Below are 57,671 nucleotides of genomic sequence, written 5' to 3'. Positions count from 1 at the left end.
CCGGCGTCAAATTTATCAGCTTTAACCCGTACTCACTGCACCAGGAACTTATAGTATCGTTGTACCACTCGTACGGAGGCATGAAATAAGGAGCATCCTCTTTTGTTATGCCGAATTTCGCCATTTCGGCATAATTCCCTTTGAGGTCGGTCAGGAATTCCTCTTTCGCAACGAGCGTCGAATCCCTGTTTTCCCATGGAGCATAAAGAATATGTTTGTCCGAATGGGCGCCGATATACATCCCGTCCTTTTTCAGAGCCCGTATGATGGGGGCGAATTTTTTATTACGGTAGAAATCACCGGTGAAGAAAAACGCCGCCTTGATTCCATGCCTGTTGAGCACCGTCCTGATTGTTTCGTACCCGTCCACAAACTCGTGCGCGGTAAAAACGAGATTTATCTCTTTCCTGGCCGGGTCGGTGCGGACGATTCCACCATATTCGTACACAAGACTCGAATTACTCCGATTTTTCATCCCGTCCTTCTGCATGGCAGAGAGATAATAGGTCAGGCTCGCCGTGCCATCCATGGTTGGTTCATTCGTCGAGTAATCGCCGTAATCGTCATGATAGACCGCAAGGTCGGACTGAAACTCGGAATATTCGTCACCGCCGTGCATCTCGATACCGATCAGGCTGTTGAAAATCGACGCATACACGGGGCCGTCAACGAGCCCGCCGTACACCTGATAACCATAGACAGCCGAAAAGGCTGAATGGGTGTCTTCAGGATAATCCCCGTGAGCGGGAAGCCCGACAATCATGCTTGTTCCCCAGGGATTGCAGCCGAAAAGCCAATCCCGCATCGCGGCTTCCATCTCCGCATAGGTTCTGTCCCCTGTTACCTCGCCATACAGGCGGCACTGGGTGATAAGAGCCGCCACGAGGTTGTTCGAACACCAGATGTACGGAACACCCATGAGAAACATATTCCCTCTCCCCTTCTCATACACCGCATCGAGACCCTTCTTCATGAACGAGGCAGATTCCCGCGCATCCGCACTGTCACCTGACCCGGCCAGATGGTAATGGCCGAGATTGACGAAGGGATACCATTGGTAATGACGGGCGGTGTCATGACCCATCCAGGGAGTGACCGGCTCGATCCTGCCGTAATCATACGCTTCTTTTCTGTGTTTTTCCTCACCTGTCAGCGAAAAGACCTCGTACGCGGCGAGCTCCATGTCATCGGTCCAGTTGTCCTCCTCATAGAAATAAGGTGCCCGGCCGGGAGCGGTCTGACAAACACCGGGATACCTCATACCATAATCGTACGCATCAACCGCTTTTATACGGAGCATCTCTGCATAACCGGGATCGTACTGTTTCAGCAGCTTCGAGCCAAGGGCAAAAGCCGAGGCGTATTTACCGGAGGCGGAAGCAATTCCCGTCGTCCTGTTCTTGTGCTCGAAAACGCCCTGAGGACTCCCGGTTATATAATATACGGGACGTTCGAGCCCCTTGCCGTAGAACGCCGAATCCCGCGACGGGAGGCGGAATCCAACGTGGTCGCGGTCATCGGCGATCTGGTTGAACATGATATTCTTGCCCGGATTCATTTTGGCAAGCCAGTCAAGTCCCCATTTCGCTTCATCGAGAATATCGGGAATACCGTTCGGGCCGGGGTCGCCGTTCCTGTCGAAACGGTCGCCGAACGATCCGGGATTCTGCTCGTATGCAAACAGCATCTGGTATGTCGCGTTCGCGGAAGTGGTCACATACTGGAGGTAATCGGATGCATCGTGCCATCCTCCCGTTACATCGATGTGGGTCGAATCCCGTGTGGGATGGTAGATGATGAAGCCGTCATGAGTATGGCAGGAATCCCTGAGGCAGGGATTGTACCCGCACTGCTGCTGGCGCATGTAATTGAGGAGATAATCAGCGGTACCGTCGTACACATCGTTCGAGATTCTGAAATGGGGAGACTGCACGCCGCCAGCGCTGACATAATATGCCCCTTCCCGTGAAAATGCGGAGAAATCGAGACGATAACCATTCGAAAACGCGCCATAGGGCCCATACTCCGCCGGGCTTGTTTTCGGGACATAGACAATCTCTCCGGTAAGGGCATCGCGGAGATCGAACGATGTAATCCGGGCGGAGTTTTTACTGACAAATACGGCAACCTTAATCGATTCGGGAAGATACCCGAGCTGGTTAATCCGTATCCAGCTTTGAGCTTCGATACCTTTCCCCGATAAACACAAAAGTGTCATGATGACGGTAATGGAGCAGAGAATGGAATTCCTCATAGCACGGATTCTCCGATTTTCAGAAATATATCGATCCCTGATTATTCATGAAAATATTTAACCACAAGAGTATAATGCGGTATAATCGATTATTAATACTATCCTGAGCTACAATCAATTGTCGATACAAAAAATGTATAAAAAAATATCATATCAGCGTAAATCCGCACAATCCGCGTTCTATTATAATTCAATAGCATGGGCTATTTTCTCTCATCCCGCACGTTCGCCGCGATCTTTTCAACCTCGCGCCAGACGCGGAGCAGATTTCCGCCCCAGATTTTTTCGATGTCTTCACGGGAATATCCGCGCCGTACGAGCTCGACGGTGACATTCATGCATTCAGAGGCATCGTTATACCCGGGTATTCCCCCGCCGCCATCAAAATCGGCGCCTATGCCGACATGATCGATTCCGATGAGATTGACCGCATGATCGATGTGATCCGCGAAACTTGCAAGGTTCGCCTCCTCCGCCGGTTTTTTCACATAGCCCCCGTATGCGACGACCTGGATGACACCGCCGTTCCCCTTGAGAGCCCGCAACTGGTCGTCGTCAAGGTTACGCTCGACATCACACACGGCGCGGCAGCCCGAATGGGACGCGATAACCGGCGCCTTCGACACGGAAAGGGCATCGTAAAACGAGTTTATTGAAACATGCGAAACATCGACCATCATGCCGAGCCTGTTCATCTCCTGGACGACCTGTTTGCCGAAATCGGTCAGGCCGCCGAATTTCTCCGCCGGAATTTCCTTCGATCTATTGGAGGAATCACCCAATTGATTGTACCCCATATGGGTGAGCGTTATATACCGGGCGCCGAGATCATAAAACTCTTTGACGCGGGCGATGTCCATGCCGAGCGGGAAACCGTTCTCGATACCTATCGCGGCAACGAGCTTGCCTTTTTTGTTGATCCTGACCACATCATCCGGTGTTAAAGCGAGTTCGATGAGGTCCCCGTTCAACTCTTCACACATGCGGTGAATAGCCCCGAAGAGCAGCAGGGCTGTTTTATATGCCTCGGCATACTCTGCCTCCGTGAGCTCTTTCTGGCCGACCCACACGGCAAAAAAGACCGCATCGAGACCGCCCTCTCGCATCTTGACGAGATCGACCTTGCGGTTTTCAAGCCGTTTGCCTAGATCGAGCACATCCTTTTCAGGGTCTATTTCAAGATCGACATGGGTATCGAGTGTCAGAATGCTCTCGTGGATTGATTTGCCCTCACGGACAGCCTCTTTCTCGGAAAGCATACGGTTCAGCGGGGAAGACACAGACACCTTCACCGCACCGGCCATGACTGCGGCGGCAACGAAATGACGTCTTTTCATTGAGTTATCCTTGTCATGTCTTATAATGGAAGCGAATATTTCATCAATAATACCCGAATGTGATTCAGTATACGTATTTTTGGAAAGACAGTCAATTCTGATAACGGTATTTATTTGATTTCCTCTGCTCATTGTATTATCGTTACCCGTACAAAACTGCGGAGATGAATTTTTCAAATCTCCGTACGGGAATATATCATTCTATATAGTGTAATTATTTTACTCGGGTACTTTATGGCAGATAAAACATTTGTCGGTGTCGATCTCGGCGGAACGACGATAACCGCAGGCGCCGTCGCCGACTCAAAGATACTTACCGAAAAAACCGTTCCGACCTGTCCCGACCGAACGGCAGACGAAATCTGCGGAACCATCGCCGGTCTTATCGGAGATGTCGCCAACGGACACAGAATACAGGGCATTGGGATCGGTGTTCCCAACCCGGCGGGTCCCGAAAGCGATGCGCTTTTCCTCGTTGCAAACATCCCGGCTCTCGAAAGCTACCCCTTGAAATCACGCCTCACGGATCACTTTCACGTTCCGGTCTCTCTCGAGAACGATGCGCGGTGCATGGCCCTCGGAGAACACCGTGCCGGCGCCCTGAAAGGATGCAGTCACTGTATCTGCATCACACTCGGAACAGGGCTCGGGTGCGGTATTATTGTCGACGGGAAAATCTACCGGGGAAGCTCATACGGCGAGGGCGAAATCTGGAACATTCCATGGAATGACGGCCTCATGCTCGAGGACCGGGTCGGTCTCCGGGGACTGAAAGCGATCTGTAAATCAATCACCGGAAGCGACATCGAACCATCCGCGCTTTACGAGCGTTATCGTGACGGCGACAAGCAGGCCGGAGAAATTTTCGACCGTTACGGCGAAACGGTGGGTGCGGTCATGGTCATGATTCTCTCGACCCTCGACCCGGAAAGGATCGCCATTGGCGGCGGAATCGCAAAAGCATTCGATGCATTCCGAGACGGTATGGCGAGAAATGTCGAAAAGTCATGGGGTAAGGATGCGCCCCGTAAAATTGTTCCCGCAGCGCTGTCGAGCAGAGCAGCGATACTCGGTGCGGCTGCACTGATCGAGGAGACAGTATATGGATGACACACGGTTTGTGAGAGAAATCAGGATGCAGCCCGATGCGCTCAGAAAGGCAGCGGATTTTTACAGTTCTCGCGAGGGGTACTCCCTCCTGACGGCAGTTGCGGAAACAGCCCGGTCGAAGCGAAAGATTGTATTCACCGGAATGGGCACATCGCTCTATGCTCCGTACTTACTCGTCAGGGAGCTCGCGGGAATCGTACCGGACATTGAAATCCACGACGCCGGGGAACTCATTCACTTCGGCCTTGATTGCTTTCACGGCGACGAACTCCTTGTCGCGGTCTCCCAGTCCGGAGAGAGCGCGGAGACAAAGCAGGCGGTCGGGGCGCTGAAAGGCAGGATAAGCACCGTCTCGATTGTCAATAACACCGCCAGTTTCATGGGCATGAACTCCGATTTCGTTCTTCCCCTCCAAGCCGGTGACGAAGCTTCCATTTCCACAAAGACATATACCAACACCCTCGCAGTGCTGCTCCTGCTTGCCGAGTCCATACTGTCGAAAGAGCCGGGTAAAGTCATCCGGGGAATCCGTGAAACGGCCGATATCATGGAGAATACACTCGAAGCGACCAGTGAGCTTGCACAGAGCGCGGTGAGCTTCTTCGGAGGCTTCGACTCACTTCACCTCATAGCCCGGGGAAGCGACCTCGTTACCGCCCGGCAGTGGGCTTTGACCCTGAAAGAGGGCGCGGGAATATTCACCGAGGCGCTTTCGGCGGGGCTTTTCAGGCACGGCCCCATCGAGATGGCCGGGAACGGCCACTATGCCGTCTGTATAGCTTCGCGGGTGAATCAATGGGAGCTTACGGTGAATCTGGCGAAGGATCTCGCACAATACGGAAGCAGGGTACTCCTCATTACCGACGAGGAAAAACCGGATGTTGAATGTTCAAACATGCTGCCGGTATCAATCAAATGTCCCGATCCACGGTTCTTTTCAATGCTGTGCGCACCTCTCAGCGGTTTATTCATTCATGAAACGGCGAAAAGGAGAGGCAGGGAAGCCGGGATATTCCGTCACATACAAAAAATCACCGCACGGGAATAACACACTACCATCCGCCCGAAGGCAAATGTCATGAAACGGTATCGCGGCCTTGTTTTTCTCATTCTTGTTGTATTTTTCGTTATTTCGTTCCTCACAAACATTCTCGGCCCGATTATTCCCGATATCATCGACAGTTTCAAGCTCAACCTGACTCTGGCCGCCCTCCTGCCCTTTTCCTTTTTTCTTGCGTACGGATTCATGTCAATACCATCCGGCTTCGGTGTCGAACGGTTCCATGAGAAACCAGTCCTTGTGGCATCTTTTTCCGTCGCTTTCGCGGGCGCCCTCATTTTCGCCCTGTTCGCAGACTTCCGGATCGCCATGATTTCGCTCTTCTTGATCGGTGCCGGAATGACCATGCTCCAGGTGACACTCAATCCCCTTCTGAGGGTTGCCGGCGGAGAAGAGCATTATGCTTTCAACATGGTCATGGTACAGCTCGTATTCGGTTCGGCCTCCTATATCAGTCCCCGGGTCTATTCGTATCTGGTCACCCGCCTTTCAGGGAATGCCGCACCCGGCAACGCTCTTATATCATTCCTGTCGAAGGTTGTGCCACCGGGCCTGGCATGGATTTCGATATACTGGATATTCGCTGTTATCTCGCTTGCGATGCTCCTCGTCATGGTGCTGATTAAACTTCCGTCTGTCGAGCTGAAGGACGATGAACGTGTCGGATCGTGGGAAAAAAGCCGTAACCTCCTGAAGAACACCACCGTCATCATGTTTTTTATCGGAATTTTCGCCTATGTCGGCACCGAGCAGGGTGTCGCAAACTGGATATCGAAATTCCTCGCCGTCTATCATGGTTTCGATCCTCATATAACCGGCGCAAAGGCGGTTTCATGGTTCTGGGGACTCTTTACCGCGGGCACCGTGCTCGGGCTCATTCTCCTTAAAATCCTCGACAGCAGAACCGTGCTCATCATCTTTTCGGCCGGCGCGACCGGGTGCCTGACCGCCGCTCTTTTCGGCCCTGCTCAGGTTTCCCTCTATGCTTTCCCCCTCGTGGGATTCTTCGCTTCGTCGATGTGGTCAATCATATTTTCCCTCGGCTTGAACTCTCTGAAAGAACATCACGGCGCGGTATCGGGGATTTTATGCACGGGAATCGTCGGGGGTGCAGTCGTTCCCCTCATTATCGGAGGACTCGGCGATATGTTCGGTCTCCGAAGCGGCCTGATGTTTCTGTATATCACGCTCGGGTATATATTGAGCATCGGCTTCCGTGCAAGACCTCTCGTAACGAACGAAACGATATTCACGAAACGCGCTAAAAACCGGTCATGATACCGGTGCCTGCTCTATACTCTTTTTCTATTCAGTCTCCGCAGAAAATTCGTACTGAATTTCGTAGAATTATTACTCTGACTCTCGGTCTCTCTCCCGTAAACAGGAGAGGGAAGAAAAGCATTATATCAGGGATCAGTGCATGTGAAAGAGAATTATTAAAAGGTTTCGATCGGATAATTGAAAGCGGATTTTAGCGGATTAAACTGATTATAGCGGGTTTTCACTTTTTCTGACAATTCCGTATCGTGTTTCCTGTGTCTTTGTGGTGTAGTTATTTCCTGCATTCGTATAGCAAAATACAACCGGAAAAAACTATCAAATATTTACCAGAAATTATCTTGACCTCAATTCATATCATCAATTATATTAGCAGGAATTGTTAATTTTTGGTATTAATTGAACATATATCGATTAATTATCAAGAATATATGAATTGCAAGTACAATACATATTCTTTCCCCGTCTCGTGTAGGTTTTAAATCTCATTTGAAGTTTTACAGGAGACCGCCCCATGCATTCAGCCGAAAACATAATTTCCAGAATAATCGATCTCGATTCAAAGGCTGAGAATATCCGTTCCGAAGCACACGCCGAAGCCGGCAGAATCAAACAGGATACTCTCAAGCGTATAGAAGATGAGAAACTGGCTTTACAGAAGCAGATAGCCGAAAAAACCACCCGAATCAATGACGATGCCGCCCGGAAACGTGATGAAGAACTTGACCGTGTACGGAAAGAATATAAAACGATGGCGGAATCGGTTAAAAATCTCCCCCGCGAATCGGTAGACCGCAGCGTAAACCGTATTATCTCCAGGATAAAGGGAAGCACACCATGAGTATCGAGCGGATGGAAAGCATTCTTTTGCTCGTTCCGTCAAGCCACCGCGACAGGTTTGTCGAATGGCTGTACCGGGAGCGCCAGGTCCATATCGATGAATTCAGGGAGACCCCCGAGAACTGGTCCGAACGTTTCAGCCCGATCGAGGAGGATTCTTCTCATGCCGATATTCAGGCGTCAAAACTCCAGGGGGTAGTCGATTTTCTCCGCGAAATTCACAAGACTCCCGGAGATTTTCTGGAAAGCCTGTTCCCCGTCCGGATGCTCGCATCTTCCTGTGAGATAAAGGAAGCCGCCGATGCGGTCGATCCCGACTCACTTGCATCCGCCTGCCAGAAACTCCAGAGCGATATCGAATCAGCCGAAGAGCAGCGCATACATCTTGCCGCGGAACGTGACAGGCTCGGCGAGCTCGATGTTCTTAAAGTGGACATCAGCCGGCTGAGAGCGGTCAACCATGTCGTTTTCCACCTTGTCGGAGTGACCGGTCAGGCACAGAAATCGTTTCTGAACGACACCCGTCTTTCCGAGCAGAATATTCATGTCGAACAACTCTCCGTCAGAGGCAACACGACAATCTATATCATGGTCGCTCCTCCCGCCCTGTCGGAATCACTGAATGAAATCATCATCGATTACAGCCTCCGTGAAATTGTCCTTCCCCCGATTCAGGGAACGGTAACCGAAGCCATCGCATCGCTCGAAGAGCAGATACAGACCGCACGGTCACGGGAAAAGGAACTCCGTGAACAAGGAGCAAATCTCTCGAAAGAATGGATACACAGGGCTACGCTTACCCACATCTACTGGGAGAGCGAGCGGAACCGTATTATCGACCAGCAGCACATGGTGACATCGAACAACCTGTTCGCCGTCCGGGGATTTATCAGGGCAAACAGCATCGATGAATTCAGGGCGCGCCTTGAAGCTGAGTTTCCGTCAGCCGAATTTGTCCCCGTTCAGACCTACGAAGGCGAAGAGCCGCCGGTGAGCGTTTCGTGGAACAATTTCCTGCGGCCCGCCGGTCTTCTGGTCAAGATGTTCGGACTGCCGTCGTACCGCGGCATCGACCCCACAGCGTTTCTTACCCTGTCATTCCTGACCTTTTTCGGCATCTGCTACGGTGATGTTCTCTACGGCGTCATGCTCATTCTTCTCGCATGGTGGCTCAGGAAGCGGTTCCGTGACCAGAAGGGGCTTGTCCAGTTCTTCAGGCTGTTCACCTACGCCGGTGTCAGTACGGTCATATTCGGTTTTGCAGTCGGAAGCTGGGGAGCCGATCTGCCCATGTATTTTGGCGAAGGCAACGTTGTCGATAAACTGCGGTTGAAGCTGTGCCTGCTCGATCCGCTCACGAAACCGGTAGTAGCGCTCGGAATCGCTGTCGGGATCGGAGTGACCAATCAGCTTTACGGGATATTCATGCGGTTTCTCCGGGACTTCCGGAGAGGGGACATCGCATCGTCCATCTATGACGGTGTCCTGTGGCTCGTGTATCTGATAAGTCTGATCGTTCTTGCGCTTTCTCTGGTTATGAAAGGGCCGCGGCTGGTCACCATGCCGGCACTCGTCTTATTCATTATCGCCGCCATCGGCCTCGTCCTCACCCAGGGTCGCGATCAGAAGGGGCTGGTTCCGCGTTTCATCGCCGGTGTGGTCAGCCTGTATGGTATCATGGGCACTTATGGCACAACGGCGTTTGTAGGTGATGTCATCAGCTATTCACGATTGATGGCGCTCGGCATGACGACATCGGTTGTGGGCATGTCATTCAACATTATCGGCGGCATGCTGAAAGAAATACCCTATGTGGGCTGGGTGTTATTTATTGCTTTGATCATATTCGGGCATGTTTTCAATTTTGTCATGAGTATACTGAGCGCCTTTGTACATTCGGCGCGGTTGATTCTGCTCGAATGGTTCAGCAGGTTTTACGAGGGAGGCGGCGTTCCCTTCAAACCATTCGGATTCAGCAGCAGCCGTCTCGACCTGACAGAGAATTAAAGGGCGGTGAATAGTTTCTGACGCTCCCGATGATGAAGATCGGGCTTTATCCCAGGCATTTGAGGTCATGCACCATAATAATAGAGAGAATTAATTCATATCACTCCTGATATTTTCAGGCAGGGTTTTCAAAAGGAGGAACACTATAATGTGGGAGCAGTTTATCAATACCTACTTCATTCATACCGGGGTAGGCTGGGCTGTTCTTGGCGGAATGGCAGCGGTTATGTTAGGGTGCGTCGGAAGTGCAATGGGAATCCGGATAGCCTGTTCGCAGGCTGCGGGGGTTCTTGCTGAAAAACCCGACCTGTTCGGAAAGCTTCTTGTCCTTATGGCCCTTCCCGGCACGCAGGGATTTTACGGTTTTATCTGTGCAATTTTCATTGCCATGAAAATCAATCTTATCGCATCGATCGATCAGGCAGTCAAACTCGCTCCTCCGATAGGAATAGGCCTCCTCTTTGTAGGTATCTGTGTCGGCGTTGTCCAGTTGATCAGCGCCATCAACCAGGGAATGACATCGGCGGCTTCGATCAATCTGGTCGGCAAAAGGCCCGATGAAGGCGGCCGGGCCATACTCTTTCCCGCACTCGTGGAAACCTATGCGGTTGTCGCGCTCCTCATCGGTATTCTCATGACATTCTGGCTCACTGCGCCGCTTTCCAGCCTGGGATAATTAATCCGCGGAAAGGAAGGAACAATGAGTTTCGATAAAGTTGAGAATGCGATCACGACCGATGCCCGGGCAGACGCGGATAAAATTCTTGCAGAAGCCCGTGGGGAAAGCGATGAACTTCTGGCGCAGTCTCGCGGAGAAAACCAGAAAACCCTCGACGAGGCTCTCCACCAGGCCGAAGCGGCAGCAGCCCGTGAAACCGCCCGTCAGATAGGACTTGCCCGTCATGAGGGACGGCTTGAGGTTCTTCAGGCGAAAAACCGGGTGATCGATGATATTTTCGGGATCGTTGCCGAAAAGCTTCAGTCGCTTGAAGCAAAGGAATATCTTGAACTGATCGAGGGATGGATACAGAGCCTGTCCCCGGAGATCAGCGGAACGCTGAAGGTGAATCCGCGCGATGCCGCCCTGCTGGACGGTGCATTTCTGAAACGCATCAATTCCGGTCGGTCTCCTCAGGGTACATTTACTTCTGTCAGCGCCGACAACCGGATATCGAGAGGATTTATCGTCGAGGGAGATACCTATATGGTTGATTTCACACTCGACAGAAAACTCAACGAGCTCCGTGAATCAATAGCGGGCGAACTTGCCAGGGAATTGTTTGAATCATGAATGAATACATGACACAAACCGGTTCATCGTTCCGGGCTACACCGGCCACCGACTGGAGCTATGTAAGCGGGCGGATAAGCGTACTGGAAACGGCTCTGCTCAACCGGAACTTTTTCGAAGGGCTGCTCAGGAGCCGCTCGCTGTCCGATGTACGCTCGTCGCTTGCGAAAACGCAATACCGTCAGCTTTTCACGTCGGACGAATCGATAAAGGATTATGCGAGTCTTCTTGCATCCTACGGTAAAGACCTGACAGACGGCATCATACATGATTCACCGCCGCACGTTCTGGTCTCATTTTTCGATGTTTTGCAACGGTATATCGTGTTCAGGACGCTTTTCCTCCGTGTCAGTGCACGGGGAGGGTCGGCTGCTGAACTCGAAAGCACGTTCGACACCCTGACGGAGACTCACGAAGAAGCCGAAGCGCTCGCCCTTCACAAAGCCCTGCTCAAAAGCCGTGAAGCGCCCCAGACTACCGATGCGGTTGGCAAATCGCTCTTTCTCGATTCGGCGGTCTGTACCCTCAGGCTCAGCCTTGCATCGCAGGCCCCGGAGCAATCGATCTCGACCCTTCTCGGTACCATGGCCGTGCTCCAGACATGGACCGCTGTTCTGAGAAGCCGCTGGAACGGCACTCCTGCCGAGGTGATCCAGAAGTGGTTTGTCGTGCCCGATATGTATACCGCCATGATACGGGATACCGCGCTCCTCTCCGAATCAAATCCCGCCGAAGCGCTTGCGGGAAAGGTTTCCGATACCGTTTTCAGGAAACTCCGCGCCGAGGGAACGGAGAAACTGCGTCAGAATATCGATGCCTGCACCCAGGAAGTGATCCGTGATGAAGCGATTGAATACAGGGGAATACCATATGGACCTGAAAAGGTTCTCGTATTTCTGGCTGCATATGCTGTCGAGCAGGAGAATCTCCGGCTGGCGCTCGCTTCTCTGGTCAACGGAATCGAGCCCAGGGCTGCAATGGAAACACTGAGGAGAGAATATGCCTAAAGTCGTCGTGATCGGCCGCCGTGCGGATATACTCCCGTTCAAGGCCCTGGGGAGCGAGCTCGTGGAAATCGAGGATGAAACGAAAGTCGCCCCCGTACTGAGCGAAATCAAGCGTTCACCGGAGCCCGTCATGGTCATGATGACCGAAGACCTGGCAGGCAAATGTTCCGAAGCGATCACGGATTTCCGTGAAAATGCCATGAACATGCTCCTTCCCATACCGACACTGTCGGTAACACCGGGAGCGAGAATGGAGGAGGTGCGGTCGCTTGTGGCGCGTGCACTCGGAGTCGATCTGCTCGGGCAGAAATACTCACAGCCGGACGGACAGACATAACAAACAGCGAAGGCCGGAGCCATGACATTGTTGCGCTCGAATATGTAAGGTATTTTATAATAGATACTTATGAGCTCATAAGCATAATGGAAGGACTTTATTATGGTTGATACAAGGTCAGAGGGAACGGTTATCAAAGTGAGCGGTCCCCTGGTCGTTGCACGGGGTCTCAGCGGATCGAGGATGTTCGAGATGGTCCGTGTCGGCAAGCTCGGGCTTTTCGGAGAGATTATCGAAATAAAAGGTAATAACTACTCGATTCAGGTCTACGAGGAAACGGAAGACATCGCACCGGGAGAGCCGGTTGTTCCCACGGGACTTCCGCTCAGTGTGGAACTCGGACCGGGACTCCTGACATCCATATATGATGGTGTCCAAAGGCCGCTCAATGTTCTGATGGAACAGTACGGAAATTTTATCGTGCGTGGCGCGGAAAGCCCGGCGCTCGACCGTAAGAAAAAATGGGCATTTACCCCGACCATAAAAGCGGGAGATGAGGTTGGCACGGGGGATATTCTCGGAACGGTACAGGAGACCGAGCTTATCGTCCACCGCATCATGGTACCGCCCGGTGTACAGGGGAAAATCAAGTCGATCACTCCCGGCGAATTCACCGTCGAGGAGACCATCGCCGTTCTCGCAACGGAAACCGGCGATTATAACGCCACGCTCATGCAGCGCTGGCCTGTAAGAATATCGAGGCCGCGAGCCGACAAGCTTCCTCCCGTCATCCCGCTTATCACCGGTCAGCGGATTATCGACATGTTCTTCCCCATGACCAAGGGGGGCACCGGGTGCGTTCCCGGACCCTTCGGGAGCGGAAAGACTGTTGTCCAGCACCAGCTTGCGAAATGGTCGGATACCGATATTATCATCTTTATCGGCTGCGGCGAGCGCGGAAACGAGATGACCGACGTTCTTCTCGAATTCCCTCACCTCAAGGACCCATCGAGCGGCAAACCCCTCATGGAGCGTACCGTTCTCGTGGCCAATACCTCGAACATGCCCGTTGCGGCGCGCGAGGCGTCGGTGTTCACCGGAATCACCATTGCGGAGTACTTCCGCGACATGGGCTACGATGTGGCCCTTATGGCGGATTCCACGAGCCGCTGGGCCGAAGCAATGCGTGAAATGTCGGGCCGTCTCGAGGAGATGCCCGGCGAGGAAGGGTATCCCGCATACCTGTCGAGCCGTCTGGCCGCATTCTATGAACGCTCGGGACTCGTAACCTGCCTCGGCAAGGATAAGCGCAAGGGGAGCATCAGCATCATCGGAGCGGTATCGCCTCCGGGCGGTGACCTTGCCGATCCCGTAGTACAGGGCACACTCCGTGTGACGAAAGTGTACTGGGGTCTCGATGACCAGCTGGCTTTCCAGCGGCATTTCCCGGCAATCAACTGGCTTTCGAGTTATTCGCTCTACCAGGAAGTCGTCGACAACTGGGCGGATAAAAACGTTTCACCGTCATGGCCTAAAAACCGCCAGGAAGCCATGAGCATGCTGAAACGCGAAGCAGACCTCCAGGAACTCGTCCGTCTGGTCGGTATGGACTCTCTGTCACCGACCGATCGCCTGCTCCTCGAAGCTGCCCGGATGGTGCGCGAGGATTTCCTGCACCAGAATGCATTCGATGATATCGATACCTATACATCCATGGTCAAGCAGTCGCACATGCTCAATATTATCATGGACTTTTATCACCAGGCTTCCGATGCTCTCTCGAAGGGTGTCGATCTCGACACAATGCTCGATCTGCCGGTACGTGTGGAAATAAGCCGCGCCAAGCTGATCGAGGAAACAAAGCTCGACGCATTCGATACCCTCAGAACAAAAATCAAGGACGAATTTAACGCTCTGCTGACGGAGACAAAACATTCATGATAACCGCATCAAAAGAATTCCGAACGGTTGAAAACATAGTCGGCCCCCTCATCCTTGTTAAAGGCGTCGGAAATGTCGGCTATGGTGAAATCGCCGAGATAAAAATGCCGGACGGTACTATTCGGCGCGGTAAGGTTCTCGAAACCCGTGAGGACACGGTACTGGTTCAGGTTTTCGAGGGCACAAGCGGACTCGAACCCGCGACAACACAGATTCGTTTTACCGGAAAAGGCTTGGAAATCGGGCTTTCACCCGATATGGTGGGACGTATTTTCAATGGATTCGGCCAGCCGATCGACGGCGGCCCTCCGATTATCCCCGAAAAATATACCAACGTGAACGGCATTCCGATGAACCCGTATGCCCGTGACTTTCCGAACGAGTTCATCCAGACAGGCATATCGACCATCGATGTTCTCAATCCGCTTGTCCGCGGACAGAAGCTTCCGGTGTTCTCGGGCAACGGACTTCCCCACAACCGCATTGCGGCGCAGATCGCCCGTCAGGCGACCGTTCTCAAGTCGGGCGAGAAATTCGGCGTTGTATTCACTGCAATGGGGATTACATTCGAGGAAGCGAATTTCTTTATCGAGGATTTCAGACGGACAGGCGCGCTCGAACGCTCGGTGCTGTTCATCAACCTTGCCAACGACCCGCCGATCGAACGTATCGCTGTGCCCCGCATGGCGCTCACAACGGCGGAGTATCTTGCATACGAGCTCGAAATGCATGTGCTCGTGATTCTGACCGACATGACGAATTACTGCGAAGCGCTCCGGGAGATATCGGCCGCGCGGAAAGAGGTTCCGAGCCGTCGCGGCTATCCCGGGTACCTCTACACCGACCTCTCGACCATCTAAGAGCGTGCGGGACGTATCCAGGGTAAAGGTGGATCGATCACACAGATTCCTATCCTTACCATGCCCGAGGACGACAAAACTCACCCGGTTCCCGACCTGACAGGGTACATCACCGAAGGCCAGATCATCCAGAGCCGTCCCCTCCACACGCAGGGAATTTATCCGCCCGTGGATGTGCTGCCCTCGCTGTCCCGTCTCAAGGACAAGGGAATCGGCAAAGGCAAAACCCGTGAAGATCATTCCGGTGTCATGAATCAGCTTTACGCAGGATATGCACGCGGCAAGAATGCGGAAGAGCTTGCAGTGGTGCTCGGTGAATCGGCGCTCACCCCGCTGGACCTTCTTTACATGGAATTTGCCAAACATTTCGAGGCTGAATTCATTACTCAGGGCGAACACGAAAACCGTTCCATCGTGGAATCACTCGATCTCGGGTGGAAACTGCTCGGCATTCTTCCCAAAACCGAGCTCAAGCGTATCCGTCCCGAATACGTTGAAAAGTACTATAAAGCGGCAAAGTGAGAAGCTATGCAGATAAAAATCAACCCGACACGAATGGCTCTGCTCGGGCTTCGCAAGCGTTTTGTCGTTGCGCGGCGCGGTCACAAGCTGCTCAAGGATAAGCTTGAAGGGCTTCTCCAGGCATTCATGCCTATTGTCGAGGAATACGGCCGTCTCAGAAAGCAGGTCGACCGTGAGCTTCCTGCGACGCTCCATCTTTTTATCCTCGCCGGCGCATCATCGGACGAAAAGGCTATCGAAGCCGCTCTCGACGAGTACGAAACCAGGCTCGACATGGACATAGCGAAAAAAATCATCATGAGCGTTCCCATGCCGGAGCTGACCCTTAAAGGGTTCGATATACGCAACACCTACAGCACGGTATCGACAAAAGCCGATTTCGACCGCGCCAGCAACTCGCTCCGCGCCCTCTTCCCCCTGCTCCTGAAACTCGCCAATCTCGAGGAGGCAGTCCTCCGCATGGCTCAGGAGATCGAAAAGACACGCCGGCGGGTGAATGCGCTCGAATATGTGCTTATCCCGACGCTCGGTTCGGCCATCAAATCAATTTCAAACAAGCTCGAGGAAAACGACCGCGCCGACCGCGCACGGCTCATGAAAATCAAGGATATGCTCAGCATGGGAGAGATGGGTTAGAAAGTGCGCGTGGGGAAAATTGCTGCTTTTGATTACACGATAATCCATCTTTACCGGTTACAATGACGGAAGATTGCATAGGGCGTTTTGTGGTGGACTGTCGTGAGGGATTGTGAGCAGAAATCCTGAGCTGATACATGTTGTTTAACATAAATCCGATTTTTTAAAATATACTTCCCGCCTTACCTTTTTATCGGTAAAACCTCCTTATATCATCATTTCGAAAAATAATAACGGCCTGTTATTTTTGAATTTTCATATTGTAAATTAGAAAAATGACAAGCGCCAGGAAAAATACCAGAACCAGCAATTGCTCCAAGCTCATTCCAAACATAATTTTTCCCTTCAGAATTGTAGTTTTACTTCAACCGCACAAGACGTTTGAACATACTTATAAATCAATACCATTTTTTAACAGCAGTGATGTGAAACGCACATGCCTCCGCATCGGTAACTCAGGCATCAGACTTACCCATCACCTGATTGCCCCCTGAAACTCTGCAAAAGTGATCCTCCCAACACCAGCACCGTAAGCGGAATAACAAACATCATCATGACGCTGTTGAACACGGGCAGTGCATTATGATGTGACGAGGCCATTATAAGATAGAGCGTATATGCGCCATAATAACCGAGGAAAAGCGCCCCTTCCCACCGCGCTATGATTCTCCCGGTAAAAAAAACCGGCAGACACACTACCGCAGCCGCGACCATGACGGGAATGTCAAAATGGAGCGCCGATGGCGCGACACGGATACCGTCCGGGGCAATGGATGCTGAAACACCGAGCACCGACAGTATGTTGAAAATGTTACTTCCCACGACATTGCCGACGGCGATGTCACGTTCCCTGCGGATGCTGGCAACGATCGACGTGGCAACTTCAGGAAGCGAGGTGCCTGCTGCAACGATGGTCAGACCCACCACGAGCTCGCTCAATCCCAGTGTATGGGCAATCACAATCGCACTTTGCACGAGCCACCGTGACCCGATAACGAGAAGTACCAAACCTGAAAGAAGCAGCACAATCTGGAGTATAAAATAATAAATTGTCACATCTTTCGTTGATCCGGCTGCCTGAACCGATCCGGGCTCCTCAACAGTTTTTGAGCCTTTACGGAAAAGCCAGGCCGTATATGCCACGATTCCGGAAAACAGTATAATCCCGTCCGCTCTGCCGATTTTTCCGTCAAGGCTCATCATGAATAAAAGAATCGAGACACCGATCATTATCGGGACATCAAACCGTACAAGCTGATGAGAAACCCTGAGAGGGACAATGAGAGCTGATATACCGAGGATTAAGAGTACGTTGAAGATATTACTGCCGACAACATTGCCGAGCGCGATATCCGCCTGACCGAGAAACGCGGATTGAACACTTACCGCCAGTTCGGGGAAACTGGTTCCGAACGCAACCACGGTAAGTCCGATGACGAGGGATGAAATTCTGACCGCTGCCGCAAGCCGCGATGCGCCGCGTACGAGCATCTCGGCGCCAAGAACGAGCGCTCCGAGTCCAAGGATGAAAAAGATCATGGTCATACGCTGCGCCAACCTCTCCTTTACAGAAAAGCAGAACAGGAAATGCGTATCGTCATAACAGATATCTTACATATATATAGATAGTTGTGACAATGAGAGAAATGACGGTGTAGATAACTCCGTATTTTGTAAAATCCATGAATGTAATGGTATACCCGTTTTTTTGGGCGATACCGGCCGAAATGACATTGGCTGAAGCGCCGACCAGGGTGAGATTTCCGCCGAGACAGGCGCCTGCGGAAAGCGACCACCAGAGTACGTTGCCGACTGACGGATCGATATGTAAGTTCAAGTCCTTGATCAGTGGAATCATTGTCGCAACAAACGGGATATTGTCGATGAATCCGGACAGGATACCCGATCCCCAGACAATGGTAATTGCCGCGGTCTTAATATTACCTCCGGACAATTTTGTCATTCCATGCGCAAGATAATTGATAACACCGAGCTCTTCGAGCGTTCCGACCATAATAAAAAGCCCGACAAAAAAGAATATGGTCGTCCATTCGACCTCGCCGAAAATTTCATCAGGTTTGTTTTTCGTGATTACCATAAGCACCGTGGCACCGAAAACCGCTACGATCGCCGGATCAAGATTTATCACATTATAAAATAAGAATCCTGCGATCACGAGCCCAAGTACGACGAGGGACTTAATAAGAAACGGCTTGTCGGTGATTGTCTTTGTTTCATCAAACTCCATAATACGTGCCCGGCGTTCAAAAGGTACGACAAGAACTTTTTTGAACAATACATAGGTAATACCAACACTGCCCACCATTATGACAAGAATAAGCGGGCTCAGGTTGAATATAAACGCGTTAAACGTCAGATTTGCGCCATAAGCTATCATGATATTGGGAGGATCGCCGATCAATGTGGCAGTACCGCCGATATTCGATGCAACGGCAAGCAGAATAAGAAACGGAACAGGTGAAATACCGAGCTCGACTGCAATCAGGATTGAAACCGGGCCTAAAATCATGATAGTTGTAACATTGGGAAGGAATGCCGATATCACTGCCGTAATAACCATAAGTAAAATAAGAATTTTTATCGGATCGCCTTTAACCATCTTTGAGGATTTTATGGCTAGATATTGAAAAACACCGGTCTTTTTCAGAATATTGACGATAATCATAGTGGAGATAAGAATGGATATGACTTTCAGATCAACTTTGCTGAAGGCTGTATCGACGGGAATGATTTTTAAAACAAGAAAAAGTCCTGCACCTAAAAGGGCAATATATGCTTTATTTATCAATTCAAATGAAATAATGAGATATACAACCACAAAAACAGCGATAGTTGTAATCACCTGAAAGTTCATACTATCAATCCTTTAACCGGGAAACAGTCAAACAAGTATATATTTATCCTCAATGCATATAATACGCTTCTTCCAAGGTAAAAAGAAGGATTTACGGACTTCCGCAAATCCTTCTTTTAAAGCAGCAGTGTTATTATTATAAAATAATCAGAACCAGCATGTCAATACTGATGCGTACCTGTCGCAGGAATTTATCCCTTGACCACTATGGCCACATACGGAATCTTCCAGAATTTTTCAGGATTGACCACGGTCAGGACCGACTTGCCTTTTTCCGTTTCTTCCAGCTTATAGCTCGAATCACTCCGAAGCGGAAACAGTTTTACATCTTTAGCGCTGCAGTTGACCGCGAATACTTTCTGTTTGGTTATATCAATTTTCGTGAAAGCAGCCGTGTCAAATTCACCGGCAAGATCAACGCTCTTCTTCTGGTAGAATCTGCCGCTTTCTGAAAGAATGTTTTCCGCTTTCAGTTCATCCTTGCTGCCGATCACATAATAAGCAGTATTTCTGGTCTCCTCGAGAACATTCCTGGTGTCCTGAAGATCAGCTCTGGTCTGATCGAGATCGCCTTGTGCAACCTTGAGGTTATCTTCGGTAGTTTTCAGAGAATACTGTGTATTTTTAATAATGACATCTTTCTCTTCAATAGTGCTTCTCAATTCAGCTATCGATTTTTCATTCTTCTCTATTTCTTTCTTGAGGGAAGTTACCATCTTCTCAAGAGACTTGATTCTGATATCGGTTTTTTTCATTTTGGCCAACAGACCTTCGACATCTTTTTTATCCTGCTGGAGCTGTCCCTCAATAGCGGTAATGTCATTAATGATCTGGGCTTTCTGTGTATTATTTACCTCTGAACGTGTAACGATATCGCTGATAGCGACCTGTTTTTTACGGACATCCTGGAGTTTGTTGGCAACTTCATTGATGGTATCGGTGATTTCGGTAATGGAAGCTTTGAGTTTCTGCTGTTCGGTCTCACCTGCAAGCTTTTCCTGCTGCAATACACTTATCTGATTGTTTTTATTGTTGATTGACCAGAACTGCCAGGCTGACAGAGCGGCAAGAACGACTAACAATCCAATAAACACATATAATTTGGTGTTATTGGATTGTTTGACAAACTCCGTACTCGATTTTTCAGATGACAGAGCATCCATAGTAGTACCTCCTCCTGAAAATTGTTGTGATTTTGAAACACACGCGCATAATACAACTTATTGATAATACGCGATTTATTTAAATACACTTATAAAAAAAACGCTCAAAATACTTTCAAGCGCTCACTTCCAGCATTACCTATGTATGAAACCGTATGGTAACTCGACCCCACCCCCCTTCACCGGTTACGTTGTTAGAATGGTACTGTTTGAATAAAATCAAACAGTATTATTAAGGTCGTTTAAATTGCAGCGATAATATACTAGAAAATTCTAATCTGTCAATAAAATATTTTTTTGCACGAATTTTGATTGATAATGCTTATAACTAATTGATTTGTAATATTATATATATAATCTATATATAATTATATAACTTATTTAAAGAAAAATATTTGTATTTTTTTATTGCTTTTTTATTTTTTTCCATTTAAAATGAAAGGTTAAATATAAATATATTTTTCGCTGAATTTTACTCAATTCATTATTATTTATTATATTTATAATCTAAATTATAATTCATAAATTTCTTCTTTTATATTTTATAAATATATATTATATTGTATTGATATGAAATATTCTCACATTATTATCAAATACCGGATATTATCTTCGGTTATTCAAAGAATAATAAAAGACCGCTCTATTCTTTTTAATTCTGCTGCTCCCTTTATTCTCTTTTGTGTTAATACTCCTCTTTTCTTCAACCTCAAGGATAATTTTACATAGTCTTCTTTCCGAGCCGCAATACCGTTTGAACAGTCCATGTATCACCTGCTTTGTCGTATCCGGCAAAGCGGGTGTATCCATAATACTATATTTATACCCAATGTATAACTTTGAAGATGGGAAGGTGGCAATATGTTTGGTGTCGGTCCATCAGAACTGATACTCATATTTATGGTTATTCTTCTTCTTTTCGGCGCAAAACGAATACCTGAAATCGCCCGTGGACTTGGCAAGGGAATCAATGAATTTAAAAAAGCAGCACATGAAATCACCGATGAGATAGATACGACATCATTGTCAACTGCTCAAGAAAAAACAGTAAAAATGGACAGAAAGGAGAAAACTGTATAAATCTCGATACTGAAGCCGTTTCACCAGTGCATGCGGCCGTTAACAGTATCCGGAAACTAATATGAACTACATGAGACTTGAATGAGGCGGAGAGAAAAACGTGTCCATTACATACTTCGTTTTCAGTAATCGGTAAAGCCTCATCGTGGATTCCCGTTAGTGGCATGTACCGGACTTACATGAATACGGTTTGGGAAAGAGACACCGAGAGAATATGGCGTTACCGTTCAGGCAGCAATGCTTTGAAACGCGCGAAGTCTGAGTCTTATATCTTGTTCGTATTTTATTTTCATGAACATGGAAATGTTTGAGTTCCATGAAACCGAAAAATGAAAGGATTATCAAGCCATGAAAAACAAAATGCTCTTAGCTGCTGTTGCCATGATAGTAATGGCAAGTATAATGATATTTACCGGTTGTGCAAAGCCTCCGACAGAACAGGTTACCGCGCTCCAGAACGATATGCAGAATGTTGAAACCAAAGGCGCAAAGATTTTCGCCCCCGACCAGTACGCACAGATATCAAAGAAGATGAATGAGCTACAGGGTATGATGGACCAGAAAAAATTCGGTCCCGCCACCGCTCTTGCGGATTCTTTAAAAGCGGATATTACTGCTCTTATTACCGCGACAACAACGAACGGTAAAAAAGTTGCCGGACAAGCAGTACTCGATGTGAACGCCGAGATAGAAAAGATGAAATCATTCCTCGCTCCCGAAACTGCCAAACTGCTCGGTGCGGCTGACAGTAAATCGTTCGCCGATGAAATCACCGCATTCGAGAGCCAGCTCCAGGCACTCAAAACCGACCTCGATAATTCCTCCTTCGTGAAGGTATATGACGATTCCAATTCACTGAAAGGCAAGATCGCCGCTTCCATGCAGACTGCCCAGCAGAAAATTGAGGCTGCAAAAGCATTAGAGATGGAGAAGGCAGCCAAATCCAAAGCTAAACCGAAGGCGAAGGCAGCTCCCCGTAAAAAGTAACACATCGTGCTGTTTCACATTTCCAAAACAGAACATGGCAGCATCCAGAGTCAAAAAGACCCGGATCCAATGGTTTCCGGGTCTTTTTACGAATTGGGCAGCACTGTTCCGCCCTGAAAGTGTTCAATCTTCACAGACCGGGCTTATTGTCGGAGTAATCGGCTGAATCTAAAGGATAGCGTCACCCCACCGTTTCCCATGTTCCCGACTTTTCCGATCTGAAAAACGCATCCAGAACCATGCAGTTATTGACCGCATCCTCAGGAGGCACCGGAACCGGCCCGCCCTTCCGAACTGCCTCCGAAAACTCCCCAAACTGGAGACCGTACTGATCGACGGGATCGAACCGCACCTCACGGACACCGACACCCGTGGACACCGTGACCGCAGCGGGAACGTCATCGAAGGTGTTGAAGGGAATATGAACCAGTATCCTTCCGCCCGAGCCATGAATATCCACTTTCTGATGCGGGAATGCCTGGGTGCTTACGGTAAAGAGGGCATGCCCTTCGGGGAAATCCATGAGACCGGAGGTCAGCACATCTGTTTTGAACGACGTATCCCGGGCGATGAGACTCAATACTCTTTCAGGCTCGCAGCCATAAACATACCGTGCCGTAGAGACAGCATAGCATCCGATATCATAGAGGGCGCCGCCTCCTGTTTCGAGCATGTTCCTGATGTTGCGGGGATCGGTGTTGTTATAGCTGAAATAGGTATGGACAGCCCTGACGGTTCCGATATTTCCGGTAATGATCAGTTCCCTGACCCGTCTCCACTGCGGATGGAACCGGTACATGAAAGCTTCCATGAGGAGCACATTTCTGCTCCGTGTATAATCGACGGCTTCTTGGGCTTCCGCAGCATCGAGCGTGAGCGGTTTTTCGCAGAGGATATGTTTCCCCGCATCCGCGGCTTTTTTTATCCATTCGAGATGGATATGATTGGGAAGGGGAATGAATACCGCCTCGATCGACTTATCCGCGAGTAGTTCCTCATAGGAAGAAAAAGAACGCGGTATCCCGAATTTCCCGGATATCTGCCGTGCCTTTTCAGGATTGCGGGATGCAATGCCATAAAGCTCTACCATTTCTGTCTTCTGCATGGGCAGGATTATTCTCATGACCGCATGCTTCCCTACCCCGATAATTCCCCATCGTACCGGTTTCACTGTTTCCCCCTTTCAGAACATGTATCTGTATTTAGTTGCTTCGTTATATGCTCCGTTCGTTTAAAGTATTTCAATGCAATATTTTTTCAACCGTTTACTGAGAAGCCGCGCATCACTTATGTGCCTGTTCATCTCCGTCCAGAAATCAATGCTGTGGTTCTTGATGCGTGTATGAACAAGCTCGTGTATAAGCACATAATCGATCAGATCATCCGGCAGTTTCACAAGGTTCATATTGAGGCTGATACTGTTTTTTGACGAACAGCTTCCCCAGCGAGTCCTCTGGTTTCGTATGGTCACTTTTTTAAAAGGCAGACCATGCTGAATGGACAGTTCACGAAGTCTTCGCACGAGCTTTCGCGCTGCTTCAATCGGGTCGATGCCGATGTTATCGACGGACTGCTTTTTATGATAATGCTCACTTTTTTTCATCCGCGCCAGATGTTTCAGTATCCATGGTATTTTTGCATGGACGATGGTGAGGGCATTTTCGAAGGTAACTCCATACGGGACAGCAACACGTACGCCTCTCACCGGTTTAATCGAAATGACGAGGTGCCTGGCCCGTCTGCTCCTTTCAAAGAACACCGGACCTATCCTGTCAATTTCAATCGTGGCGGAACCCGCCATAAATAACACCCTCCTTCTCTTTTATTTTCATCGGTTTTCTATCGGGGAATCGCTCTTTTATCTTCAACAGTACTTCAAGAAAAACATTGATACCGATATCCGGAACAGATGCCGAAATAAATTCGGTATGACGAAATCCGTCGATATTGTCCATACACCGGGGTAATAAAAAGCATAATCGGATCAAACAGTTTCATGATGCCCTGTCGCTGCGAACGGTGAAATATGAGGGATTACGCCCAATGTTAATACATGTCGAACCGGGCCAGCCTGCCATCGAGACCGCCGTTTTTGAGCGGCTTTTTCCATGCGGGTCTCAACCCGATATACCTGATAAGGTTTCTGTCCCCGAAATAAATATACACCGTCGAATCCTTGCAGCGCTGTTTCAGAAACACGCCGAACGCTCCGTATATCGCGGCAATATCCTCGTCTTTCCCGCTCCGTATGCCATAGGGGGGATTACAGACAATCACCGAATGCTCCAAAGCGGAAATTTTATTGAAATCCGTTACCTGCAGCGACACATGTTTCCCTCCCGGCAGGCTCCGGATATTGGCCGACGCGGCTTTAATGGCTTCACGATCGCTGTCGCTTCCCGCCAAGAGACCTTCCGGCAACGGTCGGATAAGATGACCGGCATCTTTTCTGACCGATTCCCATACGTTTTTATCAAATTCAGGCAGCAGCTCGAATCCGAAATGGTTCCGTAATATCCCGGAAGGTATACGGCAGTACCGAAGGAGCGCCTCGGCGAGCAGGGTGCCGGAGCCGCACATGGGATCGTACAGCGGCTGCGTTCCATCCCAGTCCGAAAGACGGATAATCGCCGCAGCAAGCGTTTCCTGCATGGGCGCCTCGACCGAAACGGAACGGTATCCGCGACGGTGGAGCGACCCGCCGGAAGTATCGAGACTTATGACAGCCCGGTTATTCTCGATATGCAGATTGATCCATACATCGGGATCGATGGTATCGACCGACGGCCGTGAACCGCACCGCTCACGGAACCAGTCAACGATTGCATCTTTCAGGCACAACGCGGCATACTGCGAATGGGAAATGGTGCTGTTCGCCACGGTAGCGAAAACGGCGAAGGTTTTATCGACCGTAAAAAAATCCGTCCACTCAATCGACCGTGCCGTCCGATACAGATATTTTGTGCTGTGACATTTGAATACCTTCAATGGCGCAAGAATCCGCGATACAAGCCGTGACACATAATTAATACGGTAAAGAGTGCCCAAATCCGCTTCAAAATAGATACCACGGTATGCGGTTTTGATATTCCGGGCGCCCAGCTCGTGAAGCTCTTCCGCCCCGAGGTCCTCCAGGCCATCGGCTATCTGGGCAAAATATCTGTTCGTAAGCTGGTAGGTATACATCACCCTTCTTTTCGTCAGTGTCTAATACCGATTTTCTGCCCGGCACAACAGTTTTTTATCACTTTTATCAGGATATTGCTTCGGCGATTAAACAGTGATATCGGATGACGTCATGCCGAACTTGTTTCGGCATCTATTCCTGCTATTGGTATCATTATTTATCCGCCGGAGCAATAATTCAAAAAATCTTACCACAAAGACACTAAGACACAAATACATACAAAAGAATGTATAGACTATCTTTAGAATTATTGATCGTTCACATTGAAACAGAGAAAAAAACAAATCCGCGAAAATCCGCGTTCCATTGATTTTTTTCGAATCGGTCGGGTTAAATATCATGCTATTTTTTCAGATACTTTTCCGGATCGATACCGTGTATACGGGCAATCGTCTCGTAATAGCATTTTTTACGTGTCGCTTCGTCCACCCCGCAGGCATCGAGCATCTTGTTGAAACGGATAATGTTTTCCTCAAGCGCTTCGGGGTCTTCGTCCGTGGCGAAAACGATTTTCTGAAACGCCGGAACAGCGTCTTTAGGCATATGGGCCTTCCCGATATAGGGAGTCCACCAGAGGTATTCCTTCCAGATACCCGGATTATTATCTTTCTTGATGAGCGAGGAACCGGTCATGTCAAAGAACAGGTTTCCGTTTCTCCTCGTCGCTTCTCCCGCCTCGTCATACCAGGGATTGCCGAAATGAGCAGCGTGGATGATGAGATTGGGGAATCTGGACGCGATTGTCGCGAGATACCCCGGCCGCATACGGGCCATCATGCCGTTGGCAAGAATTCCGGTGTGCGGCGCTATGGGGAGATTGAGCTTCTCTGCAAGAGCCCATATGGGATCGTATTTCGGATCATCGTAATTCCACTGGTGGACGGCAAACAGCTCGCCGAGACCCTGAAATCCCATATCTTTCACTTTTTGTATATCCTTGAGCACTGTGGGACTGTCGATATCAATGGCGGCATAAGGGATTACCCGATCGGGATGAGCCTGTGCAAAGGCAATTCCCCTGTCGAGGTCTTTCATGTTGACGAGGATGCATCCCATTGCATTAAATTTCCCGAAAATCTCCAGAAAGGATTTCTCCCATTCGTCCGTTGCCCGGTAATGGATGTGCGAATCGATGATAAATCCGGGTGTTGAAAGATTCGGCGCCTGCGGAGGTGGCGCAGCTTCTGTTTTTTCCTGCGCCTGCTGACCGCAGCCCATGAGATATATCATCAGAAACAAACCTGTCAGGATTCTGATTTTACCGTACATCTCCGTTTCTCCCTTCTGCATGTGTGATAGTTTAAGAGGGCTGTGAAAAAGGATTTTTTTCACAAGCCCCATGACGAAATGTGTTGTTTTGTTGCTGTCAAAAACATGTAAATCGGTACTTCGTGCCGACTCTTGACAGTTTATATCCACGTAAATGGTGTTTATCACAACACTTTTAATTGGTATCCGGATTTATAAAATACGTATTACGGTGCGATAGTGCCATAAACAATTATTATAAATGGTAACTCTCTTTCATATCGCGGGCAATACTATTCTCGCTTTTTCCAAGCATATGGGCATCGTACATTTATTTTTTATCGTTTCAGGCGGAATTACTTGACTATCTGAATTCATCTGCATTTTTTATGTATATTTCTCATACTACTCCATGAATGCACATTTTGTTATACTATATCCGTAAACATTCAATTACTTAATGTCCTTGTGATACATAGAATATCAGAGGAGCCGCCGATGAACACTACCGATAATCCGAACACCATGGCTTTCTCGCGCCGTGACGCTCTCAAAACGGGCGCGTTTACGGCAACGACAGCGGTTGTTTCGTCGCTTGTATCCACCGGAGAAACATCTGCGCAGGCCGGAGCCGTTAAACCTAAAAACATGCATGTCTCCCTTGCCGCATATTCGATGCGTGATGCCCTGCAGAAAGGTGAAATGGACCTGTTCGGATTTATCGACTGGTGCGCCGAAATGAATCTGGCGGGAACCGAGCTCACCTCATATTACTTCAAGGAAGGATTTGACAAATCCTACCTGACCGAGCTCAAGCGACGGGCATTCGGCAGCGGCGTCACAATCAGCGGAACAGCTATACGCAATAATTTCTGCATGCCTTCCGGACCTGCAAAGCAGAAGGAAATCGATCATGTGAAAAAGTGGATCGACTATTCGGTCGATTTCTTTGCACCGCACATACGGATTTTTGCCGGCACACTGCCCGAGGGAACCGATAAACAGACCGGCATCAGCTGGGTCGCCGACGGAATCAGGGAATGCCTCGGCCATGCGGCACAGTGCGGTATTATGCTCGGGCTCGAAAATCACGGTGGAATCACCGCCCTCGTTGCCGACCACCTCGCCATTTGCGATGCCGTAGGCAGGCACCCATGGTTCGGTATCAACCTCGACACCGGCAATTACCGCACTAATCCGTACGAGGAACTGGCAATGGCAGCCCCGCGCGCCGTGAACGTGCAGGTCAAAGTTGAGGTTTTCCAGCCGGACGGCTCCCTTATCCCCGCCGACCTCGGGAAACTCAGGGATATTCTGGTCAAAGCCAATTACAGGGGATGGGTTGCCCTCGAATACGAAGCAAAGGGTGATCCGCGTATCGAGATTCCTCAGTATATCGGGAAACTTAAAAACCTGTTAGAGGCATGACATGATAGAGTGAATGATTACTGTCAGTTTTCGGAACCATCTGCATGTAGTTGAAATATAAAAAAAGACCAAACACTTTATACTAAAAAGGGGAATAGCATGAATAAAAACACCGAACTGACACGCCGCAAGTTTCTTGCAAACAGCGCAAAGACAGCCGGAGGGCTTACCGCCGGAGCAGTCATGAGCACAATGAAACCCGGCAGGGTACTCGGCGCCAACGACCGTATCGTCATGGCGGTCATCGGAATACGCAGCCGCGGAAATCAGCATTACCGTGAATGGACTAATATTCCGAATGTAGAAGTTAAAACCCTCTGCGATATCGACGAAAATCTTTTCGGAGAACGGGTCAAGGAAGTCGAGAAACTCCAGGGGAAAAAACCGCTGACCGAATATGACCTCAGAAAGGTGCTTGACGACAAGGAAATAGACGCCGTATCGATAGCGACCACCGACCACTGGCACGCGCTCGCAACCATCTGGGCCTGCCAGGCTGGAAAACATGTCTATGTGGAAAAACCCACCTCCCATAATATATGGGAAGGCAGGAAAATGGTCGAAGCGGCCCGTAAATACAACCGTATCGTCGCGGCAGGTACCCAGAACCGGAGCATCAGAAACGTGCGGAAGGCGATGGAGTTTCTCCACCAGGGCGGAATCGGCAAGGTCTATATGGCGAAGGGGCTGTGTTTCAAACCCCGTGACTCCATAGGGAGAAAACAGGAATGTCCGGTTCCTCCGGGCGTTCATTACGATTTATGGCTTGGTCCCGCACCATGGCGCCCGTTCAATCCCAACCGGTTCCATTACAACTGGCACTGGTTCTGGGATTATGGATGCACCGATCTGGGCAATCAGGGCCCGCACCAGATGGACATCGCCCGGTGGGGCCTGAATAAGTCTGTATATCCTCGAAAAATCAAGTGTGTCGGTGGTTACTTCGCATTCGATTCTGACCAGGAAACTCCCAATACCCAGCTTTCCACACTCGAATACGAGGACGGCACCATTTTACAGTTCGAAGTTCGGGGACTCTACACAAACGGTGAAGCCGATGTCCGCATCGGTAACCTCTTCTACGGCAGCGAGGGCTGGATGTACCTTAACGGCAGCACATGGAAAACATACTTCGGCAGAGAAAATACTCCCGGACCGAGCTCGGACGATATCGCCGAGCAGTCCAAGGCAGAAGAATCGGCCGATCCCATGAACCTCGCCGGCGCAGGAGGCGAGGGGCATTTCGCGAACTTTATCTACGCCCTCAGGACAAACAACTGGATGAACCTGACCGGTGATATTCAGGATGGTCACCTGTCCACAGCTCTGTGCCATCTTTCCAATATCTCCAACCGTCTCGGCCGTGAGCTGACCTTCGATTCTCAGGCGGAGCGGTTTGTCGGAGATGACATCGCTGACAGTTACCTGACCCGTAATTACCGGTATCCGTATGTTGTGCCTGAAAAGGTGTAAGTTTGGGGTTTATGGTCTATTGTAAATGGTCTATGGTTTATAGTTTATAGTTTAAAGCTCCATAAAAAACAAAGGCAGAGAGAATATAATCATGAGCGAAACGACACGAAGAAAATTCTGCCTCTCGGCGGGCATCGGTTTGACCGCGGCTTCTGCAGCCGGCATTCCGGATGCTTCCGCACAGGGAGGCCCTCAGACGGTCAAGGACGGTTTCAAGCGGCTGAAACTCGGCATGGCCTCGTATACGTTCAGAAAATTCAGCCTCGATGACACCCTGGCCATGACAAAACGGCTCGGGCTGGAGTACATCGCTTTCAAGAGCTTTCACCTGGCACTCGACAGCACTGTTGACCAGATAAAAGCTGCGGCATCGAAGACCAGAGAGGCCGGACTCGATCTCTACGGCTGTGGTGTGGTGTACATGACAAACGAGAACGAGGTCAACCAGGCTTTCGAATACGCGAAGACAGCCGGTATGAGCATTATCATCGGTGTTCCGGAACATAACCTCCTCGATCTTGTGAACAAAAAAGTCCGGGAATACAGTATTAAAGTCGCCATCCATAACCACGGCCCCGGTGATAATCGATATCCGACTCCGGAAAGCGTATATGAAAAAATAAAAGGGCTCGATCCGCGGATCGGCCTGTGCATCGACATCGGGCATACGCAGCGGAGCGGCGTCGATCCGTCCGAAGCAGCCGTAAAGTACGCTGACCGGCTCCTCGATGTCCACATCAAGGATGTCTCGGCTGCCTCAAAGGAAGGGTCCACGGTCGAGATCGGCAGGGGAGTCATCGATATTCCGAAGTTTCTCCGGACGCTCCTGAAAATCAAATACAGCGGAGTTGCCGCCCTCGAGTACGAAAAGGATGAACTGGATCCCCTCCCGGGATCGGCTGAATCCATTGGATATCTCAAGGGGGTGCTCGCTGTCATCTGACGGCATTATTTATAAAAAACGCTATTCGGGATCAATAACGACAGAATAAGCTTATGAGATGTACCATGAATGGGGGTGAATGGTATCAAAACTGTGACTGTACTGCTGACCGCAACCGTCGTCGTGTTGTTTTTCATGATGGTTTCCGCTTCCTGCGGCGAGGTTTCGTTCGTTCAAGGCGATAACGCCATCGATGTCATGATCAACGGACGCCGTGTTACTTCCTATGTCTACAAACCCGAGCTGACAAAGCCGGTTCTGTTCCCTGTCATGACCTTTGCCGGAACAGTGGTGACACGGGGTTATCCCTTTGAGGACATCGCGGGAGAAAGCCGTGACCATCCACATCATACGGGCGTTTTTTTCACATATGACGAGGTAAACGACACGAGGTTCTGGGCCGCCACTGCTTCTCCGCCGAAGATCAGGCAGGTAAAAATCACCGGGATGAAGGGCGGTTCGGACAAGGGGACACTTTCGGTGATTCTCCATTGGGAGGATATGAACGGAAAACCGCTCCTCGAAGAGAAACGTATCATGGTGTTCCGTCCCGGAGTGAACGAATATTCCATCGATTTCTCCATGACGCTCACCGCACTCGATACAACGGTCGTTTTTAAAGACACCAAGGAGGGCATGTTCGCCATCCGTGTCGCATCATGGCTCCAGGAAAAGGACGGCACCGGCTCTTACATCAGCTCGCGCGGCGCCGAGACTGCGCAGAATATCTGGGGACGCCGCGCCGAATGGGTCCGTCTCGAAGGGGATCATAACGGCGGGAAAGTCGGGATCGCGATTCTGAATCATCCTTCGAGCACAAATTTCCCGACATTCTGGCATGCCCGCGATTACGGGTTATTTTCGGCAAATCCGCTCGGACAGTCGGTCTTCGAGCAGGGAACCGGGGTCGAAAATCCCAAACCGTTCGAATTGACGCTGAAACCGGGTAAAAGCGCGCTTTTCAGATTCTGCATGATTATATGCGACGGGCCGAGAACCAAAGCTGAGATCGACAAGCGTTTCGAAGCGTACCGGAAATGACAGCGGCTGACGGGATCTCCGCTCCATGAAATCCGTTCATGTCAGGGAGAATTATGTCAATTTTTTTAACGTTCCATTTATGAGGCATACCATAATGATGCGAAAAACTCAGGTATTAACCGTGTCTACGGTTTTTTTTATGATACTTCTGCTGGCGGGCTCATGCGAAAAGCCGATTTCACCGTTCACCGAAGCGCCGGGGCCTGATTTTCATGCGCTCTTCAATGGTCGGGATTTCACCGGCTGGAACATCGGTAATGTCAAACCCGACGAGAACGCCTGGTCGGTCGAGGACGGTGTGATTCACTGCAAGGGCGAACCGCGTATTCCCTACCTCATCCTTACCGAAAAAGATTACGAAAATTTTGAGTTCTATGGCGAATTCAAAGTGAGTAAGGACTGCAACAGCGGCATCTTCTTCCATGTTCCGCTCGCCGGCCGTGAATCACGCCTCGGTTTTGAAACGCAGATTCTCGATGATTCGGGGAAAAAACCCGACAAAAACTCTACCGGATCGATTTATGACGTCGTACCGCCTCTTATGAACGCCATGAAACGGGCAGGCTCATGGAACCGTTATCATGTCCTTTTCGACTGGCCGAACTGCAAAATCTGGCTCAACGATGTACTCGTGCAGGACACCGATTTTTCGGCGAATCCCATGCTCAAATACCGTATGCGGCGAGGGCCTGTCGGCCTTTCCAATCACGGATATGCTGTCGATTACCGTAACCTCTGGATAAAAGAGCTGCCCGATAAAGACACCGGATTGTCCGTGTTCAACGGTATCGATCTGACGGGTTGGTCGTCAATCGGTGACGCCGACTGGCATGTCGAGAACGGGATGATTGTCGCCACCAAAGGACAGGGATATCTTATCTCCAACAGCGAGTACGATAACGTTTACTTTCATGCCTATGTCGAGTGCGATACCCTCATGACATACGATTCACGGTTCTATTACCGGTGGAAAAGCCCGAGCGATCCCGGTTATCCTGTCGATTTTTATAATTTCAAGGATGCTGTCAGGTATACGGCCCCGTACGGCGACAAGATTCCGGGAACCGTCATTCCCCCCATGCGCTCGGCGCTGTTCCTCTATCGAATCATTTCCGCGGATCGTGAATCACAGATTTACCTCAACGAGTTTATCGTTTCCGACAATAAACTGTTGGGGCGGTCTCCACACGGTAGAATCGCTCTATACCGCAGCCCGGAAGACGGTGTGATCAGACTGAAGGGGCTGTGCCTCCGACCGATCGAGGGTCCGGGTTTATAGCTTACACAAGCTTATGAAATATGCTCTGTCAATGAGAACACGCCATATTATTAATAATTTCATATAGATAGACAGGATATAACTGCATGGATATTCATCGTGATTCATCGACACTCAAAGACAAACTCATCCGTTTTGCCTCGTCCATCGGCCCCGGAATATTCATCATCGGGTACATCATCGGCACCGGCAGTGTCACCTCGATGGCATCGGCCGGGGCAAAATACGGCATGTCGCTGACATGGGCACTGGCGCTTTCCTGCTTTTTCACCTACATCATGATTGTCTCGATCAGCAGGAGCACGATTGTGACGGGGCAGACGCTCATGTACAGTTTCAAGCTGAAGTTCGGGAGAGCTATAACTATTTTTGTAATCTTTTCGCTTATGCTGACTGTCACGACATCGATCATGGGAGTCATGGGAATCGTCACCGATATTGTGAGGGAATGGACAAAACCCCTAACATCCGGCGGCGGAGTACACCCCATTATCTCGGCTTTCTTTTTCACCGCTCTTCTGTACTATCTGTTCTGGAACGGAACGCACAACTTTTTCCTGAAGGCAATGGCTGTCATCGTGGCCATGATGGGGATCAGCTTCATACTGTCCATGGTTCTTGTCATCCCCTCACCTGCCGACATTGTAAAGGGCCTCATACCGAAGGTTCCCACCGGGGGCAATGCCCATCTCATTCTCGCCGGACTTGTCGGAACCACCATGGCGTCTGTCTGTGTTGTGACAAGGAGCTATCTCGTAGCTGAAAAAGGGTGGACACTCAAAGACCTGAAAGTCGAGAACAGGGACGCCATTGTATCGCTCACCCTGACTTTCATTGTGAGCGCGGCTATAGTCGCATGCGCGGCGGGAACCATGTATCCGCATGGGATTACGGTCGAAAACGCAATCGACATGGTCAAAACGCTCGAACCGCTTGCGGGGAGATTCGCAACATCCATTTTTGTCATGGGAATCATCGCGGCGGCGCTTTCCTCGCTCTTCCCCAATTACGTTCTCGGGCCATGGCTCGTCTGCGATTATCTCAACGTCCCCCGCACGATGAATCGACCGATCGTCCGTATCGCTGTTCTGATCATATCGTTACTCGGATTCGTCGTCCCCGTTTTCGGAGGAAAACCGGTTATCATCATGATCGCCTCGCAGGCGGTGAGCCCCGTGGTCATGCCGTTGCTTATCGTACTGCTGATCATACAGCTGAACGGCAGGGAACGGGAAAACAATTATAAAAATCCCCTCCTGCTGAACATTGGTCTGATAATCACCCTGATATTTTCATTATTCATGTCGTATACCGCTGTTCTGGGATTGATGGGTTTACTGAAGCAGATGTGAAATACAGGTAAATATCATGGATCATTGATGACAGATGCTGAAACAGGTTCAGCATGACGACCCGATCGTGAACCCGTCACTCTGAACTTGTTTCAGGGTCTATGCATACTATAATGAACATCCGAATCTTCTATCAATGATCTCAGCATGGTATGACATATATTGGCGTTATATATGATAGCGTGAGATGCACCATACCATTTTACGTAATTTGGAGGAAAATTGTCATGAAGAACATGTGCAGGCGCTCATTCATGAAAAAAACAACCGCCGGGGCAATGGCGGGAGCGGCATTCGGCAGCACATTCCTGCGCCCCGGAGAAGCCGTATCACAGCCGTTCAAAGGACAGATCAAAAAGAGCCTGTATTATGGAATGCTTCCGGATTCGCTCAGTGCCACGGAACGTATACAACTGGCGAAAAGGGCCGGTTTCGAAGGTGTAGAGATTCCGACAATCGAGCAATCCGAGCTTTTGGCTGAAATCAAGCAGGCAGCCCTGACCGCCGGAATCAAAGTACACTCGATCATGAACCAGCGTCACTGGAAATTTCCCCTGTCGAGCAGCGACCCGGACGTTATCAAACAGAGCATGGAAGGAATGGAGACCTCTTTGCGCAATGCAAAGGAAATCGGCGCCGACACCGTTCTCCTCGTACCCGCCGTTGTGAACCCCGAAACCTCGTACAAGGATGCATACGAACGCTCACAGACTCACATAAAGGAGCTCCTGCCGCTCGCGAAGGAGTTGAATATCATAATCGCCGTCGAAAATGTCTGGAATAAGTTTCTCCTGAGCCCGCTCGAATTTGCGCGGTACGTCGACGAGATGAACAGTCCGTTCCTCAAGGCGTATTTCGACTGCGGGAATATCGCACTGTACGGGTATCCGCATGACTGGATACGGACGCTCGGCAAGCGAATCGTGAAAGTCCATATCAAGGGATTCGATGTCAACAAGAAGGAATTCACCAACCTCGGCGACGGTACCATCGACTGGCTCGAAATCCGCCGCGCATTCAGCGATATCGGCTACAGCGGATACATGGGCGCGGAACTCAAAGGCGGCGACGAGGTATATCTCAAGGATGTCAGCGCGCGTATGGATAAAATCATCGCCGGCCAGAAAATCGTGAAGTAACCGTACGCATCCGATTTTAAACCTGTCACTTATACCAGCGCCGGTTCAGAATCCGCCTGTCCGGGCGCGTAGTATCTATACGTTCTCGGGCATTACATACGGATATCGGTATTCCCGTGTCAGATAGCGGTTCGCATCCTCGTCCCCGAGAAAACGCTCGCTTTCCGAATCGAACGTCAGGGTACGCCCGGTCCGGTATGCGATATTGCTCAGGTGGCATATGGCTGCCGAGAGGTGGCCTTCGACTATATCGGCCTTGAGGTCTTCGCGTTTTCGTGAGCGGACACAGTCGATGAAATTATTAAAGTGGGGTTCCCTGCCCCTTCCGTAGCTGATGATGATGCCGGTCTTTGTATTGGCTTCCTCGCGGGTCATGCTCGGCCCCGGCTCGTTTTTCGGACCGAAAAAGGTCGTCCACGTATTGCCGAGGTTGAACTGCATCCAGCCCTCGGAGCCGTAGAAAATGATACCTTCCCGTACGGTGCCGTCGGTGTTGGTATAGTGGTTTCTGACCTCGAGCTGTACCATGGTGCCATCTGCATACTCCATCACCGAAATCTGCGTGTTGGGCGTCTCCTGTTCGCTGTCGTATACATAGAGTCCGCCCATGCTCTGGATCGTGCGCGGGTGGTCATACTTGTTGAGCGCCCAGCGTACAATATCTGCAGGATGAGGGCCGTTATTCCCCGTCTCGCCGTTTCCCGTATCCCAGAACCAGTGCCAGTTGTAGTGGAAACGGTTGTCGTTGAAGGGAATCCACGGGGCCGGTCCACGGAAAAGATCATAATGAACCCCCTCGGGCACCGGACCGGTTGTTCCCCGTCCGATAGCCTTCCGCGCCCGGTAGACACAGGCTTTCACCATGTAAATTTTCCCGAGTTTGCCGCTCTGAATGAAATCGACCGCTTCCTGCATGAGGGGATCGCTTCTCCTCTGGCTGCCGGTCTGGACGATACGGTCATATTTACGGGATGCCTCGACAAGCTTGCGGCCTTCATAGACAGTATGGGAGGCCGGTTTTTCGACATAGACATCCTTCCCCGCCTGACAGGCCCAGACTCCTGCAAGCGCATGCCAGTGGTTGGGGCATGCGATCGAGATAACATCGATATCCTTGTTCTCGAGCACACGGCGGATATCGGTTTCGGTTTTCGGAGGTTTCGCTCCGAGCTCCGCAATCTTCTTGAGCGCGTCGGGGAAAAGCCGCTCGTCAATGTCACAGAGCATGGCCACTTCGACATTAGGCACGTTCATGTAGTGCTGCACATGATCCATCCCGCGGCCGTGAATGCCCATAATGGCGATATTGATCGTATCATTAGGGCTTTTTTTAGCCCATGCCTGTGTTACCCATGGTCCTGTCGCTCCAAGAGCGGCGGCGCCTGTTCCAGCTTTGTGGATGAATTTTCGGCGATTCATCGTTTATTTATCCCCCCTGCATTTTGTGTATCAGATATAGTCAGCCATGACAGAAAAAACCGGGTACTGGTCATTCCACCCGCCATTTCACCCTGCGATGATAAAACGGCGGTCGCAGCATGATACTATTTCCGGCACATTTCGAGCGCCTTCGTCGTTACATAATACTTGGCAAGCATGTTTGCCCTCTCCCAGGCCGGCTGGGGTGTGCCGCCCAGAAATTCGAGAAACCGGTCGGTAACCTGGCCGAAATGAGCCTCGTGCCCAACACGGTATTTCTGGGGAATATCGATACGCCACCGGTTTTTTTCCTCGACTACCGAAACACCGGGATATGTATCCCGGGCAAGCGTCGTGATATATGCCTTGAGCGCTTCTCCGAGGGCTGTACGGTCGGTTCCCGGAGCCGGTTCGACATATACTTCGGGAAGGAAGTTCTGCTCTTTACCCTGGCGGATGATTACATGAGCCCGTGTACCTTTGATGACCGAAAAATGGGTATCGCCACTTCCCGGGGGCGCTTCGTAATTCCAGACCACCTCGACCCTGACATTCACACCCTTCAGCGTGAAATTAGCCTGACCGTTGCAGTAGTACGGGTAATTGCCCTTGTCGTCGAGCTTGAACTGCGAAGGGAACTGGGGATTGGCGGTAATCGTCCCATACTGGGTCGGAGTAAGCACCGTGGGCCAGTGTTTTGCGGAGACAACTTCGATGTCGGTCTTGTAGTCGATGGGTTTATCCGGGTAGAGAGTCCAGAAAACGATGTCAACGAGGTGGGTCGTAATATCGACCAGTCCCTCACCCTGAACCGAGGTGTCGAAGAACCACCATGGGCGTTTCAGCTGTTTTCCCGCAACCACCTTCGACAGGTGATGGACGCTGCTTTTCACCACCGCGGGATCATCGGAAGTTCCCGCCGTGACCGTGCCGAAAACCTGCTCATGGTTCACGAGCAGCCGCTGCATGACACTCGTAATCTCAAAACGCTCGGTCATGATATCGTAGGCCACAAGCCCCTTTTGTTCCGCTTCCGCAAGAACCGCATCGAGGACTGCGAATTTTTCGGGCTCTATAATCCACGGCTTGTCGGCAAGAACGTTGAATCCTGAGTCGATACAGGCCTTTATGGTGTTGATTTTCTCGTCGTTCTTGCCCGAAAGAATTGCAATGTCTCCGAACCGTTCCCTGAACATAGCCTCACGGTAATCCTGTCCCAGATAAACATGATAACGCCACTGCGCGGGATCATCCGCCCGTGTGTTGAACGGGGTGACGCGGCTCATGTGATCGACAAAATCCTCCCCGACAGGGGCATAAATTCCGACAAGAGGCGAGATGCCCTCGTACGAGGAGCGTTTGAACACGAGGGATGCATGAAAATGTCCCGGGTCGATTACCATAAACCGGTGCAGCGTATCCTTTTCCTGTTCCTGCTCCGTTTTTTTCTCCACCTTTGCCTGGCCGCATCCGACAACAGTGAGAACGAGAACAAGAGCAGCTACAAGAATCAGGTGTTCATGGGGAAAAAAAGATATTACGCTCATCACGAGCCCTCCGGATTTGTGCTGAATGCTTATCCTGTTGCGCTGTCTGTAATAAATGGTAAATAAAAACCGCACTGCAGGAAATAATGTATGGTATTTTTCATTTATTCTTATGAAGATAATGGGTATGGTGAACAAATTCAATGAAGAATTCCGGCAATCCCTCATTTTTTCACAATCACCTGCCGACACGGATTATTCATGAAAATATGTTTAACCACAAAGTCACAAAGTCACAAAGAGATATAATAAATTATTAATATTATCTTTAGTTACAATTAAATCTCGACATTATAAAATGATATATAGAGTTCAAATCCGCAAAAATCCGTGTTCTATCGAAATTTGTGAATAGATATGGCAGAGGGCCGATATTATATGATACACTTCCATGATACTTGGAATCCTTCTTTGTGCGCAGTATCTTGCATTATATCCGGATTAATCTTTTTGTAATCGTAAAACTGACCTGACACAACACATAGCCCTTTTTCCGTAATGACCGTAATGCACTCTTTTCTCTCATATAATGAAACGGCACAAATCCGGGAGGTGAAATCATGGATAAAAAACCTTCGCGCCGGAGCTTTTTCGGTAAAGCTGCCGCTGCAGGGGGAGCGGTAATCACTGGCGCTCACAGCGCCCGTGCAATACCCCGGACGTCAACGCCCACTGTCGAACTTATAAAAGTCGGTGCTGTTGCCCTCGGGGATAACAGCCACATGTCATACCAGTTCAGTATCTGGCCGCCAATAATCAATCCTGTTGAACCCGACAAGTGGCCGACACGGACAACCCGCATGATCATTACGCACTGCTGGGATTCACGAAAAGAGGTCGCAGACGCTTTCGCACAGAAATACAAATGCGAGGCTGTAAAAAATTACTATGACATGGTCGACAAGGTCGACGGCATGATATTCGGCGGATTCAATGAGGCGAAGTGGTGGCCGCAACTGACAAAACCATACCTCGAAGCTGGAATCCCCTGTTATATCAACCGCCCTCTTGCATACAGCATGAAAGACGCCAATACGATCATCGATATGGCCCGTAAGCACAACACTCCGATACTCTGCACCGAGGGACGGGAAACGTTTAAAGAAGCAATCGTCGGCCGGTGTAAAGTTCAGGACCTTCTGAGAGAAGGAAAAGTCATAATCGGTGCCAACTCGAGTAATGCGGCAGGCGAATACCCACAGCACGCAATTCATGGTCTCGTATTTCTTCTCGCAATTTTCGGTCTCGATGTCGAACAGGTGAGTTACCAGGCCGACGGCTGGTGGCGGGATGTGACGCCAGTGTCACCGCATCCTCAGCAATACGGACTGCTGACACTTCAGTACCGGGGAATCAACATTCCCGGTGCAGGTGAACAGAAAACACCGTTTATTGTTTCACAGCAGCAGTTCTCGGAATACATAAAATCCGATAACACTCTGCGAATATTTTACAGCGGGGGCTGGTGGGACCTCGATCAGCATAATCCTGAGGGCGAGCACATGAACCGTCTTAACTCTCTGTTTTACCCGACAATTTTCGCAATCCAGAGATTGTTCGAATCCCGTACAATGCCCTGGAGTTACGAGTATATTCTGAAAAAAAATAAAATATTTCTCGCCGGCTTCAAATCTCATCTCGAACATAAAGGAGCGCTGACGAGGGTTGATGATCTTTCCGATGACTGGGAAGCTCCCAATCCTTACGCGGACTGGATAGACGAATCGATTTTCAAATAAATTTTCAGATGAATCCGGTAACTCGTTATTCATAACATGAACCTGGTTATTTTCACGCTCTCAATCGCAGGATACATGTTCCGGTTCCGGAGCCACGGAAAAAGCATTTATCAGGCGAGACCAGACAATCCGAGATGATTCCCCCAGAGGGAAATCACCGCCACGGCGCCTTTTCGAGTACTTTTTTCTTTTCATCGAGATTAAAGAAAGCCCGCGCGTTTTCATGCATGACGGGATCGACAATTTCGAGCGCATCGGCACGGCTCATCCATCCCTCTTCAACGAGCTCGGACAGGGCGAGAGCTATCCCCTGCCTGGCCATCATGGCATGTCCCAATACCGCTTCCACCGAATAATAGTCGCCTCCGAACGTAAAAACCTTGTTTGCCGGAGCAGTCACGAGAAATTTTTTAAGAAAATCTTTGGCGGCGACGGGATTGATTATCCATGACCAGCACATGTCTACATAAGCGTTCGTATAATGCTTGGCAAGGGCGATCATATCTTCATAGAGGGGATAGCAGATGTGCATGAACACAAATTTCGTATCCGGTGCCCTGCGGCATAAATCCGCCGCGGAACCGGGATTTTGCATGAGCCGTGACAATGGCATATAATCGTGCCCGACATAGTAGCCTGTATGCAGTTTGACCGGAAGATCGAATTGTACTGCCTTGTCAGCCGCATACCAGAACAGATGATCCTCGATCGCCTTCTTTTCCGGAATCGTGATGGTTTGCCCGTCCAACAGTCTTTTAAATGCACCTTCGACTTTCTCCCCCGGAATTCTTTCATAATCGATGTCACGGCTGTATGCGTTCTGTGATTTTACCGCCACGGCATATGCGCCATATTTGTCAAACCACCAGTCGATCACCCTGTGCCAGTCGGACAGCGATGTCACCCGTATACCTGCCGGATTGGCATATGTCTCGATATCCGGGCCCTCGTACATCCTCAAAATACTGATATCCTGCATGAGCAGGAGAGGCATTGCCGATTCTCTGAACGGAGGGATTATGCAGTTCACCTGGCATGATTCGATATTCGCCAGATCGCCCAGAATATACCGGTAAAAACCGGCCTGCCGTACCCTTTCATATCCCGCCTGCACTTGTCTTACCGTCTGAGCAGTGAGTTCATCGACGCCATAAAGCTCCCTGATGGCGATACATACAGCCTGACCATACCCGGTATTCCTTATGTACGGCCAGCAGGGTTCGAGAAGCCTCCATTTGTCGTTCGGCGCAACATCGGGCGAGAAAAACCGGTTGGATTCCTGTTGGGACATACCGGCGGTCATCATGTCATCGCTTACATATAGACTGAAAACCATGGTCCAGTCATCCGATCTGATTCCGGGAGTTGCGGTTCCGGCCAGCCGTTCACTTTCTTCAAATAAGTGTTCATGGGTATCAATAAACGGGGTCGAAAACACTTTATCGAACAGTTCTTTCCGCAGAGGGCTTATATTGATCGTCCGGTATATATCCGGCAGCTTTTTATCTTCACCATGCGCCGTTTTTGAATGCAACACCGCAAGAGGCCCTAATGCCCCGGCTCCTTTCAGTATGGATCTTCTTGGAATCACCCTGCCTTTCATGGCGTTTCCCCGTTCGCGAATGATTGAGTGCGGACAATGACAATCATACATGCCCGTTTACCGTAAATCCGATCATGACAGGGCATCTAATTTTTTACTGTCAGCTAAAGAGAATATTACAAGACACATTTCTTTTGTAAAGTATATTTTACCGATTCCATTATAAACCACTATGTAACACCTGACTTGTTTCCGTTGTTTCGTTCCGTAAAGAAAACAATCTGAACCTGTTATTATATATTGTGCTTGTGATTATCATTGATATGTATTAGTATTATAAAGTGTATCTCGTCAGCACATAAGGTATTTTTTAATTTTCACATCGGACACGATAGTACATGCCTTTTTCCACCCTGATAAAGAGGGCGGGAAAAAGCATTTTTTCTCAGCTCTTCATATAATGGATGGAATCATGACAACAGATATCTATTTTTATTCAGGGACAGGCAATTCCCTCTGGACAGCGCGCAGGCTGGCGGAAGAACTCGGGAATACAACGCTGCATCCTATCTCGAAAATCGACACTCCAGTCTCCGGCGCCCCGGATGGCGCAGTCGGACTCGTGTTTCCGGTGCATATGTGGGGTGTTCCCCATAAGGTCTTGCGGTTCATCGATTTCCTTGCCGAAGATACCCCGAATTACTTCTTCGCCGTGGCGGTGAATGCGGGACAGGTGGCAGCGACGCTTCTCCAACTCCGCAAGGTGATGAGCATGAAAGGACTGACCCTGTCCGCCGGATATGATCTGGTCATGCCATCGAATTACATCCCCTGGGGCGGTCCCGGGGCGGAGGAAAAATGGCGACCGAAAATCGACACCGCCAATGAAAAAATCAGAAGAATTGCCCGTGAAGTCGCCCAAAAGACGATGAAGCCAATGGACAAGGGGCCGCTCTGGCAGAATATTCTTTTCTCCTGGCTATACGGGATATCTTTTAAAAGAGTCGCACAGATGGACAAAAGCTTTCATGCCGATGAAAAATGCAACTCGTGCGGCATCTGCGCAAAAGTCTGTCCCGCAGAGAATATCGAGATCGCCGAAGGTAAACCGAGATGGCTCCACCGCTGCGAACAGTGTCTTGCCTGTATCCAGTGGTGCCCCCGTGAAGCGATTCAATACGGCAAAAAAACAGCCATGTACAAGCGGTATCATCATCCCGAAGTGGCTCTGGGCGATATTTTAGCCTGTGCTCCGGGCTCAGGAAAGTAAACTGTAATTGAGTTCAATAATGATTCTGAAATTCTTTATCCGGTTATGACAGAATACGGTTTTTGCGGATTTCATTATTTTTGTGTTATTTTAATGTTACCCAGAAATAATTGTTTGTAAATTTATATAACATCTATTATAAAGCTATGTTTCTTTGTGTCTTCCCGTTGCAACAAAGCGCAGCGCAGCAAGATGGACATCGTTGGATTAACACCGGAATCAAAAAAGTCACTTCCATGCTTAAACCTTTGGTACCATAAAACACGAAAGGAACGATCAGCATGGTTATCGCCGTTGTGAGCGCAAAAGGCGGCACCGGAAAAAGCACCATAACCCTCAACCTTGCCGGTGCGCTCCTGAAAATCAGGCGAAAAGTCCTTGTCATCGATACCGACCCGCAGGGCTCCATAGCCCAGTGGGCGGGAATAAAAAAACAGGACGAGCCTGACATCCTTGCCGAAGAGCCCCGGGCAATCGATAAAAAGCTGAAAAAGCTGTCGAAAAAGTATGATATGATCCTTATCGACACTCCCCCGACCTTTAAAAAAAGCATGCGTTCTATCATACATGCGGCGGACAGGCTCATTATTCCCGTATCTCCCGGTCTGGCGGATTACTGGAGTACCGAGCAGCTCCTGAATCTCTACAGGGCTGAAAAGGAAAAAAGACCGATCCTCGATGCCCGGCTGATCATATCACGTATCGACCGGAGAACACGGCTCGGCAGGGAATTCCGTTTTTTTCTCGAGCGTTTGAGCATTCCCATTTTCATGACCGAGATTCCTCAGCGTGTTGTGTACAGCGAGACATGGCATGAGGGGCTCACGGTCGACCGTCTCCAGCCGAACGGAAGCGGGGCAAAAGACTTTAAACAGCTTGTTAAGGAAATCATGCTCTGGCATGCGAGGTCATGGCCGGTATAATAACCGGCCGGGCATATGATGAATCCCGTCATGTGTTCTGTACAGACCCTAAAAATACATCAATCATTCACAATTCCCGGATGGTGGCTTACAATGAAGACAATCTATCTCGTACGACACGGAAAAGCTGAAAGCAGGGACATCCCCAAAGAAGATTTCAAGCGAAAACTCATCAAGCAGGGTAAAAAGGATATGCTCCAGGTAGTTGACCGGATGAAAAAACAGGATATCCATCCGGACCTGATACTCACGAGCCCGGCACCACGAGCGACCGCAACAGCCCGTATTTGCGCCAAACACCTGAAATACAAGGCTAAAAGCATAAAAAGCCGTAAAACGCTCTATGAACAGGGAGAAAACGCTCTCCTCGATTGTGTTCACGGGATCAATGAAAAATACAATTCCGTCATGATAGTAGGGCATGATCCGTCAATGACCGCTTTTGTCCGGTATCTCGTTCCGGATTTCAATGAAAGCCTGCCGACAAGCGGCGTTGCGGGTATCGAATTCAATACCGAATCATGGCAGGAGGTCTCGGAGGGTGCGGGAGTGTTGAAACTGCTTGACCATCCGCAGCCGAAGGAAAAAAAGGAAACGATCAAGTCCCGTATCAACATTCTGCACAACGAACTGACCGATAAATACCTGAGCGCATTGTTAGACATGAATATCCCGCTTTCCAACGACATCGAATCGATTGTCCGGAAATTGTGCAGAAAAATTGCCCGGGAAACTGTCAAACTACAAAAGAAATCCGGAGTCTGAAAACACTATCCCTTATATCCACAGATAAATAGTCGCTCAGAAGCAATCGTGAACAATGCAGACGATGGCGTCTCTATGGCCGTCACAATATACACCGGGTCGGTAATCGTTCAGAGGATTATCCATGTTTCGTACTGAAATGCTCGAATTTTTCATTGTACACCTCAACAGCATCGAACACAACTATATGCTTGCCCTCGAGCAGAACGACCCGGAAGGGATTCATGATTTACGGGTGGAACTGAAGCGTATGCGCGCTTTTTTCAATCTCACGGAATCTATCAATCCCGATTTCGATGCCCGCCGTAATTTCAAGTGTTTCAGGAGAATATCCAAGAAAACGAACATGCTGAGGGATACACAGGTACAGCAGAAGCTGCTGGAAGCCATAAAAACCTCAGTAAAGACCGATGCAGGCGAATACGAAATGTTTCTCAAAACCAGGGAAGCGGAAAACCGCGAGATATTCCGGACATTATCCGAAAATAATCCCCTGATAAAACTGCAAAAAAAGAAAAAAGTTATCAATGCCGCATTAAAGGTAATAAGCCCGGTGTGGGCAGAGACAAAAGTCCAGGGGCGATTCTACAACCTGAGAAACGATATAATCCTCCTTGTCAATTCAATCAGCAGCAGAAACATAAAACTCCATAAAGTCAGAGTTCTCGCCAAGGAAATGCATTACTGTTTCGAGATTATTCAGCAGTGTTTCTTCCTGTTCCCCGCAGCAAGCGATTTTATCGAAAATATCGCAAAAATGCACAAAATACTGGGGAAATGGCACGACTATGAAGTGGGAGGAGCGTTCCTGAAAGAATTTCTTGAAACCGGAGGCAAGAACATCCCGCATGAACCGTACAAACAATTAAACGATTATATGAGCCATGAAAAGGGAGAGTTACGGAAAGCCTTCAGACCCGCATTCGATATATTCAAACAAACCGCTTTAGCACTCTGACGGGAATCATAACCGTAAACGACTCTTTATTGTATATCATGACTGCGTAGAATTAAAAAAACCTCCGGGTATCGATAATGTCCGGAGGTTTTTCAGGATTAATACTACGTTGCGATCAGTGAAGTATAAAAGTGCACAATAGACCCTGAAATAAATTCAGGGTGACATTACCGCCGTCATGCTGAACTTGCTTCAGCATCTATTGAAATCACTACATATAACTATGTTACCTGTCCCAACGCAACCTGGTATTATTGCCTTTATTTCAGGAGCATGGGCAGAAAACAGTAATTTAAAAGTTTTATGCTGTTGTCATCAGAACCTTAAGGTACTTCTCCGGCTCGTGCTCGATCATCTCAAAGGCCTTCTGCGCCTCGCTCATATGCATGACAGCGGTAATGAGAGCTTCCGGATGAAGATCGCCGATTGCGAGATGTTCGAGCGCATCCTTGTACTCGCCGTGCGAGACACGCGAAGTGACGAGCAGCCCCTCTTTCCATATCAGTTCCTTCATGACAAGGGAAACCTCGGTATTTTCGAGGCTCAGGACACAGACCTTTCCGGCGCCCCGTATGGCGTGGATAGCCTGACGGACCGGGTGGTAACGACCTTCGATTTCGAGCGCCTTTCCGGCGCATTCGAAGGCGATATCGACTCCGCGGCCCCCGGTCTTTTCACGGATAACCTCGACGGGATGGGCTTCGCGGGCGTTTATGGTTATAACATCGGGATACGCTTTTCTGACTATATCGAGCCGTTTCTCCACAACATCGATGATGTAAAAATCATTCTTTGAAATCGTCCGGGCTGCCTGCAGGATGGACTGCCCGATCTTTCCGGCGCCGAAAATCGCGATCCGGTCGCCTTTCTGCACACCCGCACGCCGTGAGGCATGGAATCCGACCGAATAGGGCTCGACGAGGGCGGAATCACGGTCTGTGATCGAGTCCGCGATCGGATAGAGCATCGAGCTTTTTGCGGTAACGTACTCCGCAAAACCACCATCCATATCGATACCGAGGAGTTTGAGCGATGTACACGCCGGGTAGTGGTGAATCTCGCATGCCGGGCACTTTCCGCACCAGATGATGGGATCGACCGCGACACGTTCTCCGATGGCATGACCCGTGACGTTTTTTCCCATTTCGGCTATCGTTCCCACAAATTCATGACCCGGAACGAGCGGGAGCTTTGTACGAGGATGAAATTCCCCGTTGAAAATATGCTGGTCGGTCCCGCAAATGCTCGCGTAAGTGACTTTCACAAGAACATCCGAATCACCGATAGTGGGCATGGGAACATCCAGCCATTCGATCTTTTTGTATTCCGTCAATACTGCCGCTTTCATCCGATTACTCCTCAATAATTAGTTTCAGATAATGAAAACTATAATTCAATCAATCTGCTCTCAATTTATCCGGATTCAGGATACTGCGTTCCGGTTCATCCAATTCTCATGGTCATACCACCGTCGATAACAACAATCTCCCCGGTAATAAAATCGTTCTGCACGAGAAAAACGATGGCATCCGCAACATCATCGGCCGTGCCCTCACGATGCAGGGGAATACGGTTTTCTATGTTGTGCTTTTTCTGTTCCGGTGTCATTTTTTCATGGAACCGCGTCCGTATGATACCCGGCGCCACACAGTTGACACGGATGTTGAAATCCCCGAGCTCACGGGCAAGCGACCGCGCAAACTGCGGAAGGGCGCCCTTGACCACTCCATAGGTGATTGAACCGGGACCGGCCTGAATCCCGGCGACCGACGACATGAAAACGATGGAGCCTTCACCCTTTGACTTCATATGGGGAAGCGCGGTGCGGCAGAGATAAAAAGCCGCATGGACATGAACATCAAAGGCGTGATGCCATTCTTCCGGCGTCACATCGAGGATACCTCCGGGAACACCGCCGCCCGCGTTATGAACGAGCACATCGATTCCCCCGAGCTTTCCGATTGTTTCGTTTACCGCCCGGACAGCATCTTCGGGCCTGGCCATATCAGCGGTAATCATGATACACCGTGAGCCCTTCGACTCGATTGCCTTTATTACTTTTTGAGCATCGTCATCGTCGTACCTGCCCAGAACAGCCACATCCGCGCCGTATCCGGCAAGCCTGAGGGCGGTCGCCGCTCCGATCCCCTTTGTTCCGCCGGTGACCAACGCCACTTTCCCCTTCAATTTCATGAGTTTATGCCTCCTTACTTTGTACTGTTTTTTATGATTTAGTCAGATATTATTCACACACTGAACAACTTATGTATTATCCTTGCAGCACTATACCCTCACTATACTCTATTTCGGATGTCCCGGATAACCGCCGAACGTATCGGCAAATCCGAATCCGCGTTTCTCATCGATCTGCCGCCTGCTCCGGTCCTTGTAATCGCGGAGTTCCTCGAGCCCGTACTGCCGTGCCAGTGCTCTCACTGAAATTCCGGGCCGCCGCGCCCTGAGCACGAACCATTCCTCACGGGGCAGATTCACTTCCTCGATAATATCATCGCCACGCTCACGGAGCAGTTTATCGCGTTTTTCGAGGTTAAAATTGAAATGGTAGATCATGCGGTCCATGTCGAGGGTAAAACGGGCGATGGTAAAGCCGCTCCTGTCCTTTTCATCGCGAAGACAGGCGCCCGTCATGTCATACACGAGGCAGTCACCCGTCCACGTGCTCGTCACGATATAATAATGGTGCATGAGAGCGAATGCCTGAAGCTCGGTGGCTCCGGAATACGCGCTCGACCAGACAACAAGCTCCGCTCCCCTGTCACGGAGACGCTGCCAGACTTCCGGAAACTTGGCATCATAACAGATTGCCAGCCCCACCTTCCCGAAATCGGTTTCAAACACCTGTACATCCCTGTGTGAAGGTTCGACCGGCGGATTGATATCGAACTCGGTCCAGTAGGGGAATATCTTGTCATAAACGCATGCAACGTTTCCCTCACGGTCGATGAGCACCGAGGAATTGAAGCGATACTCCCCTTCCCTGCGGTCAATGGGGCAGACGATATAACAGTGGTGTTTCATCGCACATCCCGCGACCGCAGTGATCGTTTCTCCATCGAGGGTCTCGGGATTCGTCTGGCCGCGCCATGCTTCCGGGAGACAGATGAGATCGACACCGCGGGCGCCCTCTTCATCGATAATCCCTATAATTTCATCGAGACTCTTTCCATGCTGAAAACAGAGACTTACGATACGAACGGGTTTCCCGATCTCTTCTGCGGCCGTAACAGTCTCCATGCCCATCAAGCCGCACACGCTGGCAAATATCAGCCCGAGGAAAACAATCATGACCGTTCTACAGTACATAATCTAAACTCCGCAATAAATCCATTATCGTTATAATATTATTCAACATTTCATAAGGGAAATTATGTATTAGTCGGTTTTCTTCCGGAAGAGCACCGAATCCGGTATGATCTGCCGCTTAACTCCCGGCCCCTCGTATCCGACCTCGAACGATTTATTTCCTCCGCCCTGAAAATACAGGACAACTATCATGTGCCTGCCCTTTTTGAGAGCGATTGCCCCTTCTTTTGTGATCGGCCAGTGGAGACCGTCATTGTCGACAAGCACCTGATTATCGATCAGCAGCCTGCTGCCGTCGTCCGAAGTCGTGTAGAATGTATAGATGCCATCTTCGGGAACATCGATGTACCCGCTGAAACGAAGTCCGTAATTATCTCCGGGATCGGCCGGTTCGAGCCCGAAATGCTGCGCCGTTCCCTTTTTAAGGGCTTTCAGGGCGGAAAAATCGGGCATCATGCTCCATGACCCCTCGAAATACTCGTAATCGAGCCCGTTCACCACGGAGGAGACCTTCACTGCGGGGCTCATCCCGACACGGAAATCAGCGTCCGATGCTCTGCTTGCCGATCTTCCCGGCACAAATGCCCGCGCCTGTATGCGGGTATTCCCCTTCAAAACGAGCGGCGCGGCATAGAGCGTCGACCGTTCATCCGGCTCGGTTCCGTCAACAGTATAGCGTATTTCCGCACCGACCGGCTGTGCGGTCAGGCTCACTTTCAGCGACGATTCCCTGTATATTCCCCCTGATGGCGTAAATACGGGCGGCGAGGGCGGCATGATATCTCCGGGCGTATATGCCCATGCCTGCGGATTCAGCTTCACCGTCTCGATTGCGTGATGCCCCATTTTTACCGGTATCTTTCCCGCGGTGGATTCGACCGGGACACCTTCCTCTTCGATGATATTGGTCAATTCGGCTTTTACGACCGGTGTAAACCACTCGATCGCAGCCTGTGTATCGTTTCCTCCGACCTCATAACAGCGGACGATCACGGTATCGTCGTCCTCGCATTTCTTGACCGTGCTGACGATGACGTCACCGGGCCCGACTGTGCAGAAACTCATCTCTTCGGGCAGGGACGGGCGGGCCGCCGTCACAGGCGAACTCACCACCCGCAGCGGACGGTTCGACTGTTTTCCGAGTTTATACCCGTTATGCCAGTCGCCGCCGTGCGAATAAATCGAGAAGCGGTATGAATGATCTCCCGCCTGAAGATACCAGTTCCCCTCGCCGTGGCAGCTCCGCCTGCTGGCAAGCAAAACCGGCTGGAGCACCGGGTACGATACCGCAGCCTCGGTCGGGTCGGCCCAGTCGAATACCGCCACGCTCGAACTGATCGTAATACCGGTCTTTCCATCCGAGGCGCCGAACCAGTCCTGCACCTCGCGGGGGCGAACCTCCGAGCATTTCTGTACGTAGCGTTCACCGGCGGCGCCCGCAATCTCGCTTTTACCGACCTCGACGACACCCATCGGTACTTCGTAGGCAACCTTCCCGCCTGTCATATCGAGCGGAAACGCCAGTCGGAACTCCCGTGAATTCGTGCCGTCCCAGCCGAGCAGATCGAACTCGCAGTCGATACGCTTGACGGTATGGTATACAATCACCCGCTCGCGGACGGTGCAGTGATTGATCTTCCGGGCAGTTTCATAGACGCTCCGTACCGGGCCGTTTTCCGTGCACATCCAGGATGGCTTGTAGTCGCTCAGTTTTTCGAAGCCATCCATGGTCGGCTGCTGCACCTCGGCAAACTCGCCGGCGCCGTTGCCGACGGACTGCATGGTAAAGAGCTCGGCGCCAAGGAATTTGTCGGTTTTCAGAACGGGCTTGTTCAATTCACGGTCAAAAATCTGCCTGATTCCCCCGGGGGCGAATTCGATGCGGTAATAATCATTCTCCACAACGCCGTTTTTGTCAGTAACGGGCGATCCAGTGACACGCGGGGATTCACCCATTAACAGGTAATAGGTCTTGTAACCGATGGACGGCACATCGGCGGCCACGAAAACGATTCTGAGTTCCTCATCGCCCGGACGTCCGCCATCCGAGCCGGGAATCACCTGGTACGATATATCGCGTCCGAGCGCATCGACGAGCCTGAACATCGTATTTTCCCTGCCGTACACGTTAACGGTGCAGACCACGGGGTCTGTCCGCTTCCACGAGAGATCGTTGAAGACGACAACGGGGATTCCGACATCCTTGACAGCCACACGACCGGCAATGGAAACAAGCGCGCTGTCGAGCACTTTACGGGCTCTGTCTCTCCCCGACTCCATCTTGTCCCTGAAGATCCTGTCCGTAATGTGACCGTTGTATCCGCCCCAGCCATGATCGGGGTAAATCGCCTCGGACCACGCTCCGGTAAGTTCATCCGCCGGGTAGGCTCCGAATCCGCCGGAAAGGAGAGCCTCGATGGTCGAAAATTCCTCCGCAGCAGTGAGAAGACGCGCCGCATCACGGCCTGCCGATATTGCCCGGTGATGCGTCGGCCCATGAATGTAGAGCCAGACATCCGGGCGCTCGCCGGTAATGGTATCGAACTTCGGATTGCCTTCGGACACCGCTTTCAGGAAGGATTCCCCGGTCGCGTATTGGAGTTTCGGCATGGTAAACGGCTTTCTGTCGGGGCCGTAATTACCCCTGTCGACCGCTCCGTTCCAATCCTTAAAGAGCTCATCGAGGTTAGCGGGGCCGCTGAAATCGGTCGAGTAAATGAGGCCGTACCGGGGACCGATACCATGCTCCTTATAGTACTTCTCGTCAGCCTTCAGCCGTTCCGAAAGGCTTTGTGCTATCGCCTCGAAACCGCGGGTTTTCTCCACAATCGTGGTGTGATCCGCCTGCGCCATGCTCTCGCGGAATATCTCGCCCGACCAGTGGTAGTGACCCGGAGAGAACGCGAGCACACCGGTGCCGTCCGGGCTGAGCCACCGGTAGAAACCTTTTTCGTGACGACTCATGTGAAGGTACCTGATACCGGCTTTGGCAAGTATCTGCGGCATCTGCATCGCCCGTCCCGGAACATCGGGACTCCATGCGGTACGTGAATCGCAGCCCGGCAGGTTCTTTTTCAGCCACTTCCGTCCGAGGTATGTCTGCCGGATGAGCGCCTCGCCGTCATACATGGACTCGTACGGCTGGTTGTAGGTCGCACCCCACTCGAACCGTCCCGCCGCAGTCAGCCGTCTGATCTCCTCTTTCCGTTCCGGGTGACGGCCGAGATATTCCATAAGGGAAAGCATATCCTCCATGACGAAACGGAATTCAGGATTTTCTTTCAACCGTTCGAGGGCAGGTGTGATGACTTTCAGATCGCGCGACTCGATGCACTTTTCCGGTGTGTCCATCCATCCGATGTCCTGGTGACTCGAAGAGATGATATCCACCTCACCGCCTCTGAAATAATCAGGATTCGCGCTTTGCTGCGCCCGGACAGTGACGGAGAAGGTGACGATGACAACAAACAAAGCCATATATGCATGGAAACGGGTGAAATGTGTCATGGATTGTGCTCCTTCCCTTTATTTATGTCAAAATATTCATATTCCGAAATAGAACACGGATTTCGTGGATTTTGTCGGCTGGCAGGGCAATTCATGACTTGCTCCCATGAAATCACCGGTCAAACCAATTATGATCCGGTTGAGTCTGCCAAGCAAAAAGATACACAACATACGTTAGAGTTTGCAAGGATTTCCGGCAAAAAGCAATGGTGATTGTACCTGAGGAGTAGTGATGTCCGGCGAAACTGGGATAATCGAGGGGAAACTGAGGAAAGATGATAGTATCGTTTGTTTAAACAGATGTTTTTTTTTGGAAACTCTGGCGTAAGGTTGCACCGTTATCAAGTGTGAAATTATTTCAGGTATCACGATATTCCTGAATTATTCCATATCCCGGAATGGCTTAAAAATATAAGCACGTTAATAGCTTCAGCCAGCGTGGAATACATGAGAAGAAAACAGGGCGACAAGTCCGAAAACTATTATTAATGCAATTACCGCTTCTTTTTTGCATGGAAAAATCATACCTGTTTCCGATGACACATACCGCATCATTGTTTTCCAATTTGTTTTCATATGTATAACTGCGGAAATCAGAAACAGTACCGCTGAAAAATTGTGAATTGACATCACAAACTGACGTTCCAAATCCGAGGCAGCCGCATGATCCGAAAGATGAAGTATAATTCCGGAGGGCGGCAATAATGCACATGAAAAAAACATTACAAGAACATTTAACGATCTTTTATTTATGCCTGACTTATGTTGATCTTTCATTATAATTATCCTCTAATCATTACATAATAAAATGTGGTTTATAAAGTATTTAGAATTTTTATACTTCTGTACTGACCACAGAGTTCAATAAGACCCCGATACCATCTACTTTGCTACCTACTGAAACCGGCATGGACTATATACTGGATTTTAAGAAGGTCGGAAACAAGACCCATGATTCTGTTTTTACATGTTAATGATTTTTTCAAATTCCTGAAATACGAGTACTCATGCATTACTCTAATCCTGTCATCCCATGACTCGATTTCCTTTATGTTCTTTATACCCCATTTCAGAAATGATTTCTCATCCAGGCCGCTGTTTTGTATTACCAGCTTATTGGCGACTCTGACACCATACGGCGAACATGCGTCAAAGCAGATTTCGCTTCCGGGGAAAGAACCGGCAATTTTAATGAAAAACTCCCTGATCTGATATTCTTCGAAATAATAGAACACACCAGCCGCCATAAACAGCACATTTTCCCGTACCTCTATCCGGTTCAACCAGTCTCTGTCAAGAAACGAACAGGCGATAAACTTCCTTCGGTCAGTTTCGCCGATAAATTTTTTTCTTAACTCGATAACATCCGGCAGATCCATATCGTACCAGAGAAGGCTGCCATTATCTATCCGATCGAACGTTGTGTCCAGTCCGCATCCGATATTGACTATAGTTGCTTTCGGATATTTCCGGAGAAATTCCCTGATAACCGCGTCCATACGGAGACTGCGCACAATCCATGCAAGCTGGCTTAACTCTTTCGTATTACGGGCTATTACGGAGAAATCATAGTCGATCTTCGTAATAATATCGGCGGCAGTCCTGTCAACAAGCAACGGTTCCGGTTTCATCGTTTCAACGGCACGCCCCCACAATGGCAGAAGCATGGTAATCTGAATATTTCCAAGCTCTACAGCGATGTGCTCCGACATGGTAAATCCCTCTTTTAATTGTAGAATCCCGCGGTTTATCGTATTTAATCGATTTACATGCAATGCATGATAAAATACTCATTATTCATCTGTGTCTGCAAGGAATTCCGGCAGAAAGGCAATAATGGCAGAACAGGAGGAGGAATGATGTACGGCGGAACCGGAATAATCGAGGGGAAAATTGCACAGGAATTATATCGACGGGGTATACATCCACCGAGGGGGAAAGATATATCTTATCGAATATAATGTGATATAAATATCATTGTATTATAATTGAAAAAAGCCTCCATGTGCTTCTTCACGGTACAAGAATCACTTTCATCAATCCCGGCTCACGGTCGTAGAGACGTCTGAACCATTCGGCGCCCTCGGAGAGCGGAGCAACAGCGCTCTTGAGTACATCGACATCGACCGATCCCCGCGCGATCATGTCGAGACAAGCCGGATACTCCCCCCGTGAGGCGCAGGAGCCGTACAGGGTGTATTCACGGGTAACTACTGCCTGAAGGGGCATCTCCACAGACGGCGATACATTGCCGACCAGGGTGAGCGTACCACCTTTCCGGAGCGCAGAAAGAGCCGTCGCGAATGCGGAGCTCGTACCGACAACCTCGAACGCCCGGTCTGCGCCACGGCCTCCGGTCAGGCTCAGGATTTCCCCGGCAAATCCGCCGCTGTCCGGTTTCAGCCCTCTGTCGGCGCCCTGACGGGTGGCGAGATCGAGACGGGTCTGATCCATATCCACGGCGATTATCTTACCGCAGCCGGCGGCGCGAAGCACCTGTATTACGAGAAGCCCGATCATACCGGCGCCGACCACCACGGCGGAATCGTTGAGCGAGCGCGGCGTCCGTTCGACCGCATGAACGGCAACGGAGAGCGGCTCGACCATCGCCGCCTGCTCGAAGCCGAGCCCTTCCGGCAGGGGATACACGATATGTTCCGGAACAGCAACATATTCAGCAAAAGCGCCGTGCTGACGGTATTCCCGGCACGACACCCCGAGAACCCGTCTGTTGTCGCAGAGATTGATCAGCCCCTGCCTGCAAAAATGACAGACACCGCAGTATATGGTCGAATCGAAGGTGACACGGTCTCCCGGGGTAAAATCCTTCACGTTTTTCCCCGTCTCTTCGACAACACCGGACGCTTCATGACCCATGATGAGGGGAGGGATGCGTCTGCCCGTACTGCCGTCCATTCCATGCACATCGCTCCCGCAGATTCCGCAGGCTTTCACTTTTATGAGCACATCGCCCGGACCGACAGATGGTTTCGGTATTTCCTTGTAGACAAGCCGGTTGTATTCTTCGAGTACAAGCGCCTTCATAATTAATTCCTTAAGATGGTTTGCAGTTTATGGTTCATAGTTTATGGTTTATGGTTTATGGGACAAAAATAATGTCAAATACCCGATGTGATTTATATTTTTACATAGAAACGGGAAACCAGATATAAATAATAATTTCAGACTTCATCATTTATCTATTCCGCACCATTCGCACACGAACATGGCAAGCACTGATGCAGTGGCAACCACATCCCTGAGTCCGATATGCTCATTGATGGTATGGGCATCCTCGAGATTGCCGCAGCCGGTTGCAAGGGTCGGCACTCCGAGCAGATTATTGTAGAGCCAGGCATCCATGGATGTTGTCGCGCCCGCGATCCTGGTCTGTATTCCCGCGGCTTCGTAACATGCAGCGAGAACTTTCACAAAGGTGAGGCCGGGATCGATCCTGCTCGTATCGTGACGGTAGGGGAAGGTCATCTCGTAATTGTCGCGCAGCCATTCCGGGCCGCGTGTTCTGACCCGCTCCGTAAGCTCGCGCATAACTTCTTCCCGCGGTGTTGTGAGAAATCCGAATATCCCGCTGAAAACCGCTTGCTCAGGGGCAATCGTCGGCCAGTTTCCCGCGTGAAGCTCGCCGAAATTAACCGGCATGGGATTCTTGAACGCCGTAAAAAGGGGATCATCGTGAATAGTCCGTGCGAGCAGATCGTCGTGGTAATCCTCGATGATCCCGATCGCCTCCATGGCCATTTTGAGCGCGCTCACTGTTGTTTGCGCAGAACCGGAATGCCCTGCCCTGCCGTGGCAGACTCCCTCGAACCATACGGAGCCCCTGATCGAGGTGCAGATGGTATTCGACAGCGGTTCGAGGTCGATACAGCAGTCTGCACGCTCCCCGCTGCGAACAAGCGCAAGGGTGCCGTTTCCGCCCGCCTCCTCTTCTATGACAAGATGGAGAATGACATCGCCTTTCGGCCTTACACCGAGCTCCTTCAGCGCCCTGAGCATAACCCAGAGAACCGCAATCTGGCCCTTGTCGTCGCATGTTCCACGGCCGTACATGGCGCCATCCCTCACAAAGGGATCAAACGGCCGCGGCTGCTTCTTCGTGGGAGGAACCACATCCGCATGGGCGTTGAATATAACACTTCGCCCGGAGCTGTCCCCCCTGAGAACGACACGGACATTGGGACGGCCCTCATAGGGCTGTTTATCAACCTTCGAAGAATACTCTGTATCATGAATGATCGATTCCGGGACAGACACTTTCTCGCAGATATCGGCAAGACCAGAAAACTGCCCGTACAACCACTCCATAGCCGGTCCTTCATACCCTGAAACCGATTCGAACCGTACGAGCCGGTCAAGAAATGCCGCGGCTTCCTTTTCATACCCGAGGCATGTATTCCGGAGCGTTTTCCTGTCTGTCATGTTTCATATCCTTGAAAACGAGTTCATGGTTTGTGGTCTTTTCCCCTTATGCCTTGTCCCTTATGCCATATGCCCGTCTTTCCGGTTTGTCGTTTGAGGTGTATTGTTGCCCAAGGGGATTCGCAAGCGGCAACATCTGATCAATATACGTAAAGTATTTGCAAGAAACCTCTATTGTTTTTATATTTACTCTTCATGTTTGTAACAGTGTAATATAAAAAAAGTTTATGGTCTCTGGTCTCTGGTTGCATGACCGGATTCGTCAAAGGCAACCACCAAAGCAATATCCAAATATATTCACAATTTCATTTATCATAATACATGTATCGTGCAGTTACTGTAACAGATGGGGAAACGGTGTTGGGGAGGAAAGATATGGAGTGAATAGAGCAAAATAATATTTACAGAATAACGGTTATATCTGAATAACTCTCATGACCATACATGGTCACAACGAAGGATGAAAGTATATTTTTCAGATACAGAGAGAGTTTTTCTCCGTGTCCTCCGTGTCTCCGTGGTGAAATTGTTCATGAGTATTTTCAGATAAACTTTCAAGCAATTTTTATTCAATATTATCCGAATCGATAACCGGGAGAAAAAAATGAAATCGTGTGATAT

44 protein-coding genes and 2 pseudogenes (1 of these 46 running past the window's edge) are annotated in these 57,671 nt (G+C 49.9%); 26 read left to right on the top strand and 20 right to left on the bottom strand.

Going from position 1 to position 57,671, the window contains the following annotated elements:
* Positions 1 to 2,254 carry the 5' portion of a glycoside hydrolase family 9 protein gene (locus LLG96_05600; protein MCE5249677.1) on the bottom strand. 251 nt of this gene lie to the left of the window's left edge, so only the first 2,254 of its 2,505 coding nucleotides appear in the window; the start codon lies at positions 2,252 to 2,254; its stop codon lies off the left edge, out of view.
* 203 nt (positions 2,255 to 2,457) lie between these two features.
* The gene (locus LLG96_05595; GenBank protein ID MCE5249676.1) at positions 2,458 to 3,591 is read right to left on the bottom strand and encodes a dipeptidase; all 1,134 of its coding nucleotides are present in this window, start codon (positions 3,589 to 3,591) and stop codon (positions 2,458 to 2,460) included.
* A 234-nt stretch (positions 3,592 to 3,825) separates the two neighbouring features.
* Between LLG96_05595 and LLG96_05590 the strand changes: the two genes are divergently transcribed.
* The 12 genes and pseudogenes from LLG96_05590 to LLG96_05535 all read left to right on the top strand — a co-directional run bounded on the left by LLG96_05590 (position 3,826) and on the right by LLG96_05535 (position 16,420).
* Positions 3,826 to 4,701 (top strand): ROK family protein, encoded by an 876-nt coding sequence (locus tag LLG96_05590; GenBank protein MCE5249675.1) that lies wholly within the window; start codon positions 3,826 to 3,828, stop codon positions 4,699 to 4,701.
* The gene (locus LLG96_05585; GenBank protein ID MCE5249674.1) at positions 4,694 to 5,749 is read left to right on the top strand and encodes an SIS domain-containing protein; all 1,056 of its coding nucleotides are present in this window, start codon (positions 4,694 to 4,696) and stop codon (positions 5,747 to 5,749) included. The genes LLG96_05590 and LLG96_05585 overlap by 8 nt, the downstream gene beginning before the upstream one ends.
* Positions 5,750 to 5,779: 30 nt before the next feature.
* On the top strand, positions 5,780 to 7,039 hold the full coding sequence (locus LLG96_05580; GenBank protein ID MCE5249673.1) for an MFS transporter: 1,260 nt from the start codon (positions 5,780 to 5,782) through the stop codon (positions 7,037 to 7,039).
* A 514-nt stretch (positions 7,040 to 7,553) separates the two neighbouring features.
* On the top strand, positions 7,554 to 7,880 hold the full coding sequence (locus LLG96_05575) for a hypothetical protein (GenBank protein ID MCE5249672.1): 327 nt from the start codon (positions 7,554 to 7,556) through the stop codon (positions 7,878 to 7,880).
* The gene (locus LLG96_05570) at positions 7,877 to 9,886 is read left to right on the top strand and encodes a hypothetical protein (protein ID MCE5249671.1); all 2,010 of its coding nucleotides are present in this window, start codon (positions 7,877 to 7,879) and stop codon (positions 9,884 to 9,886) included. The genes LLG96_05575 and LLG96_05570 overlap by 4 nt, the downstream gene beginning before the upstream one ends.
* A gap of 148 nt (positions 9,887 to 10,034) precedes the next feature.
* On the top strand, positions 10,035 to 10,562 hold the full coding sequence (locus LLG96_05565) for a V-type ATP synthase subunit K (protein MCE5249670.1): 528 nt from the start codon (positions 10,035 to 10,037) through the stop codon (positions 10,560 to 10,562).
* A gap of 24 nt (positions 10,563 to 10,586) precedes the next feature.
* Positions 10,587 to 11,177 carry a V-type ATP synthase subunit E gene (locus tag LLG96_05560; GenBank protein ID MCE5249669.1) on the top strand — a complete coding sequence of 197 codons (591 nt, stop codon included), beginning with the start codon at positions 10,587 to 10,589 and terminating at the stop codon, positions 11,175 to 11,177.
* Positions 11,174 to 12,184 carry a hypothetical protein gene (locus LLG96_05555; protein MCE5249668.1) on the top strand — a complete coding sequence of 337 codons (1,011 nt, stop codon included), beginning with the start codon at positions 11,174 to 11,176 and terminating at the stop codon, positions 12,182 to 12,184. Before LLG96_05560 ends, LLG96_05555 begins: the two co-directional genes overlap by 4 nt.
* Entirely contained in the window at positions 12,177 to 12,521 is a 345-nt protein-coding gene (locus tag LLG96_05550) for a hypothetical protein (GenBank protein MCE5249667.1), read from the top strand. Before LLG96_05555 ends, LLG96_05550 begins: the two co-directional genes overlap by 8 nt.
* A gap of 102 nt (positions 12,522 to 12,623) precedes the next feature.
* Positions 12,624 to 14,402 carry a V-type ATP synthase subunit A gene (locus LLG96_05545; GenBank protein MCE5249666.1) on the top strand — a complete coding sequence of 593 codons (1,779 nt, stop codon included), beginning with the start codon at positions 12,624 to 12,626 and terminating at the stop codon, positions 14,400 to 14,402.
* A pseudogene (locus LLG96_05540) lies at positions 14,402 to 15,784 on the top strand (V-type ATP synthase subunit B). The gene LLG96_05545 and the pseudogene LLG96_05540 overlap by 1 nt, the downstream one beginning before the upstream one ends.
* A gap of 6 nt (positions 15,785 to 15,790) precedes the next feature.
* On the top strand, positions 15,791 to 16,420 hold the full coding sequence (locus LLG96_05535; GenBank protein MCE5249665.1) for a V-type ATP synthase subunit D: 630 nt from the start codon (positions 15,791 to 15,793) through the stop codon (positions 16,418 to 16,420).
* Positions 16,421 to 16,888: 468 nt separating this feature from the next.
* Here the strand turns inward: LLG96_05535 and LLG96_05530 are convergent, their stop codons facing one another.
* The 3 genes from LLG96_05530 to LLG96_05520 all read right to left on the bottom strand — a co-directional run bounded on the left by LLG96_05530 (position 16,889) and on the right by LLG96_05520 (position 20,458).
* Entirely contained in the window at positions 16,889 to 17,965 is a 1,077-nt protein-coding gene (locus LLG96_05530) for a calcium/sodium antiporter (GenBank protein MCE5249664.1), read from the bottom strand.
* A gap of 52 nt (positions 17,966 to 18,017) precedes the next feature.
* The gene (locus LLG96_05525) at positions 18,018 to 19,295 is read right to left on the bottom strand and encodes an ArsB/NhaD family transporter (protein MCE5249663.1); all 1,278 of its coding nucleotides are present in this window, start codon (positions 19,293 to 19,295) and stop codon (positions 18,018 to 18,020) included.
* A 191-nt stretch (positions 19,296 to 19,486) separates the two neighbouring features.
* Positions 19,487 to 20,458, bottom strand: a complete 972-nt coding sequence (locus LLG96_05520; GenBank protein ID MCE5249662.1) for a hypothetical protein — start codon at positions 20,456 to 20,458, stop codon at positions 19,487 to 19,489.
* An 861-nt stretch (positions 20,459 to 21,319) separates the two neighbouring features.
* On the opposite strand from LLG96_05520, the gene LLG96_05515 reads away from it, so the two are divergent.
* Entirely contained in the window at positions 21,320 to 21,538 is a 219-nt protein-coding gene (locus LLG96_05515; protein ID MCE5249661.1) for a twin-arginine translocase TatA/TatE family subunit, read from the top strand.
* Positions 21,539 to 21,886: 348 nt separating this feature from the next.
* Positions 21,887 to 22,525 carry a hypothetical protein gene (locus LLG96_05510; GenBank protein ID MCE5249660.1) on the top strand — a complete coding sequence of 213 codons (639 nt, stop codon included), beginning with the start codon at positions 21,887 to 21,889 and terminating at the stop codon, positions 22,523 to 22,525.
* 181 nt (positions 22,526 to 22,706) lie between these two features.
* Here the strand turns inward: LLG96_05510 and LLG96_05505 are convergent, their stop codons facing one another.
* From LLG96_05505 to LLG96_05490, 4 genes are all read right to left on the bottom strand, one after another.
* Positions 22,707 to 23,696: a Gfo/Idh/MocA family oxidoreductase gene (locus LLG96_05505; protein MCE5249659.1), complete on the bottom strand. Its 990-nt coding sequence runs from the start codon at positions 23,694 to 23,696 to the stop codon at positions 22,707 to 22,709.
* 60 nt (positions 23,697 to 23,756) lie between these two features.
* Entirely contained in the window at positions 23,757 to 24,326 is a 570-nt protein-coding gene (locus tag LLG96_05500; GenBank protein MCE5249658.1) for a M48 family metallopeptidase, read from the bottom strand.
* Positions 24,327 to 24,571: 245 nt separating this feature from the next.
* A complete protein-coding gene (locus LLG96_05495; protein MCE5249657.1) occupies positions 24,572 to 25,711 on the bottom strand; it encodes a THUMP domain-containing protein in 1,140 nt (379 codons plus the stop codon).
* Positions 25,712 to 26,054: 343 nt separating this feature from the next.
* On the bottom strand, positions 26,055 to 26,981 hold the full coding sequence (locus LLG96_05490) for an amidohydrolase family protein (GenBank protein MCE5249656.1): 927 nt from the start codon (positions 26,979 to 26,981) through the stop codon (positions 26,055 to 26,057).
* A gap of 477 nt (positions 26,982 to 27,458) precedes the next feature.
* On the opposite strand from LLG96_05490, the gene LLG96_05485 reads away from it, so the two are divergent.
* From LLG96_05485 to LLG96_05455, 7 genes are all read left to right on the top strand, one after another.
* Positions 27,459 to 28,388 carry a sugar phosphate isomerase/epimerase gene (locus LLG96_05485; GenBank protein ID MCE5249655.1) on the top strand — a complete coding sequence of 310 codons (930 nt, stop codon included), beginning with the start codon at positions 27,459 to 27,461 and terminating at the stop codon, positions 28,386 to 28,388.
* A gap of 99 nt (positions 28,389 to 28,487) precedes the next feature.
* The gene (locus tag LLG96_05480) at positions 28,488 to 29,861 is read left to right on the top strand and encodes a Gfo/Idh/MocA family oxidoreductase (protein ID MCE5249654.1); all 1,374 of its coding nucleotides are present in this window, start codon (positions 28,488 to 28,490) and stop codon (positions 29,859 to 29,861) included.
* A gap of 91 nt (positions 29,862 to 29,952) precedes the next feature.
* A complete protein-coding gene (locus LLG96_05475; protein ID MCE5249653.1) occupies positions 29,953 to 30,804 on the top strand; it encodes a sugar phosphate isomerase/epimerase in 852 nt (283 codons plus the stop codon).
* Positions 30,805 to 30,897: 93 nt separating this feature from the next.
* Positions 30,898 to 31,845: a PmoA family protein gene (locus LLG96_05470; GenBank protein MCE5249652.1), complete on the top strand. Its 948-nt coding sequence runs from the start codon at positions 30,898 to 30,900 to the stop codon at positions 31,843 to 31,845.
* 139 nt (positions 31,846 to 31,984) lie between these two features.
* On the top strand, positions 31,985 to 33,124 hold the full coding sequence (locus LLG96_05465) for a DUF1080 domain-containing protein (protein ID MCE5249651.1): 1,140 nt from the start codon (positions 31,985 to 31,987) through the stop codon (positions 33,122 to 33,124).
* 86 nt (positions 33,125 to 33,210) lie between these two features.
* Positions 33,211 to 34,476, top strand: a complete 1,266-nt coding sequence (locus tag LLG96_05460; protein MCE5249650.1) for a divalent metal cation transporter — start codon at positions 33,211 to 33,213, stop codon at positions 34,474 to 34,476.
* Positions 34,477 to 34,730: 254 nt separating this feature from the next.
* Positions 34,731 to 35,615 carry a sugar phosphate isomerase/epimerase gene (locus tag LLG96_05455; protein MCE5249649.1) on the top strand — a complete coding sequence of 295 codons (885 nt, stop codon included), beginning with the start codon at positions 34,731 to 34,733 and terminating at the stop codon, positions 35,613 to 35,615.
* A gap of 75 nt (positions 35,616 to 35,690) precedes the next feature.
* Here the strand turns inward: LLG96_05455 and LLG96_05450 are convergent, their stop codons facing one another.
* Positions 35,691 to 37,034 (bottom strand): Gfo/Idh/MocA family oxidoreductase, encoded by a 1,344-nt coding sequence (locus LLG96_05450; protein MCE5249648.1) that lies wholly within the window; start codon positions 37,032 to 37,034, stop codon positions 35,691 to 35,693.
* 125 nt (positions 37,035 to 37,159) lie between these two features.
* A complete protein-coding gene (locus LLG96_05445) occupies positions 37,160 to 38,581 on the bottom strand; it encodes an oxidoreductase (protein MCE5249647.1) in 1,422 nt (473 codons plus the stop codon).
* Between the two features lie 560 nt (positions 38,582 to 39,141).
* Here LLG96_05445 and LLG96_05440 point away from each other — a divergent pair.
* On the top strand, positions 39,142 to 40,320 hold the full coding sequence (locus LLG96_05440) for a Gfo/Idh/MocA family oxidoreductase (protein MCE5249646.1): 1,179 nt from the start codon (positions 39,142 to 39,144) through the stop codon (positions 40,318 to 40,320).
* Between the two features lie 154 nt (positions 40,321 to 40,474).
* On the opposite strand, the gene LLG96_05435 is transcribed toward LLG96_05440, so the two are convergent.
* On the bottom strand, positions 40,475 to 41,923 hold the full coding sequence (locus LLG96_05435) for an amidohydrolase family protein (GenBank protein MCE5249645.1): 1,449 nt from the start codon (positions 41,921 to 41,923) through the stop codon (positions 40,475 to 40,477).
* A 412-nt stretch (positions 41,924 to 42,335) separates the two neighbouring features.
* Here LLG96_05435 and LLG96_05430 point away from each other — a divergent pair, with 412 nt between their 5' ends.
* The 4 genes and pseudogenes from LLG96_05430 to LLG96_05415 all read left to right on the top strand — a co-directional run bounded on the left by LLG96_05430 (position 42,336) and on the right by LLG96_05415 (position 45,779).
* Positions 42,336 to 43,133 carry an EFR1 family ferrodoxin gene (locus tag LLG96_05430; protein MCE5249644.1) on the top strand — a complete coding sequence of 266 codons (798 nt, stop codon included), beginning with the start codon at positions 42,336 to 42,338 and terminating at the stop codon, positions 43,131 to 43,133.
* Between the two features lie 287 nt (positions 43,134 to 43,420).
* A pseudogene (locus tag LLG96_05425) lies at positions 43,421 to 44,056 on the top strand (ParA family protein).
* Between the two features lie 93 nt (positions 44,057 to 44,149).
* On the top strand, positions 44,150 to 44,821 hold the full coding sequence (locus LLG96_05420; protein MCE5249643.1) for a histidine phosphatase family protein: 672 nt from the start codon (positions 44,150 to 44,152) through the stop codon (positions 44,819 to 44,821).
* Between the two features lie 124 nt (positions 44,822 to 44,945).
* A complete protein-coding gene (locus LLG96_05415) occupies positions 44,946 to 45,779 on the top strand; it encodes a CHAD domain-containing protein (GenBank protein ID MCE5249642.1) in 834 nt (277 codons plus the stop codon).
* A gap of 301 nt (positions 45,780 to 46,080) precedes the next feature.
* Here the strand turns inward: LLG96_05415 and LLG96_05410 are convergent, their stop codons facing one another.
* The 8 genes from LLG96_05410 to LLG96_05375 form a co-directional block, all read right to left on the bottom strand.
* A complete protein-coding gene (locus LLG96_05410; GenBank protein ID MCE5249641.1) occupies positions 46,081 to 47,127 on the bottom strand; it encodes an alcohol dehydrogenase catalytic domain-containing protein in 1,047 nt (348 codons plus the stop codon).
* A 95-nt stretch (positions 47,128 to 47,222) separates the two neighbouring features.
* Positions 47,223 to 47,972, bottom strand: a complete 750-nt coding sequence (locus tag LLG96_05405; protein MCE5249640.1) for an SDR family oxidoreductase — start codon at positions 47,970 to 47,972, stop codon at positions 47,223 to 47,225.
* A gap of 108 nt (positions 47,973 to 48,080) precedes the next feature.
* Positions 48,081 to 49,103, bottom strand: a complete 1,023-nt coding sequence (locus tag LLG96_05400) for a carbon-nitrogen hydrolase family protein (GenBank protein ID MCE5249639.1) — start codon at positions 49,101 to 49,103, stop codon at positions 48,081 to 48,083.
* 69 nt (positions 49,104 to 49,172) lie between these two features.
* A complete protein-coding gene (locus LLG96_05395) occupies positions 49,173 to 52,610 on the bottom strand; it encodes a chitobiase/beta-hexosaminidase C-terminal domain-containing protein (protein ID MCE5249638.1) in 3,438 nt (1,145 codons plus the stop codon).
* A 429-nt stretch (positions 52,611 to 53,039) separates the two neighbouring features.
* Positions 53,040 to 53,387 carry a DUF4405 domain-containing protein gene (locus tag LLG96_05390; protein MCE5249637.1) on the bottom strand — a complete coding sequence of 116 codons (348 nt, stop codon included), beginning with the start codon at positions 53,385 to 53,387 and terminating at the stop codon, positions 53,040 to 53,042.
* 113 nt (positions 53,388 to 53,500) lie between these two features.
* Positions 53,501 to 54,322, bottom strand: a complete 822-nt coding sequence (locus tag LLG96_05385) for a class I SAM-dependent methyltransferase (GenBank protein ID MCE5249636.1) — start codon at positions 54,320 to 54,322, stop codon at positions 53,501 to 53,503.
* Between the two features lie 301 nt (positions 54,323 to 54,623).
* Positions 54,624 to 55,655 carry a galactitol-1-phosphate 5-dehydrogenase gene (locus tag LLG96_05380; GenBank protein ID MCE5249635.1) on the bottom strand — a complete coding sequence of 344 codons (1,032 nt, stop codon included), beginning with the start codon at positions 55,653 to 55,655 and terminating at the stop codon, positions 54,624 to 54,626.
* Between the two features lie 147 nt (positions 55,656 to 55,802).
* On the bottom strand, positions 55,803 to 57,050 hold the full coding sequence (locus LLG96_05375; protein MCE5249634.1) for a M20/M25/M40 family metallo-hydrolase: 1,248 nt from the start codon (positions 57,048 to 57,050) through the stop codon (positions 55,803 to 55,805).
* Positions 57,051 to 57,671: the final 621 nt, after the last annotated feature.

The sequence above is a fragment of the bacterium genome (assembly GCA_021372535.1).
In the GTDB taxonomy this organism is placed as follows: Bacteria; Latescibacterota; Latescibacteria; order Latescibacterales; family Latescibacteraceae; genus JAFGMP01.
The sequence above is the reverse complement of the archived record's forward strand: the minus strand, read 5'-3'. Positions and strand labels throughout refer to the sequence as shown.

Bases quoted from the DNA above. Each gene is read 5' to 3' on its own strand.
- LLG96_05520 (MCE5249662.1), bottom strand. From the start codon at position 20,458: ATGGATGCTCTGTCATCTGAAAAATCGAGTACGGAGTTTGTCAAACAA.
- LLG96_05385 (MCE5249636.1), bottom strand. From the start codon at position 54,322: ATGTCGGAGCACATCGCTGTAGAGCTTGGAAATATTCAGATTACCATG.
- LLG96_05455 (MCE5249649.1), top strand. From the start codon at position 34,731: ATGAAAAAAACAACCGCCGGGGCAATGGCGGGAGCGGCATTCGGCAGC.
- LLG96_05480 (MCE5249654.1), top strand. From the start codon at position 28,488: ATGAATAAAAACACCGAACTGACACGCCGCAAGTTTCTTGCAAACAGC.
- LLG96_05405 (MCE5249640.1), bottom strand. From the start codon at position 47,972: ATGAAATTGAAGGGGAAAGTGGCGTTGGTCACCGGCGGAACAAAGGGG.
- LLG96_05475 (MCE5249653.1), top strand. From the start codon at position 29,953: ATGAGCGAAACGACACGAAGAAAATTCTGCCTCTCGGCGGGCATCGGT.
- LLG96_05550 (MCE5249667.1), top strand. From the start codon at position 12,177: ATGCCTAAAGTCGTCGTGATCGGCCGCCGTGCGGATATACTCCCGTTC.
- LLG96_05560 (MCE5249669.1), top strand. From the start codon at position 10,587: ATGAGTTTCGATAAAGTTGAGAATGCGATCACGACCGATGCCCGGGCA.
- LLG96_05415 (MCE5249642.1), top strand. From the start codon at position 44,946: ATGTTTCGTACTGAAATGCTCGAATTTTTCATTGTACACCTCAACAGC.
- LLG96_05395 (MCE5249638.1), bottom strand. From the start codon at position 52,610: ATGACACATTTCACCCGTTTCCATGCATATATGGCTTTGTTTGTTGTC.
- LLG96_05545 (MCE5249666.1), top strand. From the start codon at position 12,624: ATGGTTGATACAAGGTCAGAGGGAACGGTTATCAAAGTGAGCGGTCCC.
- LLG96_05430 (MCE5249644.1), top strand. From the start codon at position 42,336: ATGACAACAGATATCTATTTTTATTCAGGGACAGGCAATTCCCTCTGG.
- LLG96_05515 (MCE5249661.1), top strand. From the start codon at position 21,320: ATGTTTGGTGTCGGTCCATCAGAACTGATACTCATATTTATGGTTATT.
- LLG96_05410 (MCE5249641.1), bottom strand. From the start codon at position 47,127: ATGAAAGCGGCAGTATTGACGGAATACAAAAAGATCGAATGGCTGGAT.
- LLG96_05580 (MCE5249673.1), top strand. From the start codon at position 5,780: ATGAAACGGTATCGCGGCCTTGTTTTTCTCATTCTTGTTGTATTTTTC.
- LLG96_05400 (MCE5249639.1), bottom strand. From the start codon at position 49,103: ATGTACTGTAGAACGGTCATGATTGTTTTCCTCGGGCTGATATTTGCC.
- LLG96_05460 (MCE5249650.1), top strand. From the start codon at position 33,211: ATGGATATTCATCGTGATTCATCGACACTCAAAGACAAACTCATCCGT.
- LLG96_05590 (MCE5249675.1), top strand. From the start codon at position 3,826: ATGGCAGATAAAACATTTGTCGGTGTCGATCTCGGCGGAACGACGATA.
- LLG96_05525 (MCE5249663.1), bottom strand. From the start codon at position 19,295: ATGAACTTTCAGGTGATTACAACTATCGCTGTTTTTGTGGTTGTATAT.
- LLG96_05575 (MCE5249672.1), top strand. From the start codon at position 7,554: ATGCATTCAGCCGAAAACATAATTTCCAGAATAATCGATCTCGATTCA.
- LLG96_05465 (MCE5249651.1), top strand. From the start codon at position 31,985: ATGATACTTCTGCTGGCGGGCTCATGCGAAAAGCCGATTTCACCGTTC.
- LLG96_05585 (MCE5249674.1), top strand. From the start codon at position 4,694: ATGGATGACACACGGTTTGTGAGAGAAATCAGGATGCAGCCCGATGCG.
- LLG96_05375 (MCE5249634.1), bottom strand. From the start codon at position 57,050: ATGACAGACAGGAAAACGCTCCGGAATACATGCCTCGGGTATGAAAAG.
- LLG96_05535 (MCE5249665.1), top strand. From the start codon at position 15,791: ATGCAGATAAAAATCAACCCGACACGAATGGCTCTGCTCGGGCTTCGC.
- LLG96_05555 (MCE5249668.1), top strand. From the start codon at position 11,174: ATGAATGAATACATGACACAAACCGGTTCATCGTTCCGGGCTACACCG.
- LLG96_05490 (MCE5249656.1), bottom strand. From the start codon at position 26,981: ATGTACGGTAAAATCAGAATCCTGACAGGTTTGTTTCTGATGATATAT.
- LLG96_05495 (MCE5249657.1), bottom strand. From the start codon at position 25,711: ATGTATACCTACCAGCTTACGAACAGATATTTTGCCCAGATAGCCGAT.
- LLG96_05485 (MCE5249655.1), top strand. From the start codon at position 27,459: ATGAACACTACCGATAATCCGAACACCATGGCTTTCTCGCGCCGTGAC.
- LLG96_05595 (MCE5249676.1), bottom strand. From the start codon at position 3,591: ATGAAAAGACGTCATTTCGTTGCCGCCGCAGTCATGGCCGGTGCGGTG.
- LLG96_05530 (MCE5249664.1), bottom strand. From the start codon at position 17,965: ATGACCATGATCTTTTTCATCCTTGGACTCGGAGCGCTCGTTCTTGGC.
- LLG96_05565 (MCE5249670.1), top strand. From the start codon at position 10,035: ATGTGGGAGCAGTTTATCAATACCTACTTCATTCATACCGGGGTAGGC.
- LLG96_05390 (MCE5249637.1), bottom strand. From the start codon at position 53,387: ATGAAAGATCAACATAAGTCAGGCATAAATAAAAGATCGTTAAATGTT.
- LLG96_05420 (MCE5249643.1), top strand. From the start codon at position 44,150: ATGAAGACAATCTATCTCGTACGACACGGAAAAGCTGAAAGCAGGGAC.
- LLG96_05440 (MCE5249646.1), top strand. From the start codon at position 39,142: ATGGATAAAAAACCTTCGCGCCGGAGCTTTTTCGGTAAAGCTGCCGCT.
- LLG96_05435 (MCE5249645.1), bottom strand. From the start codon at position 41,923: ATGAAAGGCAGGGTGATTCCAAGAAGATCCATACTGAAAGGAGCCGGG.
- LLG96_05445 (MCE5249647.1), bottom strand. From the start codon at position 38,581: ATGAGCGTAATATCTTTTTTTCCCCATGAACACCTGATTCTTGTAGCT.
- LLG96_05500 (MCE5249658.1), bottom strand. From the start codon at position 24,326: ATGGCGGGTTCCGCCACGATTGAAATTGACAGGATAGGTCCGGTGTTC.
- LLG96_05450 (MCE5249648.1), bottom strand. From the start codon at position 37,034: ATGAATCGCCGAAAATTCATCCACAAAGCTGGAACAGGCGCCGCCGCT.
- LLG96_05510 (MCE5249660.1), top strand. From the start codon at position 21,887: ATGAAAAACAAAATGCTCTTAGCTGCTGTTGCCATGATAGTAATGGCA.
- LLG96_05380 (MCE5249635.1), bottom strand. From the start codon at position 55,655: ATGAAGGCGCTTGTACTCGAAGAATACAACCGGCTTGTCTACAAGGAA.
- LLG96_05570 (MCE5249671.1), top strand. From the start codon at position 7,877: ATGAGTATCGAGCGGATGGAAAGCATTCTTTTGCTCGTTCCGTCAAGC.